Genomic DNA, 57,671 nt, shown 5'->3' with positions numbered 1-57,671 from the left:
GTTCCGCTCGTGCATCCAGAACAAGCCGCCCACGTACTGCAAGTTACCCAGCTGCTGCTTCAACTGCGCCTCGTGCACGGTCGACAGGTAGCGCGAATCGAGCGTGCGGTGGTAGGAGTCGGTCAGCGGCCATGTGCCCCAGTTACCGCCGGCCATATTCGGATACTGGCCGTTGACCTGGAACGGCGCGGCGTTCTGCAGGCCCTTGTCGTCGTCGGTGATCTCGCTGCGGCGCTGGTCGGCCACCTGGAAGCTGTAGTCGAAGTTGGTGTGGTCGTTGATGTTCCAGTTGACGCCAGTGCGCAGCGTGCGGATCTTCATGTCGATGTGGCCCGGCACGTTGACGTTGATGTCCCATTTGCCCTGGTCCGTGCAGGCGTAGCGCGTGCCGGCGCCTGCGTCGCAGTCGCGGAAGGCGGCGCCGCCGGCGCTGGAATCCTGGAACTCCTCGTACGATGCCTTGGCGGTGACGTCCTTGTTCACTTTCAGCAGCGCGGAGACGCGGCCGGCCCACTCGTTCTGGTTGGTGTAGTACTCGCTCGGACCGACCGGGCGGTTGAAGCGCTGGTCCACGTCCGGTTTGCCGTTCGGGACCCAGCCCAGTGCCGGCGCGTTGGCCTCGGTCACATCGCGGGACTGGTTGGCGTAGCCGTCGCGCTTGACCTTCATGAACGTGGCGCGCAATGCCAGCGCGTCGTTGACGACGACGTTCTGCACCAGCGACAGCTGCTTCTTGTTGTAGTTGCCGAGGTCCAGATCGGCCTTGCCGTAGTTGCCGGTCCAATCGGGTTTGGCGGGGATGACGTTGATGCTGCCGCCGGTGGAGTTACGGCCGAACAGCGTGCCTTGCGGGCCGCGCAGCACCTCGACCTGATCGAGGTCGAACATCAGCGCCTGCGCGCCCTGTGGCCGTGGCGAGTACATGCCGTCGACGTGGAAGCCGACCGCCGGATCGCCGGTCTCGGTGAAGTTGGTCGAGGTGATGCCGCGGATGGTGATCTGCACCGCCGAATCGAGGCCGGTGTTTTCGATGACGACGTTGGGCATTTCGCCGCTCAAGTCGCGCAGGCTGGTGGCGCCTTTGCGGGTCAGCTGGTCCTGGCTCAGCGCGGTGACGGCGAGCGGGGTGCGCAGCAGCGAAGTCGAATACCGGGTCGCGGTCACTTTGACTTCGGGAATCTGGTCGGGATTGGTGATCACCGGCGCCGTGGCGGCAGCGGCGTCTCCTGGGGTGTTGTTAGCGCTATCATTCTGCGCATTTGCTGCGATGGTCATGAAGCCGCAGGCACTTGCCACGGCCAGGCTCATGAGAGTCCTCCTCGTTGGTTCAAGCATTTCATCTCCTTGTTGTCATTAATTGTGGGCGCTGGTTGCCGCGCCTTATGGTCAATGGATCGCCTTGAACCGAGGCGGCCGCGCTCGGAATGTAGCAATCTGACAATTCAGTATTGCACTCCAAAAAGTTGACGGTCAAACGAAACGAAAATCGGCGCGGCAGTTTATTTACCTTTACTAAACACGCGGCGCGGCGCGTGATCTGCCGTCTCGCAACAACAACAGTCCGGACTTTTCGTTAAGTTTTGTAAGTTTTCCTTGCGAATCCTTGCGGAACGCTGTCGCTGCTTCGCCGCATCCCCCCTGTCGCGTCCCCGTGGGCGGTAAGGAAACGTAACGCCGCGTTTCAATTGCCGAAATTAATGTGAATAAATTCAAAGGCTTAGGTCGGTGCTTCTCTCAGGCAACTCACTCGTCTGTCACAGAAAAGCCGATGCTAGAATAAATTCATCGTTGTAAATAAAGCCACGCAAAGGATTCAAATATGCAAGTACGCCGTATTGTTCGCCACGCCCTGTTGATCGCCATGTTTTCCGCCCAGGCCGCCCAGGCCGGCACTTTGGTAATCGAAAGTTGGCGCGTCGACGACAAGACGTTGTGGGAAAAAGTGCTGCTGCCGGCCTTCGAAAAAAACAATCCCGGCATCGAGGTCAAGTTCGCGCCGACCGCGCCGACCGAATACGACTCCAGCCTGGCCGCACGCCTGGCCGGCGGCACGGCGGGTGACCTGATCGCCTGCCGCCCGTTCGATGTGTCGCTGTCGCTGTACAAGAAGGGCCACCTCGATAAGCTGGACGGCAAGCCGGGCATGCAGAACTTCCCTGCGACGTCCACGGTGGCCTGGCAGACCGACGACGGCAAGGACACCTTCTGCATGCCGGTGGCTTCGGTGATCCACGGCTTTTTGTACAACAAGAAGATCTTCAAGAAGCTGAACCTGCAGCCGCCGAAGACGGTGGATGAATTCTTCGCCGTGCTGGAGGCGCTGAAGAAGGGCGGCGTGTCGCCGCTGGCGCTGGGCACGGCCGATCAATGGGAATCGAGCCAAATGGTTTATACCAATATCGGTCCCAATTTCTGGCGCGGCGAGGAAGGGCGCAAGGCGCTGATCGCCGGCAAAGCCAAATTGACCGACGCGCCTTTCGTGGAGGCGCTGCAGTTCGAGCAGCGGATGGGCACTTACCTGGGCAAGGGCGCCAGCGCGCAGACCTACGGCGACAGCCAGAACCAGTTCGCGCTGGGCCGCGCTGCGATCTACCCGACCGGCTCGTGGGACATCTCGTATTTCGCCCAGACGCCGGGCCTGGAGCTGGGCGCGTTTCCGCCGCCGGTGCGCAAGGCGGGCGATCCGTGCTTCATCTCCGACCACATGGACATCGGCATCGGCATCAACAAGAAGTCCCGCAACAAGGAGGACGCCTACAAATTCCTGGCCTGGGTGGGCTCGCAGGAATTCGCGGACATCTACACCAACCGCGTGACAGGTTTCTTCTCGCTGTCGAACCACCTGATCTCGGTGCGCGATCCGGTGGCCAAGCAAATGGCGGAATGGCGCGGCAGCTGCGCCTCCACCATCCGCTTCAACGCGCAGGTGCTCAATCGCGGACAGCCCAGCATGGAGAGCGAACTTTGGAACGTCAACGCCCAGGTATTGAACGGCAAGCTGGCGCCCAAGGACGCGGCGACAAAGCTTCAAAACGGTTTTGCGAAGTGGTACAAGCCACAGCAAAAGTAGTATCACACCAATCCCTCCCCCTGATTGTGTGATTCCTTTGGCCGGCGCCGGGCGCGGCGCCGGCTCTTTTTTTGCCCGAATTCTGGAGGCTTACTTGAAACATGCGGTTAATACGGTGCGGCCCTGGCAGTTGCTGTTGTTCCTGGCGCCGGCGGTGATCGTCTACTCCCTGTTTAGCGCGCTGCCGCTGGTGCAGACGCTGGGACAAGGCTTCTTCAGCGCTGACGACAGCGGCAAGGCGGCCTTCGTCGGCCTGGAGAACTTCCGCACCATCCTGCTCGATCCCGACTGGTCGGCGGGCTTCTGGAATGCCATGGCCAACAACGCCAAGTTCTTCTGCATTCATATGCTGCTGCAGAATCCCATCGGCCTGCTGCTGGCGACCTTGTTTAGTTTGAAAGGGCTGCGCGGCGCCCGTACCTACCGCACGCTGATCTTTTTGCCGACGCTGCTGTCGGTGGTGATTATCGGCTTTATCTGGCAGCTGATCCTGTCGCCGCTGTGGGGCGTGGGTGAAAAGCTGATGGGTTTTGCCGGCCTGGCCGAGTGGTTCGCGCCGTGGATGGGGCAGGAGGAAACCGCGCTGGCCACGCTGTCGATGATCTCCGTGTGGCAGTACATCGGCATGCCGATGATGCTGATCTACGCCGCGCTGCTGGCGGTTCCGGAGGAAATCGTCGAAGCGGCGCACGTGGAGGGCGCCAGCGCGCTGCGCATCTTCTGGCAGATCAAGCTGCCGTTGATCTACCCGACGCTGGGCCTGGTGACGATACTGACCTTCGTCGCCAACTTCAACGCCTTTGACCTGATCTACTCGATCAAGGGTGCGCTGGCCGGGCCGAATTATTCGACCGATATCCTGGGCACGCTGTTCTACCGCACCTTCTTCGGCTATCAGGCGCAGGTGGGCAACGCCTATCTCGGTTCCGCCGTCGCCACGCTGATGTTCCTAGTAATCCTGGCCGGCGTGGGTATTTATTTTGTCGGTGTCCAGCGCAGGCTGACCCGCTTTGCACTGTGAGGGCCGCGCCATGACCGCTATCGCCATGAACCCGACCGCGCCGCTGGCCAGCCGCTTCGACCTGGGCCGCCTGATGGTGCACGCCACGCTGATCGCCTACGCCGTGCTGGCGCTGTTCCCGATCGCGCTGATCCTGATTAATTCGGTCAAGACCCGCGCCGCCATCTTCGACGATCCGCTGGCGTTGCCGACGATGGAATCGCTGACCTTCATCGGCTTCCAGAAGGTCCTCGCCAGTACCAACTTCCTGCTCTACTTCGGCAACAGCCTTTACGTGACGCTGGCGGCGCTGCTGTGCATCGTGCTGTTCGGCGCCATGGCCGCGTGGGCGCTGTCGGAGTACAGCTTCATGGGCAACCGGGTGCTGACGCTGTTCCTCGCCCTCGGCATCATGATCCCGATCCGCCTCGGCACGGTGTCGATCCTGGAGCTGATGGTCAAGCTGGACCTGGTCAACACCTTGTCGGCGCTGATCCTGGTGTACACGGCGCAGGGCCTGCCGCTGGCGATCATGATCCTGTCCGAATTCATGCGCCAGGTGCCGTCGGAGCTGAAGGACGCGGCGCGCTGCGACGGCGTCGGCGAGGTGCGCATCTTCTTTCAGGTGATCCTGCCGCTGATACGGCCGGCGATTGCGACGGTGGCGGTGTTCACCATGATCCCGGCCTGGAACGATCTGTGGTTCCCGCTGATCCTGGCGCCGTCCGACCGCACCAAGACCGTCACGCTGGGCGTGCAGCAGTTCATCGGCCAATACGTCACCGACTGGAATTCCGTGCTGGCGGCGCTGTCGCTGGCGGTGATCCCGATGCTGATTTTGTACGCGGTCTTTTCGCGTCAATTGATCCGCGGCTTGACGGCCGGCGCGGTCAAGTAACCCAACAACAGAAAGAGGAATGTAATGGCAAGTGTCAGCCTGAAGCAGCTGCGTAAATCCTACGATGGCAAGACCGATGTCCTGGCCGGCATCGACCTGGATATCGCGCACGGCGAGTTTGTGGTGTTGGTCGGCCCTTCCGGCTGCGGCAAATCGACGCTGCTGCGCATGTTGTGCGGCCTGGAGAGCATCACCGGCGGCAGCATGTCCATCGGCGACGAGGTGGTCAACCACCTGCCGCCGGCCGAACGCGGCATCGCCATGGTGTTCCAGAGTTACGCGCTGTATCCGCACATGACGGTCTACCAGAACATGGCCTTCGGCCTGAAGGTGGCGGGGCAGGGCAAGGCCGCGATCAAGGAGCGCATCACGCGCGCCGCCGCCACGCTGAAGATAGAGCACCTGCTGGAACGCCTGCCGCGAGAACTGTCCGGCGGCCAGCGGCAGCGGGTGGCCATCGGCCGCGCCATCGTGCGCGAACCGCGTTTGTTCCTGTTCGACGAGCCGCTGTCCAACCTGGACGCCGCACTGCGCGTGCAGACCCGCCTGGAGATCGCCAAGCTGCACCGCCAGCTGGACGCCACCATCGTCTACGTCACGCACGACCAGGTCGAGGCGATGACGCTGGGCGACAAGATCGTCGTCATGCACGAGGGGCATATCCAGCAGGCCGGCACGCCGCTGGACCTGTACCAGCAGCCGTGCAACCTGTTCGTCGCCGGCTTTATCGGCTCGCCGAAGATGAACCTGATGGCCGGCACCGTCGCCGAGGCGGGCGCCGGCGGCGTGCTGGTGCTGCTGCCCAGCGGCGAATCGGTGCGCGCCTATGTCGACGGCAGCGGCCTGCGCACCGGCATGAAGGTCACGCTTGGCCTGCGCGCCGAACATATCAACGAATCGCGCGCCGGTTCGGAAGTTTTCAAAGGCGAGGTCAGTGTGGTCGAACACCTGGGTGAAGCCAATTACATCTACGTCAGTCGAGAAGGTGCAGAAGACGTGGTGATACGCGGAGACGGCGAACGCCACGTCGAGATCGGACAGTCCATCGTCTTCTCGGCCGACAGCACCGCCTTCCACGTGTTTGATGAAGCAGGACGGGCGTTGCGGCGGCTGCGCCCGGGGAATATGGTATCGGCCGCGCGCAGCATGATGCGCAGCGTTTGATATCGATGCGGTTCATCTTTTTCACACAAGGAGAATTGAATGACTAAGCCGGTATTTAAGAAAAAACTACTACCTAACCTGATCGCGCTGGCGTTGAGCGGCGGCCTGGCGCCGCACCTGTACGCGGCCGATCCGGCTACGGCCGAAGCGGCACAGTCCAGCGACGTTGTACCGGCTGGTGAAACCGCGACCGTCGAAGTGCGCGGCATCCGCGAACGCCTCAAGCGCAACCTGGCCGAGAAGCGCGACTCCGGCAACGTGATCGACACCGTCACCGCCGAGGAAGTGGGCAAGTTCCCCGACAAGAACGTGGCCGATTCGCTGCAGCGCGTGCCGGGCATCTCCGTGGACCGCACCTGGGGCGAGGGCCGCGACATCTTCGTGCGCGGCACCGACAAGAACCTGAACCTGACGCAGCTGAACGGCCAGGCCGTGGCCTCCGGCTATTGGTGGAAGAACGATTCGCAAAGCCGTGGCTTCAACTACGACATTCTCGCGTCGGAACTGGTGGGCAGCATCGACGTGTACAAGAGCCCTTCGGCGGACCTGGACGAGGGCAGCATCGGCGGCCTGGTCATCGTCAAGACCCGCAAGCCATTCCAACTGAAGCCGCTGGTGGCGCAGGTGTCGGTCGAAGAGACCTACAGCAAGCTGCCGAAGAAAACCGATCCGCAGGTCTCCGGCCTGCTGAGCTGGACCAACGAGCAGAAGACCTTCGGCGCGCTGGTCGCCATCAGCCGCCAGCAGCGCACCATGCGCCGCGACGGCCTGGAAAACTTCACCGACTCGACCAAGTACAACATCGTCGACCAGAATGGCGTGGTCACGCCTGGCGCCTATGCGTCGTGGGGCGGCGGCTCGGCCATCTTCCGCCAGGACCGCAAGCGCACCACCGGCGACATCACCCTGCAGGCCCGCCCGAACGCCAACACCGATCTCTCGCTGAACTACATGAACTCTGACATGAGCATGGACAACAGCAACCAGAACTACCTGTGGGAGGCGGGCGGCCTGGCGGATGCCAAGGGCAATATCGCCGTCACCAATCCGAAGTTCATCACCACCTCCGATGGCACCAAGGCGCTGGTCGGCGGGACGGTCGGCCCGACCGGCGGCGTGTCGTTCGAGCCTATCTTCCGCCAGTCCTACGTCAAATCTGAAGTGCTGGACCTGGAAGGCACCTACGATGCCGACAACTGGAAATTCCACGGACAGGCCGGCACCACCAAGGGTTCGGGCGGCAGCGACCATGACCGCAACTTCTGGTTCGTCGGGAATACGCGCACCACCTTCAACATCGCGCCGGACACCTATGAGGTCAAATACCAGGACATCAACCCGCTCGACCCGAGCAAGCTGACGCTGCAAAGCTCGCGCGACTGGATCCGCCGCATGGAGACCAAGGAGAACTACGCGCAGGGCGACCTGACGCTGGACCTGAACAACGGTTTCTTCAAGTCGGTCAAGGTCGGCGCCAAGTTCCGCGACACCACGGTGCAGAACCACCGCATCATCGGCACCGACGGTCCTGGCAATCCTGGCTGGCAGTCGTTCTCGCTGGCCGACCTGTCGACCGGCGCCTCGCCGCTGTTGAGCCAAAAGGCCGCCAACCCTGGCTCGCTGACCCAGTATGCGTGGGTGGACGACGGCCTGGCCTACTCCAAGGGCTTCCCGATGTACGACAAGGGCATGGTCTATGCGGAAGCGAAGGGCGAGTACTACAAGATCAAGGAAAAGATCTACGCGACCTATGCGCGCGCAGACTTCGCCACCGGCGGATGGCGTGGCGACTTCGGTGCGCGCATCGTCAAGACCGACCAGACCTCCGAGGCGTATCAGGACCTGACCGGGTCGGGCAACTATACGCTGGCCAATGTCAGCCGCAGCTACACCGACGTGCTGCCCAACCTGAACGCGGTCTACACCGTCCACAAGGACCTGCTGGTGCGCGGCGCCATTGCGCGTGTGATGGCGCGTAATACCTACAGCGATTTGAGCGCCAGCACGGAAGTCAGCGGCACCACCAACGCCGCCACCTCCGGCAACCCGCTGCTCAAGCCTTACCACGCCAACCAGGCGGAGATCGGCGCGGAGTGGTACTACGCTGATGCCTCGCTGCTGTCGGCCACGCTGTTTGCGAAGAAGCTGGATACCTTCATCTACACGCAAACGACGCAGGAAAACGTGGCGGGCGTGATGCGTCCGGTCAGCCGTCCGTACAACGCCAACAACGGCGAAACGGTCAACGGCCTGGAACTGCAGTGGCAGCAGGCGTTCAGCAGCGGCTTCGGCGCCATCGTCAACTACACCTACACCGACGCCAAGACCGGCGCCAATGCGGGCGGCGTGAAGCTGAACGTGGTCGGCAACTCGCGCAACCAGGCCAACATCACCGGCTTCTTCGAGAAGAACGGCTACAGCGCGCGGCTGTCGTACAACTACCGCTCCAAGGCTTATGGAGCGCTGGATGAAGGCGGCCAGGATGTGACCAGCGCCTACGGCCAGTGGGATGCGTCGGCCAGCTGGGATATCACGCCGAAGATCAGCCTTTACCTCACGGCGGTGAACATCACCAATGAAGTCATCCGCACCAACACCACCGACGGTTTGCCGGTGGGCGTGTATGAAAATGGCGCGCGTTACAGCGTTGGCTTGAAAGCCAAGTTCTAAAAGAGCTGGACGCGCCGTCGCGCCGATGGCGGGACAAATAATGATTTGACCGGGAGAGCAATGATGTCGCATCAGAGTGCCAAGAAAAAGTTAATGAGTCTCGCCATCGGCAGCGCTTGTGCTGTCATGGCCGGCGCGGCGGGCGCCCAGCAACAGGAGGCCGATGCCTCGGCCATCGCCACCAAGGACCAGGTGGCGGAGGTCAAGGTGACGGCGACCCGCCATTCCACCTCGCTGCTCAAGACGCCGGTGGCGGTAACGGCGGTAACGCAGGAGGCCCTGAGCCGCGACGGCATCACCGACGTGCGCGGCCTGAGCGGCCAGATCCCCAACCTGCAATTGGGGACCTCGAACGACGGCAGCGGCGGCGTGCAGATCGCCATCCGTGGCGTGAGCAGTTCCGACTTCACGGAGATCGGCAACCCGGCGGTTGGCCTGCACGTGGCGGGCCTGTATCAGCCGCGCCCACAGGCGGCGCTGGCGCTGATGTTCGACCTGGACCAGGTCGAGGTGCTGCGCGGTCCGCAGGGCACGCTGTTCGGCCGTAACTCGACCGGCGGCAGCATCAACATCATCCCGGCCAAGCCGGAATTCGGCAGCAGCTACGGAACCGTCGAGGCGGACGTCGGCAACTATCGCGGACGCCAGGTATCGGCGGTGCAGAACATCCCGGTCAGCGACAATTTCGCGCTGCGCGTCACGGCGATGAAGATCAAGCGTGACGGCTACATCAACCAGCAGCAGGACTTCTACGCGGCGAACTTCCCTGCGCTGGGCATCGTGCCCTCGCGCGACGCGGCCGGTAACATCATTCCCGACGTCGACCAGCGCTTCAACAAGAAGGTCGGCGCCGACAAGTACTACACCAACAAGGATGAATACGCGGCGCGCCTGCAGGCTCGCTGGAAGATCCGGCCGGACCTGGATTGGCGCCTGACCTATGAGAAGTACCAGAACAACGGCGCCGGAGATTTGCCGATCAAGGACTGCGAACAAGCTGCCGGTACGCCGTATGCCTGCACCGGCGGCCAGTGGGATGTGAAGGTCAACGTGCCCGGCGTGATGGACATGACCATCGACACCGTGCGCAGCGGCCTGATATGGAACCTGAGTCCGTCCACCACCATCGAATACAACGCTTCGTGGTCGAGCCAGAAGCGGCGCGAGCTCCAGGACAGCGACAGCGGCTACCAGCCTATCGAGAGTGAGCTGGCCACGCGTCCCGGAACGTCGCCGTTCAATGACTATGCCACCTACACGACGGCGTCGAAATATGTCTCCACCGTCCACGAGCTGCAACTGCGCGGCAAGTACGATCGCCTGCGTTACGTGGCGGGGCTGTTCTGGATGCACGAGAAGAACAGCATCGACTACGCGCAGGATTACCTGGGCGCGTCGTGGGGCACGTATGGTTTCCCGGCCGAGTCCTACTTCTATCACCAGGCCGACCGCCAGTCCGATTCCAAGGCCATCTTCGCGCAGGCCGACTGGGAGTTCGCGCCGACCTGGAACCTGACCGTGGGCGGCCGCATGACGCGCGACACCCGCAAGGACGTCGGCGGCCAGTATTGGGACACGGCGTTCTCGGACGATCCCGCGATCTACTTCAAGGGGCTGTTCAACCCCGGCACGCCGGGTACGCCGGGCTTCACGCCGTTTAACAGCTCGCATCTGAAGCCGGGCATGGGCGGCTACTACGGTGCCGGCGGTTTCGATTCGTCGATCCATCCTGTGATCAGCGACGATTCGGACGCATGGAAGAAATTCACCTGGCGCCTGGGCCTGAGTCGTCAGCTGACTCCACGCGATCTGGTCTACACTTCGCTGTCGACTGGTTACAAGGCTGGTGGCTTCAGCGACAAGGAGGATATCTGCCGCACCGGTTTGAACGGCAATTGCGCCGGCTTGACGCCGGGACCGCACTACACCAACATGCCGTGGAATCCCGAGACGCTGACCAATTTCGAGCTGGGTTACAAGGGCCGCCTGCTGAACAACAAGCTGACCTTCTCGGCCACCGCGTTCTACAGCCGCTACAAGGACATGCAGCTGACCGGCGGCGTCACGGTCGGCAAGATCATTCCGAAGATACCTTGCACCGCCACCAATCCATACTGCGACAGCGTGGTCATTTACGGCACGCAGAACGCGGCGCAGGCGAACATCTCCGGCCTGGAGATCGAAGGCGAATACAAACCGTGGCCAGGTTCGCACATCGGCTATTCGTACTCGCACCTGAAGGCGGTCATCAAGTCTTATCCGACCTACAGCGAGGACAGCTCGATCAGCTGTAACATCCGTGACAAGTACGGTGCGCCGCCTTGCGTGGCGTATGAAGGCACGGACCCTCTGTTCGCCGGCAAATTCCCGCTGAATATCGCGGGCAACCGCCTACCGTACGCGCCTGCCAACACGCTGAACCTGAGCGCTTCGCAGGACTTCGCGATCGGCGAGTACACGCTCACGCCGTGGATCTCGGCGCGCTGGCAGGACAAGATGTACTTCTCGCTGCGGAATCTGGATAATCCACACATCTCCGATGCGCAGAAGGCTTACACGACGGTCGATGCGGCGCTCAAGCTGGTTTCGCCGAGCGGCAAATGGCATCTGGAGGCATACGTGAAAAACTGGGGCCAGACGCTGGCGAAGAACTATGCAAGCGTGGTCGATCCCGGCTACGTCACGGCGTCCTACAATGACCCGCGCGTCTACGGCATCCGCTTTGGCGCCACCTGGTAAGAGAAGAGGAATCGAATGCGTAAGCAGATCAAGTACAGTGGTTTCGTTTTGGCCTCGTGGGTGATGGCGTCGATGGCCGGGGGCGCGGTTGCCGGGGTGGCGCCGGAAGCCAAGGCGGTGGCCGGGCAGGGCGCGTTGGCCGGCGTCGTCAACGGCTCGCAGATCCGCCTGCGCTGGGAGCTGGTGCGCAATGTGTTCACGCCCGAAGCGCCGGGCGGCGGCACGCATGCGCGCCTGATCCTCTCCAATCTGGGCCAGCAGCCCTTGCCGCCCAAGGGCTGGACGCTGTACTTCAACGTCATGGACGGCGTTGCGACGGGACCGCTGGAAGGCAACCTGCTGCTGGAGCAGGTCGCCGGCAATCTGTTCCGCATTCGGCCTGCGCCCGGCTTTGCTGGCGTGCCGGCAGGGCAGACGCTGAACATCGCCTACTACCATCCGGACCTGGTGATCAAACTGGCGAAGGCGCCGATCGGGCCTTACCTTGTCTATGACGCCGCGCCCGATGTCGGCCAGGCCATCGCGGACTACGAGCTGTTGCCGGTCACGCGTCCGGAGCAGCTGGACAAGGGATCCAGCGGCGCCAAGCCGGTCGTCACCGTGCAGGATACGTACCGCCGCAACGCCAACGCCGACTGGATGCCGGCAGCCGCGCTGCCGCCGGTGTTCCCGACGCCACAGCATTTGCAGACGAGCGGCGGCAGGCTGCGACTGGCTGCGCTGCCAGCCATCGTCGCTCCCGCCACGCTGAAAACGGAAGCGGCATTTGCACGTTCGCTGTTTCCGTCCAATCTTCCGGCAGGCGGTGCCGGCTCGCCAGCATTGCGCTTGAGCGTGGGCGCGGTGCCCGGTTCCACCTCGCCGGAAGCCTACACGCTGACGATCAAGGCCGGCAGCGGCATCGACATCGTCGGCAACAGCGCCGCCGGCGTGGCATACGGCCTGCAATCGCTGCGCGACCTGCTGCCGCTGCCGGGCGCCGCCAGCATCGACCTGCCGGAGCTGACCGTCACCGACGCGCCGCGCTTCGAGTATCGTGGCTTCCAGCTGGACGTCGGCCGCAACTTCCACACCAAGCAGACCGTGTTCAAGCTGCTGGACCTGATGGCGCGCTACAAGCTCAATAAATTCCACTTCCACCTGACCGAGGACGAAGGCTGGCGCCTGGAGATCGCCGGCCTGCCTGAGCTGACCAGCATCGGCGCGGTGCGCGGCCACAGCGCCAAGCCTGGCGTGCGCCTGCAACCGGCCTATGGTTCCGGCCCCGATCCCTCCGACGCCAGCGGCAGCGGCTACTACACCCGCGCCGACTACATCGAGATCCTGCGCTACGCCGCTGCGCGCCACATCGAAGTGATCCCGGAGATCGAGATGCCGGGCCACGCCCGCGCCGCCGTCAAGGCGATGGAAGCGCGCTACCACCGCCTGAAAGCCGCCGGCAAAGCCGATGCCGAAAAATACCTGCTCAACGACCTGGCCGACAAGTCGGTCTACAAATCGGCGCAGCTGTACAACGACCACGTGATCAACCCGGGCCTGGAATCCAGCTTCACTTTCATCGACCACGTCATCGGACAGGTCGCGGACATGTACAAGGAGGCCGGCGTGCCGCTGCACACCATCCACGTCGGCGGCGATGAGCTGCCGGCCGGCGCATGGGAGCAGTCGCCCGCCAGCCGCGCGGTCATGCAGAAGAAAAAGCTGGAGAGCACCGCCGAACTGTGGGACTACTTCTACGACCGCGTCGACGCCATCCTGCGCAAGCGTGGCCTGTACGCCTCCGGCTGGGAAGAGCTGGCGGCACGCGGCACCAAGCTGAATGGAGAGCACAAGCTGATACCGAATCCGCACTTCACGCAGCGCGGCTTCAGCGCCTACGTCTGGAACAACACCGAAGGCGCCGAGGACTTCGCCTACCGCCTGGCCAACGCCGGCTACGACATCGTGCTGGCCCCCGTGACCAAGATGTACATGGACATGGCCTACAACGCCAACCCCGACGAACCGGGCGTGAACTGGGGCGACTACGTGGAACTCGACACGGTTTACGACTTCATCCCGCTGGACTACCTGAAGAACGCCAATCCGCCGCTGGTCGGCAAGGACCGGCTGACGGATTACGGCAAGCGCCGCATACGCGGGCTGGAAGCGACGCTGTTCACCGAAACCGTGCGCACGCCCGAGCGCATCGACTACCTCGTCATGCCACGCCTGCTGGCGATGGCCGAACGTTCCTGGGCGCCCGATCCCGCCTGGGCGACCGAGACCGACGCCGCCAAGGCCGCCGCGCTGCACCGCACCGCGTGGTCCGGCTTCGTCAACACGCTGAGCCAGCGCGTGCTGCCGCGCCTCGACCTGGAACACGCCGGCGTCGACTACCGCATCGCGCCACCGGGATTGATGCTGGAAGGCGGCAAGGTGCTGGTCAACCACGTCCTGCCGGGCATCGCCATGCGCTATACCAGTGACGGGAGCGAGCCGAATACCAATAGCAAACCAGTGAGCGGGCCGATATCGGACAAGGGTTCGATCAAAGTGGCGGCTTTCGACCGCAACGGCAGGATGGGCAAGGTGTCGCGCATCGACAACCCTTGAACGGGCTGCGCGCACGCCGGGCATACCAATTAGTCCCGGCGGCTATCTTCTCCGTTATAATCGTGGCACTGTTTAGTTCGGGATAACGAGTGATAGCGTCGATAGAAAAAGTGGCCTTGCCGAGGTTCGACTGGTTACGCTTTCGTTCGACCGCCCGCCGCCTGCAGCCGGCGCGGGCGTGGTCCTTCGGCCTGTTGGCCGCGGCCTGCGCCTTCAACTGCGGCGCGCTGAGTATCGCCCACGCCGCGCAACAGCCGCAGCCCGGTCCCGCCGGCGCCAGCGCGCCTGCCGCCTCCCTTAACACGCTGCAGGTGCTGCACTGGTGGACATCCAGCAGCGAACGCAAGGCCGCCAACGCGCTGGCCGCGCGCATGGCCGACGAAGGCCTCGAATGGAAGGATGCCGCGATCCCGGGCGGCGCGGGTCTCGGCGCCGGCAAGGTGCTCAAGAGCCGCGTACTGGCCGGCGATGCGCCGGAAGTCACTCAGATCATCGGCGTCTCCGTCGCGGAGTGGGCGGAACTGGGCCTGCTGCTGGAGATCGACAACGTCGCCAGCGCCGGCAACTGGAATGGCTTCCTGTTCCCCACCATCCAGACGCTGATCCAGCACCGCAAGCACGTCGTCGCCGCGCCGCTGGGCATCCACCGCGTCAATACGCTGTACTACAACCGCGCGCTGTTCGCCCAGCTCAAACTGTCGCCGCCGCAGACCTGGGACGAGTTCCAGAACGCCGCGCTCAAGTTCAAGGCCGCCGGCATCATGCCGCTGGCGCAGAGCAGCGAATCCTGGCAGGTGGCCGCGCTGTTCGAGAACCTGGTGCTAGCCGAGAGCGGGCCTGAGTTCTACCGCGAGCTGTTCGTGCGCCGTAATCCGGCCGCCGCCGCCGACCGCCGCACCGCCGAGGCGCTGGAGCGGCTGCGCGTCGTCAAGGGCTGGATCAGCGGCCAGCTGGACGAGCGTCCATGGCCGGACGTGGTGCGCCAGTTCGCGCGGCGCGAGGCGGCGATGATGATCATGGGCGACTGGGCCAAGCCGGAGCTGGCCGAACGCGGCATGGCGCTGGATGAGGACTATGCCTGCGGCACCGCGCCCGGCACCGGCAAGTACCACCTGTACAGCGTCGACACGCTGACCATGTTCGCCGGCGACTACCGCCACATGCAATCGCAGGAGAAGATGGCGCGGCTGCTGGTGTCGCCGCAGGTGCAGGCGGAGTTCAACACGCTGAAGGGCGCGGTGCCGGTGCGGCGCGACGCCGACCTGTCGAAAATGGACAGCTGCGCGCGCGCCTCGTGGACCACCTTCGCGCAAGGCGCGGCGGTGCAGGCGCCCAGCCTGGTGCACCGCATGGCCACCGATGAAGCCAGCCGCGACGCCATCATCGCCGAAATCCACCGTTATTTTCTAGACGACAGGGCCACGCCCGCCGAGGCGCAACGCCGCCTTGGCGCGCTGTTCCGACTGTTTAACCTCAGAAGCCAAGGAGCACCCGGTGCGCAAGATACTGATCGTAGACGATGACCAAAAGACCCGCGTCCTGCTCAAGACCTACCTGGAGAAAAACCAGTACGAGGTAATCCTGTCGCACAACGGCGAGAGCTTCCTGGCCGAGCTGCACGCGCATTCCGAGCAGCTGTCGCTGGTGATCCTGGACGTGATGCTGCCCGATACCGACGGCTTCGCGCTGTGCAAGCAGGTGCGCCAGCGCTCGAATGTCCCCATCATCATGCTGACGGCCAGCTCCGACGAGACCGACCGCATCGTCGGCCTGGAACTGGGCGCGGACGATTACATCGCCAAGCCATACAGCCCGCGCGAGCTGCTGGCCCGCATCAAGGCCATCCTGCGCCGCACCGCGCTGGAGACGCCGTCCGCGCGCTACTACCGCTTCGTTGGATTCACGCTGGACCTGATGGAGCGCAAGGTGCTGGACAACGCCGGCACCGTGGTCGCGCTGACGGGGCTGGACTTCCAGCTGCTGAAGTATTTTGTAGAGCATCCGGGTGTGATCCTGGACCGCAGTGTGCTGTGCGAAGAAACCCGCGGGCGCGACGCTGGCCCCCTGGATCGCTCGCTGGACGTGCAGATCAGCCGCCTGCGCCTGCGCCTCAACGACGATGGAAAACAACCCGCGTTGATCAAGACCGTGCGCGGCGCCGGCTACGTATTCTCGGCGGACGTCAGCGTCTCGCATGCGTAAGGTTGTATTGGAGCGCCTGCGCCGCATCTGGCCGCAGTCCTTGCTGGGGCGCCTGATGCTGGTGATGGCCGCCGGCCTGCTGGTGACGCAATTGGCGGCCAGCGTGATCTGGGCCAGCCAGCTGCGCGCCAAGGCGCAGGTGGAGGCGCAATCGGCGTCGCAGTACATGGCGCATGGCGCGTCCGGCGCGATCCGCTTCTTCCGCAGCCTGCCGCCGAACTACCGCCTTCTGCTGATCCAGCAGCTGCGCGAGATGGGCGGCACGCGCTTCTTCGTCAACCTCAATCACGCCTACGTGCCGGTCCAGCAGATCGCCGAACATCCGCTGGCCAGCAGCGTGCTGGCGACGGTGGGCGCCACGCTGAAAAGCGACCTGCCGCATTCGCCCAGCTTCCACCTGGCCTTCGCCTGGCCGGACCAGCTGGTGGTGTCGGAGGACGGCGTCCACCTGGGCGACCTGCCGGACGCCTGGGTCCAGCACATCCTGCTGCTGCAACCGGACCCCGCGCCCATCCTGGTGATCCAGACCGAGATCGAGCCAGGCAACTGGCTGTACATGGCGGCGCTGATGCCCAACCCGTACTTCTTGAGCAGTAACGATCCGCTGGCGTGGGACCGGCTGTCGCTGCAAGGCCTGTCGCTGGCCGTGGTGCTGCTGCTTTGCCTGTTGGTGGTGCGCTGGATCACGCGCCCGCTGGCCGCCTTGTCCGACGCCGCCGCCGCCTTCGGCCAGGGCCAGGATGACCGCGCGCCGCCGCTGCCGGAAACGGGCAGCCGTGAATTCATCAACACCGCGCGCGCCTTCAGCGCCATGCGCGAACGCATCCAGCGCTACATCGAGGATCGCGAGCGCCTGTTCATCTCCATCTCGCACGACCTGCGCACGCCGATCACGCGGCTCAAGCTGCGCTCCGAACTGCTGGACGACGAGGCGCTGCGCAACGAGTTCGAGGAAGACCTCGATGAACTGGACATGATGGTCAAAGGCGCGCTGCAATGCGTGAAGGACAGCGACATCCACGAGAATCCGGCCGAGGTCAAACTCGATGCGCTGCTTGGGCGGCTGGTGCGCAGCGCGCGGCTGGGCGGGCACGAGGTGGGTTATCGCGACAGTGGCATCACGGTGCGCGCCAAGCCGCTGGCCTTGAAGCGCGCCATCGGCAACCTGCTGGACAACGCCCTGTACTACGGAGACCGCGCCGAGATCAGCGTCACCAGCGAACCTGGCGCGGTGGCGATCGCGGTGCGCGACCACGGCCCCGGCGTGCCGGACGACGCCTTCGCCAGCCTGTTCGATCCCTACGTGCGGCTGGCCCACGGCCGCGAGCAGAACGACGCCGGCATGGGCCTCGGCCTGGGCATCGCCCGCAGCGTGATCGAGGCGCACGGCGGCCAGCTGGTGCTGGAGAACCATCCCGAGGGCGGCCTGAATGCCACCATCCGCCTACCCGCCTGAGCGGAAATGCGACAGCCGCGCAATACATTTTGTAAGCCTCTGTGAAGTTTTGTTGCAGCGGCGCGGCCGGCGCGGGGCAGGGCGCATCCGCGAGCGTAAGGAACTGTAAGCGGCTTGCTCACTAAACCAATGAAATCAAGGGCTTGCCATGATTCGCCGGGCGCTGGCGAAGATGATAACGTTAGCCACAACTAAACAAACACCGAAAGTCCACCATCAATGAAAACACAGCATCAACGTTCGCAAGCCATCGACGTGCTGCGCGGCCTGACGGTCGCGCTGATGATCATGGTGAACATGCCAGGCACGCCGGCGACCACCTACGCGCCGTTCCTGCACGCCGAATGGCACGGCCTGACGCTGACCGACCTGGTGTTCCCGACCTTTATGTTCGTGGTCGGCACGGCGCTCAGCTTCACGCTTGAGAAGTACGAGGGCATGGGCGAGGCGGCGGTGCTCAAGAAGATATTCACCCGCACCGCGCTGATCTTCCTGTGCGGCTTCCTGATGTACTGGTATCCGTTCTTCAGTACCGAGGGTGGATCGCTGACTGTATTGCCGCTGTCCGATACCCGTATCTTCGGTGTACTGCAACGCATCGCGCTGGGTTACTGCGCCGGTTCGCTGATCCTGCATTACTGGAAGGAGAAGGGCGCCATCGTGTTCGCCGTGGTGGCCTTGCTTGGCTACTGGGCCTTGATGTACTGGTTCGGCGACTACACGCTGGCCGGCAACGCTCAGCGCAAGCTGGACCTGCTGGTGCTGGGCGAAGCGCATATGTACCACGGCGAGGGCATCGCCTTCGATCCGGAAGGGATATTGAGCACGCTGCCGTCCATCGTCAACGTGCTGGCCGGGTACTTCGCCGGCCGCCTGGTGCGCCGGCTGGGCGCCAGCTACGAGACCATCGCCAAGCTGACCATGTCGGCCGCCGTGCTGGCTGTACTGGCACTGTGCTGGAGCAGTGTGTTCCCGCTGAATAAAAAGCTGTGGACCAGTTCCTACACGCTGATCACCATCGCCATCGACCTGTTCACGCTGTCGTTGCTGCTGTACGTGATCGACATGCTGGGCAAGCGTGGCTGGACCTACTTCTTCGAAGTCTTCGGCCGCAACACGCTGTTCATCTACCTGTTCAGCGAGGTGGTGGCGACCACCTTCTTCCTGTTGAAGATCGGCGACCTCAATGTATTCGACTGGGTCTACCTCAACCTGTTCCGGCCGTGGGCCGGCGCCTATAACGGCACGCTGTTGTGGGCGGTGGTGTACATGCTGGGCTGCTGGTCGGTCGGCTATGTGCTGGACCGGAAAAAGATTTATATCAAGCTCTGATTGGAGAGAAAATGAAAAAACTGTTGATGGCCGCGTGTGTCGCGGCCACGTTGGCAGGCTGCGGCGGCTCCGGTTCCGCCGGCCAGGAATCGCCACGCGCCATGGCGCGCATGGCCAACCTGACGGCGGCGCGCACCGGCACCTCGTCGGGCGTTTCGATTGACGCCGCCAGTGAGCACGCGGCGCCGGCCAGCGCCCCCGCCAGCAAGGCGCTGGCCAACGGCAAGATGGTGCTGGCCTACTACTCAGGCTACAGCAACAACTATAGCTCGCTGACCAAGTACTACGCCAACGTCAACGCGGTCTCCATCGACTTTTGGAACATGGGCAGCGACGGCACGGTGGTCGGCAACGGCGACCCTACGCCGACCAACGCCATCACCTTCCTCAAGTCCAAGGGCATCGCGATCTACGGCTGCATCTCCAATGTCTCGGCCACCGCGCCCGATGGCTGGGACCCGGACCTGGCGCACGCCGTCACTGGCGCCAGGCGCGCGGCCTCCGTGGCCAACCTGGTCAGCTTCGCCAAGGCCAACGGCTTCGCCGGCATCAATATCGATTTCGAAGAGGTGGACCAGGCCGACCGCAAGAACATGAGCGAGTTCGCCGCCGCGCTCGCGACGGCCCTGCACGCGCAGGGCATGAAGCTGATCATGACCGTGCCGGCCTTCTCCTTCACCGATGAAAACAACATCCACAACCTGGCCTTCGACCTGCAAGCCTTGGGGCAGGCCGCCGACTACGTGCAGGTGATGACCTACGATGAAGCGATCCCGTCCTGGGCACCCGGCCCGGTGGCGGGCTCCGACTGGATGGAGAACGCCCTTGATTACGCCACCAGCAAGGTGCCGGCGTCCAAGGTGTTGAATGGCATCCCGGCCTACGGCTACGATTGGATCACGGAGGGCGACGGCAGCCAGCTGTTCTGGCGTAACGTGCCCGCGCTGCTAAGCAAGTACCACGTCACGCCCAGGTACGACAACAACGCCAACGCCATCAGCTTCAACTACACCGCCAATGGCAGGAAGCACACGGTCTGGAACGAGAACGCCAAAAGCGTGACCCTGAAAACCAGCCTCGTGGGCGCCTATGGCCTGGCCGGCACCTCGATCTACGCCTTCGGCATGGAAGACGCCAGCTTCTGGAGCGCCGTCAACGCCGGCCTGAACCAGTAATCCGGTAATCCACCTCCGTGCGCAGCGGCGCCCGCCGCTGCGCTTTCCGGGCCTGTTCCCGGTTTCTTGTCGCCCAGTCCCCCATTTGTGCAGTTCGTCGCAATCCGCATGATCGTTTAATAAGTGATGGCTATAGTGATCACATACCGAAACGCATTCAAGGAGAGCAAAAATGAACATCGCCAAAAACATGGAAGCCATCTTCGTCACCGCCGCCGTGCTGCTGGGCGCATCCGCCTACGCCAGCGCCGCCGCTGAAGCGAGCGTGGCCCTGCAACCGGCCCTCCAGGTTGCCGCCGCCCAGGCTCCGATGCAAGTTGTAGTGATCAAGGCCAAGCGCCTGACCGCAGTGGAAAAAGCCAGCCTGTCGTAATTTGACAATTGGTCGTACTGCAAAGATTGCTAGAAAGCTTAGTGCGCTGCTACATTAGCCGTTCGCGTATCCAGGCACAACTTCAGAGGAACCCCATATATGAACAAGCTTTTCCAATTCGGCCTGCTGTTTGCCGCCTTCTGTGCGCTGTTTGGCCGCGCCGTGGCTGCCGATGACAGCACCGAGAAGCGCGTCGTGACGCTGGACGCCCGCGTGGTGCGCGTCAAGCTCGACGGCGTGATCGATCTGAAGCTGCGACAAGGCCCGACGCCTTCGCTGACGATCTACGCGGAAAAGCGCACCATGGACAAGCTGATGACATCGGTCGCCGGCGACACGCTGCACCTGGAGACCGAAGGGCGCGCCGTCAAGCTGGGCCGCTCGACCGCGCGCGCCGAGCTGGTGCTGCCGATGTTGCGCGAGGTGGTGTCCGAGGGCGTGGGCACGACCGAGATCGCCGGTTTCAGCGGCGACGAGCTGGAGTTGACGCTGGACGGCGCCGGCAGCATGAAAGTGGCTTGTGACTACAAGAGCCTGAAGGCCAACCTGGGCGGTGTCGGCAGCATGCACCTGTGGGTCAGCGAGAACGAGAGCGTGGAACTGGATCTACGCGGCGCCGGCTACATTACGCTGGGCGGTCACAGCAAGCTGCTGAAGGCGACCCTGGGCGGGCTGGGCGGCTTGAATGCACAACAGTTCCAGGCCGACTCGGTCAATGTCGACCTGAGCGGCCTGGGCAACGCCACCGTCAACGCCAAGACCAACGCGACACTGAACTTGAGCGGCCTGGGATCGGTCACCGTCTATGGCAAGCCCCTGAACCGCAACGTCAGCGTTGACGGCCTGGGCAAGGTAAGTTGGAAATAAAAATATACACACCCTAGAGACATGAAAAAATTCATACTAGCGATCGGACTCGCACTGGGCCTGCAACAGGCCGCGTACGCCGGATTCGCCGAAGGCGCTACCGCCTACAACAACAAGAACTACGCGGCGGCCTTGAAAGAGATCGCCCCGCTGGCCAAGGCCGGCAACGCGGACGCCCAGCACCTGCTGGGCTTGATGTATTACATGGGCCGCGGCGTCACGCAGGATTACAAGCAGGCGCTGGAGTGGCACCGCAAGGCCGCGCTGCAGGGCAAGGCCGACGCGCAGTACGTGGTCGGCGCCATGTACTACACCGGCAACGCGGTGATCCAGGACCACAAGCAGGCGGTCAGCTGGTTCCGCAAGGCGGCCGAGCAGGGCCATCCGGACGCGCAGCAGGCGCTGGGGCTGATGTACCGCTATCACATGGCCGGCATGCCGCAGGATAACGTGATCGCCTACATGCTGTGGAACCTGGCGGCGGCCAACGGCTCGATGAACGCGGCCGAGCAGCGCTCCGCCGTGGTCAAGCACATGACACCGGAGCAGATCGAGGAAGGGCAGGCCTTGTCGGCCGCCTGGAAGCCGAACACGCCGCTACCCAGGCAATCGCGCACCGGCGGCGGCTAATTCGCGGCTGTCGTACAATCGCCCTTTCTTCACGAGAGGGCGAGCCATGCGCGCGATTGAAATCACCCATCCCGGCCCCGCCGATGTCCTGAAACTGTGCGAACGGCCTATGCCGGTCGTCAAGGGCGGCGAAGTGCTGATCAAAGTCCACGCGGCCGGCGTCAACCGCCCGGACGTATTCCAGCGCATGGGCAACTATGCGCCGCCGCCGGGCGCCTCCGACCTGCCGGGCCTGGAAGTGGCCGGCGAGATCGTCGACGGCGACCTCGATTACACCACCTTCGATATCGGCGACAAGGTCTGCGCGCTGGTGCAGGGCGGCGGCTATGCCGAATACGTGGTGGCGCCGCTGGAGCAGGTGCTGCCCATCCCCAAGGGCTGGAGCATGCTGGAGGCCGCCACCATTCCCGAGAACTACTTCACCGTCTGGAGCAACGTGTTCGACCGCGCCCACCTGGCCGCCGGCGAGACGCTGCTGGTGCAGGGCGGCAGCTCGGGCATCGGCGTCACGGCCATCCAGCTGGCCAGCGCGCTGGGCCACCGCGTGTTCGCCACCGCCGGCAGCGACGATAAAGTGGCCGCCTGCACCGAGCTGGGCGCCGAGCGCGCCATCAACTACAAGACCGAGGATTTCGCCCTGGTCGTCAAATCGCTGACCAATGACCGTGGCGCCGACGTCATCCTCGACATGGTGGGCGGCGACTACCTGCCGCGTGAAATCTCCTGCCTGGCCGACGACGGCCGCATCGCGCTGATCGCCACGCTGGGCGGCGGCAAGGCCACGGTCGACCTGGGGCAGGTGCTGCGCCGCCGGCTGACCATCACCGGTTCCACCCTGCGGCCCCGCTCGGCCGCCTTCAAGGGCGCGATCGCCAAGCAGCTGCTCGACAAGGTCTGGCCGCTGATGGCGGCTAAAAAGCTCAAGCCGGTGATCTACGAGGTGTTCCCGCTGGAGCAGGCCGCCGCCGCGCATGCGCTGATGGAAAGCAGCAATCACGTCGGTAAGATCATGCTGCAAGTTATCTAGGTCAAAAAAAGGCAGGGGAGGCGTTGCGCGGGCGTAGTATTTTCGCCATTTTCGTCACAACGTGGCCAACCGCTGGTTTGACCGGGCTTCCAGCCTCGCGTTAAAATAGCGGGTTATTGAATTTTAGGCTACTATGCGTCGCAAACTCGTCATCGGCAACTGGAAAATGAACGGCAATCGCGCCGGCAACACGGCTCTCTTGTCGGGCATCGTGTCCGGATTGAACGACTTCGGCGCCGATTGCGCCGTGTGCGTGCCGGCTCCCTACCTGGCCCAGTGCCAGGCTGAACTGCAAGGCAGCCCGGTCGCGTGGGGCGGACAGGATGTGTCGGTCCACGCCAGCGGCGCCTACACGGGCGAAGTCTCGGCCGGCATGCTGGTCGATTTCGGCTCCCGCTATGTGCTGTGCGGCCACTCCGAGCGCCGCGCCTATCACAAGGAAAGCAGCGAACTGGTGGCGCAGAAGACCATCGCGGCGCTGGCCGCCGGCCTGACGCCGGTGGTGTGCGTGGGCGAAACGCTGGAGCAGCGCGAAGCAGGGGAGACCGAGGCGGTCATCTGCGGCCAGCTGCAGGCGGTGCTGGGCGTGATCGGCGCCGACGACCTGGCCAGGATTGTTGTGGCCTACGAGCCGGTCTGGGCCATCGGCACCGGCAAGACCGCCACGCCGCAGATCGCCCAGGAGGCGCATGCCTTGCTGCGCGCGCGCATGGCGCAGAAGAATGCGACGGTCGCGGCCGGCGTGCAGATTTTGTACGGCGGCAGCATGAAGCCGGACAATGCGAAAGAATTGATGGCCCAGCCGGACATCGACGGCGGCCTGATTGGCGGCGCCGCATTAAAGGCGACGGATTTCCTCGGGATTATCCAGGCCGTTTAAGTTGTAGAAACAAAACGATACAAATCTCTTATTTTTGAAATGGAATAACATGAACTCCTTGTTCAACCTGGTTATCGTAGTGCAAGTCATTTCCGCAATCGCCATTATTGGCCTGGTGTTGCTGCAGCATGGCAAGGGTGCCGACATGGGCGCGGCGTTCGGTTCGGGTGCTTCGGGCAGCCTGTTCGGCGCCACCGGCTCGTCGAACTTCATGTCCAAGTCGACCGGCGTAGCCGCCGCGATCTTCTTCAGCGCCACGCTGGCCCTGTCCTACATCTCGACCCAGCATGGCAGCACTGTCAGCGGCGGCGTGATGGACAAGGCGATTCCTGCTGCCCCGGCCCCGGCCCCAGCCACCGGCGCGGCGGCGATTCCAACCGCACCAGCGGCAGCGCCAGCGGCGGCTCCGGCTGCTCCGGCCGCAACGGGTCCTGCAGCATCGATCCCAAAGTAATATAATAATGAACTAGTTGCGAAGTTCAGCAGTTCCCTTGGTAAGTTTTTAAGTTGTTTGCTCATTGTTTTGGCAGTACATTGGCCTTGCAAGCTGGAAAAACAATTCAGAGTAAAAAGAAGCAAAGATTTATCGTTTTTCTTCTTGTTTTGGCGCAATACGGATTAACAACGGCGTGAAAACACAGTAGAATAGCGGCCTTACGCCGACGTGGTGAAATTGGTAGACACGCTATCTTGAGGGGGTAGTGGCGCAAGCTGTACGAGTTCGAGTCTCGTCGTCGGCACCAGAAATATAAGGCCAGCAAGGGAGCACCGAAGTGTACCTGAGCTGGCTTTTTTACGAGGATGTGTCGTTCGATCCTGGTCTAAGCAGTTTTACGATTGGGGCGAACGTTAAGAGCACCGCAGAACATCGCAGTGTGTCCTTTTAACCGACCGTTCAATATAAGCTCATCAATCGTGAACCTCGAAAATTATCTCCCCGTCCTGTTGTTCATCCTCGTCGGTCTCGGCGTAGGTATCGCTCCCCAAGTCCTGGGCCACCTTCTCGGGCCCAACAAGCCCGACGCGGCCAAGCTCTCCCCGTATGAATGCGGCTTCGAAGCCTTCGAAGACGCGCGCATGAAATTCGACGTGCGTTACTACCTCGTCGCGATCCTCTTTATTTTGTTCGATCTGGAAACGGCATTCTTCTTCCCATGGGGCGTATCCATGCGCGAACTGGGCTGGAACGGGTTCCTGGTGATGATGAGCTTCATCGCTGAATTCGTCGTCGGTTTTTGGTATATCTGGAAGAAAGGTGCCCTTGATTGGGAATAAGCCATGGCTATTGAAGGCGTATTAAACGAAGGTTTCATCACCACCTCGGCCGACAAGCTGATCAACTGGGCGCGCACGGGTTCGATGTTCCCGATGACGTTCGGTCTGGCCTGCTGCGCGGTTGAAATGATGCACGTGGGCGCAGCCCGTTACGACATGGACCGCTTCGGCGTGGTGTTCCGTCCATCGCCGCGTCAGTCCGACGTGATGATCGTGGCCGGCACGCTGTGCAACAAGATGGCGCCCGCGCTGCGCAAGGTCTACGACCAGATGCCGGAACCGCGCTGGGTCATCTCGATGGGCTCGTGCGCCAACGGCGGCGGCTACTATCACTACTCCTACTCCGTGGTGCGCGGTTGCGACCGCATCGTGCCGGTGGATGTCTACGTGCCGGGCTGCCCGCCCACGGCTGAGGCTCTGCTGTACGGCATCATGCAGCTGCAAAACAAGATCAAGCGCACCAATACGATCGCACGCTAACGGGGTCGCTTCAAGAATATGACTACACATCTGGAACAACTGCAAACCGCCCTCGGCACTGCCCTGGGCGATCGCGTTACTACGACCGTTGCGTTGGGCGAAATCACGTTGACCGTGAAAGCCGCCGACTACTACGGCGTGATGCAAACGCTGCGCGACGACAAGTCGCTGGGCTTCGATCAGCTGATCGACCTGGCCGGCGTCGACTACCTGAACTACGGCGATGGCGCCTGGGACGGCCTGCGATTCGCAGTGGTCGTCCATTTGCTGTCCGTGAAGAACAACTGGCGCGTGCGCGTGCGCGCGTTCTGCGCCGACGACGACATGCCGCTGCTGCCGTCGCTGGTGCCGCTGTGGCGCGCCGTCAACTGGTACGAGCGCGAAGCGTTCGACATGTTCGGCATCCTGTTCGAAGGCCACAACGACCTGCGCCGCATCCTGACCGACTACGGTTTCATCGGCCATCCGTTCCGCAAGGACTTCCCGGTATCGGGCTATGTCGAAATGCGTTACGACCCCGAGCAGAAGCGCGTGATCTACCAGCCGGTCACCATCGAGCCGCGTGAAAACGTGCCTCGCGTGATCCGCGAAGAAAACTACGGGAAGTAAAACATGGCTGAAATTAAGAACTACACCCTGAACTTCGGTCCGCAACACCCGGCCGCGCACGGCGTGCTGCGCCTGGTGCTGGAGCTGGACGGCGAAGTGATCCAGCGTGCCGACCCGCACATCGGCCTGCTGCACCGCGGCACCGAGAAGCTGGCCGAGCAGAAGACCTACCTGCAGTCCGTGCCTTATATGGACCGCCTCGACTACGTCTCGATGATGTGCAACGAGCACGCCTACGTGATGGCCATCGAGAAGCTGCTGGGCCTGGAAGTGCCGCTGCGCGCGCAATACATCCGCGTGATGTTCGACGAGATCACCCGCATCCTGAACCACCTGATGTGGCTGGGCGCGCACGCGCTGGACGTCGGCGCCATGGGCCCGTTCCTGTACTGCTTCCGCGACCGCGAAGACCTGTTCGACTGCTACGAAGCGGTGTCCGGCGCGCGCATGCACGCGGCCTACTACCGTCCGGGCGGCGTCTACCGCGACCTGCCGGATTCGATGCCGCAGCACCGTCCGTCGATCATCCGTTCGGCCAAGGCCATCGACAACCTGAACAAGGATCGCCAGGGCTCGCTGCTGGACTTCATCGAAGCGTTCACCGCCCGTTTCCCGACCTATGTCGACGAATACGAAACCCTGCTGACCGACAACCGTATCTGGAAACAGCGTACCGTCGGCATCGGCGTGGTGGCGCCCGAGGACGCGCTGGCGATGGGCTTCACCGGCGCCATGCTGCGCGGTTCGGGCATCCAGTGGGACTTGCGCAAGCACCAGCCGTACGAAGTGTACGACCTGATGGACTTTGATGTGCCTATCGGCACCAACGGCGACTGCTACGACCGCTACCTGGTGCGCGTGGAAGAACTGCGCCAGTCGAACAAGATCATCAAGCAATGCGTGGAATGGCTGCGCAACAATCCGGGTCCTGTGATCACCAGCAACCACAAGGTCGCGCCTCCGGGCCGTGTCGACATGAAGACCAACATGGAATCGCTGATTCACCACTTCAAGCTGTTCACCGAAGGCATGCACGTGCCGCCGGGCGAAGCGTACGCCGCGGTGGAGCATCCGAAGGGCGAGTTCGGCATCTACCTGTTGTCCGACGGCGCCAACAAGCCATACCGCATGAAGCTGCGCGCTCCCGACTATGCGCACTTGCAATCGCTCGATGAAATGGCGCGCGGCCACATGATCGCCGACGCCGTCACCATCATCGGTACGCAAGATATCGTGTTCGGCAGTATCGACCGCTAAGGAAAAAGTATGTTGTTATCAGAGCAGTGCTACAAAAAAATCGACCGTGAGTTGGCCAAGTATCCGGCCGACCAGCGCCAGTCGGCCGTGATGGCCGCGCTGGCCCACGCCCAGGTTGAACTGGGCTGGATCTCGCCCGAAACCATGCAGGAACTGGCCGACTACATCCAGATGCCGGCCATCGCCGTGCAGGAAGTCGCCACTTTCTACAATATGTACAACCTCAAGCCGGTCGGCAAGCACAAGATTTCCGTGTGCACCAACCTGCCATGCGCCTTGTCGGGCGGCGTGCGCGCGGCCAACCACCTGAAGGAAAAGCTGGGCATCGACTTCCGTGACACCACGGGCGACGGCGCTTTCACGCTGGTGGAAGGCGAGTGCATGGGCGCTTGCGGCGACGCGCCAGTGATGCTGGTGAACGACCAGCGCATGTGCAGCTTCATGTCCAACGATAAGATCGACGCACTGGTGGAGGAACTCAAGAAATGACGTCACTCCACAATCGTCACATCGACCCTGTCATTCTCGCCGGCCTGGACGGCAAGAACTGGCACCTGGAAGACTACGTCAAACGCGGCGGCTACAGCGCGCTGCGCCGCATCCTGGAAGAGAAGATCACCCCGGAACAAATCATCGCCGACCTGAAAGCGTCGTCGTTGCGCGGCCGTGGCGGCGCCGGTTTCCCAACCGGCCTGAAGTGGAGCTTCATGCCACGTCAGTTCCCTGGCCAGAAGTACCTGGTATGTAACTCAGATGAGGGCGAGCCGGGCACTTTCAAGGACCGCGACATCATGCGCTTCAACCCGCATGCGCTGATCGAAGGCATGGCCATTGGCGCTTACGCCATGGGCATCACCGTGGGCTACAACTACATCCACGGCGAGATCTTCGAGGTGTACTCGCAGTTTGAGGATGCGCTGGAAGAGGCGCGCGCCGCCGGCTTCCTGGGCGACAAGATCATGGGCAGCGAGTTCAGCTTCCAGTTGCACGCGCACCACGGCTATGGCGCCTACATCTGCGGCGAAGAAACCGCGCTGCTGGAATCGCTGGAAGGCAAGAAGGGCCAGCCGCGCTTCAAGCCGCCTTTCCCTGCGTCGTTCGGCCTGTACGGCAAGCCAACCACCATCAACAACACCGAGACGTTCGCGGCGGTTCCGTTCATCCTGAACATGGGTCCTGAAAAGTACCTGGGCATGGGTCGTCCGAACAACGGCGGTTCGAAGATCTTCTCGATCTCGGGCGACGTGGAAATGCCGGGCAACTACGAGGTGCCGCTGGGCACTCCGTTCGCCAAGCTGCTGGAACTGGCAGGCGGCATGCGCGGCGGTAAAAAGATCAAGGCTGTGATCCCTGGCGGCTCGTCCGCTCCGGTGATCCGCGGCGAACTGATGATGAACACCGACCTGGACTACGACTCGATCGCCAAGGCAGGCTCGATGCTCGGTTCGGGCGCCGTCATCGTCATGGACGAAACGCGCTGCATGGTCAAGGCCATGGAACGCCTGGCCTACTTCTACTTTGAAGAGTCGTGCGGCCAGTGCACCCCATGCCGCGAAGGCACGGGCTGGATGTACCGCATGATCCACCGCATCGAAAACGGCCAGGGACGTCCGTCGGACCTGGACGTGCTGAACTCGATCTGCGACAACATCCAGGGCCGCACCATTTGCGCGCTGGGCGACGCGGCGGCCATGCCGATGCGCGCGTTCATCAAGCAATTCCGCGAAGAATTTGAATATCACGTCGAGCACAAGCATTGCTTAGTGCCCGCTTACATCTAAGCTGCGTCAGGTAACGATCACCATGGTTGAAATCGAAATAGACGGCAAAAAAGTCGAAGTCCCTGCTGGTAGCATGGTGATGGACGCCGCCAACAAATTGGGAACCTACATTCCGCACTTCTGCTATCACAAGAAATTGTCGATCGCTGCGAACTGCCGTATGTGCCTCGTCGAAGTGGAAAAGGCCCCCAAGCCTTTGCCAGCATGCGCAACGCCGGTCTCGGCAGGCATGATTGTGCGCTCCGCTTCGGACAAGGCCGTACAGGCACAGAAGTCCGTGATGGAATTCCTGCTGATTAACCACCCGCTGGACTGCCCGATCTGCGATCAGGGCGGCGAGTGCCAGTTGCAAGACTTGGCGGTCGGCTACGGCAAGGGCGAATCGCGCTACGAGGAAGACAAGCGCGTCGTCGTGCCGAAGGACGCCGGCCCGCTGGTCTCCATGCAGGAGATGGCGCGCTGCATCCAGTGCACCCGTTGCGTACGTTTCGGCCAGGAAGTGGCCGGCGTGATGGAGCTGGGCATGATCGGCCGCGGCGAACACTCGGAAATCACCGCGTTCGTCGGCCAGACCGTCAACTCGGAAATGTCCGGCAACATGATCGACCTGTGCCCGGTTGGCGCACTGACGTCGAAGCCGTTCCGCTACAGCGCCCGTACCTGGGAACTGTCGCGCCGCAAATCGGTCTCGCCGCACGACGGCCTGGGCGCCAACCTGATCGTTCAGGTCAAGGGCGGCAAGGTCAAGCGCGTGCTGCCGCTGGAAAACGACGCCGTCAACGAGTGCTGGATTTCCGACAAGGACCGCTTCTCGTACGAGGGCCTGGAAGCCGCCGACCGCCTGACCCAGCCAATGCTGAAGCAGGGCGGCGAGTGGAAGGAAGTCGACTGGCAGACCGCGCTGGAATACGTGGCGCACGGCCTGAAGAACATCAAGCACGAACACGGCGCCAACGCGCTGGCCGCAGTGGCCACGCCGCACTCGACGCTGGAAGAACTGCACCTGCTGCAAAAGCTGACCCGCGCCATGGGCTCGGACAGCGTGGATACGCGCCTGCGCCATAGCGACTTCTCGCTGGCCGGCGTCACCCCATGGCTGGGCATGTCGATCACCGAGTTCGGCCAGCTGAACCGCGCCTTCGTCATCGGCTCGTTCCTGCGCAAGGATCACCCGCTGCTGGCGACCCGTCTGCGTACGGCAGTGAAGGGCGGCGCCAAGCTGTCCGTCCTGCACGCCACCGACGACGACCTGCTGATGAACGTTGCGAACAAGATGATCGTTGCTCCGTCGGAGTGGCTGTCGGCGCTGTCGCAAGTGGTGGTCGCTGTCGCCAAGGCCAAGGAAGTTGCCGCACCGGCCGGCTTCGAAGGCGTACAAGCCTCCGACGCCGCCAACGCGATCGCCGCTTCGCTGATCTCCGGCGAGAACAAAGGTGTCTTCCTGGGTAACGCGGCAACGCAGCACCCGCAAGCCGCCGCGCTGCACGCCGCCGCGCAATGGATCGCCGAACAAACCGGCGCCAAGCTGGGCTACCTGACCGAAGCCGCCAACACCGTTGGCGCCTACCTGGCCAACGCCAACAGCGGCACCGCGCCAGTGTTCACCGAACAGAAGCAGGCTTACCTGCTGCTGAACGCCGAACCTGAGCTGGACGCACACAATCCGCAACAAGCCGCCGCCGCGCTGAAGCACGCCGAGATGGTCGTTGTCATGTCCGCCTACAAGCACGGCATGGAATACGCCGACGTGCTGCTGCCGGTCTCGCCATTCAGCGAAACCTCGGGCACCTTCGTCAACTGCGAAGGCCGCGCACAGAGCTTCAACGGCACCGTCAAGCCGCTGCTGGAAACCCGTCCCGCGTGGAAAGTGCTGCGCGTGCTGGGCAACATCCTCGGCCTGTCCGGTTTCGAATACGAAACCTCGGAAGCGATCCGCGACGAAGTGCTGGGCGCCGGCGTGACCGACCTGTCGGCCAAGCTGAACAACGTATCCAAGCAAGCTGTCGTAGCAGCCTCCGCTGTTTCGACCGGTGCCGAACGTATCGCCGACGTGCCTATCTACTTCGCCGACGCCGTGGTGCGCCGCGCCGAGTCGCTGCAAAAGATGGCCGACGCGGCTGCGCCTCAAGCGCACCTGTCGAGCGCCCTGGCGCAGCAACTGGGTGTCGCCGCCGGCGACAAGGTCAAGGTTACGCAAGGTTCCGGCAGCGCGATCCTGGTCGCCGCTGTTGATGCCAAGCTGCCAACCAACGCAGTTCGTGTCGCCGCCGCTCACGCGTCGACCGCTGCACTGGGCGGCATGTTCGGCTCCATCACCGTTGAAAAAGCAGGGGAGGGTAAATAATGGCTCTGCCTGAATTCGTCACAACTATTAACGCCATGGGCGCCAACAGCGTGCTGGCTCCGGCCTGGCCGCTGATCTGGGCGCTGATCCGCATCATCGTGGTGCTGCTGCCGCTGATGGGCCTGGTTGCCTACCTGACGCTGTGGGAACGTAAGTTCATCGGCTGGATCCAGATCCGCGTCGGCCCGAACCGCGTTGGTCCGATGGGCCTGCTGCAGCCGATCGCCGATGCGCTCAAGCTGCTGTTCAAGGAAATCATCACCCCGTCCAAGGCCAATGCCGGCCTGTTCGTGATCGGTCCTATCATGACCATCATGCCGGCGCTGGCCGCCTGGGCGGTGGTGCCGTTCGGCGCCGAAGCCGTGCTGGCCAACGTCAACGCCGGCCTGCTGCTGCTGATGGCGATCACCTCGATGGAAGTCTACGGCATCATCATCGCCGGCTGGGCTTCGAACTCGAAGTACTCGTTCATGGGCGCGATGCGCGCCTCGGCCCAGATGATCTCCTACGAAATCCCGATGGGCTTCGTGCTGGTGGTCGTGCTGATGGTGTCCGGTTCGCTGAACTTCGGCGACATCGTCGCCGGCCAGCAAAAGGGCATGATGGTCGAACACGGCCTGAACTTCCTGTCGTGGAACTGGCTGCCGCTGCTGCCGCTGTTCGTGGTCTACCTGACCTCGGGCCTGGCGGAGTGCAACCGTCACCCGTTCGACGTGGTCGAGGGCGAGTCCGAGATCGTTGCCGGCCACATGGTCGAATACTCGGGCATGGCCTACGCCATGTTCATGCTGGCTGAATACGCCAACATGATCCTGATCGCGACCCTGGGTTCGATCATGTTCCTGGGCGGCTGGGCTGCACCATTCAAGTTCCTGGAATTCTGGGGCGGTTTCGGCGGCTTCTTCTGGTTGTTCGCCAAGGCGTTCTTCCTGGTGTCCGTCTTCATCTGGGTGCGCGGTACTTTCCCACGCTACCGTTATGACCAGATCATGCGTCTGGGCTGGAAAGTGTTTATCCCTCTGACGCTGGTGTACCTGGTGTTCGTGGCCGGCTGGATGCAGACATCCTGGAATATCTGGAAGTAAGGACTGAAAAAATGGAACGTTTAAAAGACTTTATCGGCAGCTTCATGCTGACCGAACTGATCAAAGGGATGGCGCTGACGGGCAAGTATATGTTCTCGCGCAAGATCACCGTGCAGTACCCGGAAGAGAAGACGCCGATGTCGCCTCGCTTCCGCGGCCTGCACGCGCTGCGCCGCTATCCGAACGGTGAAGAGCGCTGCATCGCCTGCAAACTGTGCGAAGCAGTGTGCCCGGCGATGGCGATCACTATCGAATCCGAGCAGCGCGACGACGGTTCGCGCCGCACCACGCGTTACGACATCGACCTGACCAAGTGCATCTTCTGCGGTTTCTGCGAAGAGTCGTGCCCGGTTGATTCGATCGTTGAAACGCACGTGCTGGAATACCACGGCGAGAAACGCGGCGATCTGTACTACACGAAAGAGATGCTGCTGGCCGTTGGCGATCGTTACGAAAACGACATCGCCGCAGCCCGCGCAGCGGACGCTCCTTACCGCTGATCGATGCCGGCTCCGGCCGGCTAGTTCAGCGTGTCGATCAATAATGTACGTCTCTTGGGTTAGTTATGGAATTTAAAACTGCTTTGTTCTACGCCTTCTCAGCCATCATGATATTGGCTGCGACGCGCGTTATCACGGCCCGCAATCCGGTCCACGCCGCACTGTTCCTGGTGCTGGCGTTCTTCTCGGCCGCCGGCATCTGGATGCTGCTGGAGGCTGAGTTCCTCGCCATCGTGCTGGTGCTGGTCTACGTGGGCGCCGTCATGGTGCTGTTCCTGTTCGTGGTCATGATGCTCGACATCGACACCGACAAGATGCGCGAAGGCTTCTGGGGCTACCTGCCGCTGGCGTCCTTCGTCGGCGTCATCATCGTGCTGGAAATGGCCGCCGTGCTGTGGCGCTCCTTCCTGTCGTTCGACCAGCAGGTGAGCAACCCCGGCAACATCGGCGGCACCAAGGAATTGGGCATGCTGATCTACACCAAATACATCTACGGCTTTGAAATCGCCGGCGTCATCCTGCTGGTCGCGATCATCGCCGCCGTGGCGCTGACCCTGCGCAAGCGCAAGGACACCAAACATTTCGACCCCGCCGACGCAGTACGCGTCAAGCGCAATGACCGCCTGAAGATCGTCAAGATCGCGCCGGTCACCACGCGCGGCCAGGCCGAAGCAGAAGTTAAGGAGGCACCATGACTTTATCGCTCGCTCACTACCTCGTTCTAGGCGCGATATTGTTCGCGATCTCGATCGTCGGTATTTTCCTGAACCGCAAGAACATCATCGTTCTGCTGATGGCCATCGAATTGATGCTGCTGGCCGTGAACATGAACTTCATCGCGTTCTCGCACTACCTGGGCGATGCGGCCGGGCAGATCTTTGTGTTCTTCATCCTGACCGTGGCGGCCGCCGAATCGGCAATCGGCCTCGCGATCCTGGTGGTGATGTTCCGTAACCTGGACACCATCAACGTTGAAGACCTGGATAGCCTGAAGGGTTGATCCCGTGGCTAAAGTTCAAACCTCGAAAAATAACGATTAAGGTTCATCATGGCGGTTATTCTTAACCCTAATCTCCTGCTAGCCATCCCCTTGGCGCCGTTGGCTGGCGCCGCGGTTGCGGGCTTGTTAGGAACTAAATTCTTCGGCAACGTCGTAGGTCGCAAGACCTCGCACACCGCGACCATCCTGGGCGTGCTGGTTGCCTTTATCTTGTCGGCGATGACGCTCAATGACGTCGTCAACGGTGCCAGCTACAACGGCACCGTCTACAACTGGATGACCGTGGCCGGCATGAAGCTGGTGGTCGGCTTCCAGATCGACGCGCTGTCGGCGATGATGATGTGCGTGGTGACCTTCGTGTCGCTGATGGTGCACATCTACACCATCGGCTACATGGCCGAAGATGAAGGCTACAACCGCTTCTTCGCCTACATCTCGCTGTTCACGTTCTCGATGCTGATGCTGGTCATGGCGAACAACTTCCTGCAGCTGTTCTTCGGCTGGGAAGCGGTGGGCCTGGTTTCCTACCTGCTGATCGGCTTCTGGTACACCCGCCCAACGGCGATCGTGGCCAACATGAAGGCGTTCCTGGTCAACCGCGTCGGCGACTTCGGTTTCATCCTGGGTATCGGCCTGCTGCTGGCCTACGCCGGTTCGATGGACTACCAGGAAGTCTTCGCCAAGAAGGAACAGCTGATGTCGCTGACCCTGCCGGGCACCGACTGGGCGCTGCTGACCGTTGCCTGTATCTGCCTGTTCATCGGCGCGATGGGCAAGTCGGCGCAGTTCCCGCTGCACGTCTGGCTGCCTGACTCGATGGAAGGCCCAACCCCGATCTCGGCACTGATCCACGCCGCGACCATGGTTACCGCCGGTATCTTCATGGTGACCCGCATGTCGCCGCTGTTCGAACTGTCGGACACCGCGCTGTCCTTCATCCTGGTCATCGGCTCGATCACCGCGCTGTTCATGGGCTTCCTGGGCATCATCCAGAACGACATCAAGCGCGTGGTTGCTTACTCGACCCTGTCGCAGCTGGGCTACATGACCGTGGCGCTGGGTTCCTCCGCTTACTCGGTGGCCGTGTTCCACCTGATGACCCACGCGTTCTTCAAGGCGCTGCTGTTCCTTGGCGCCGGTTCGGTCATCATCGGCATGCACCACGACCAGGACATCCGCAACATGGGCGGCCTGCGCAAGTACATGCCTATCACCTGGATCACTTCCTTGCTGGGTTCCCTGGCGCTGATCGGCACCCCGTTCTTCTCGGGCTTCTACTCGAAGGATTCGATCATCGAAGCCGTCGCCGCGACCCACATCTGGGGTGCAGGCTTCGCTAACTTCGCCGTGCTGGCTGGCGTGTTCGTTACCGCGTTCTACTCGTTCCGCATGTACTTCCTGGTCTTCCATGGCGAAGAGCGTTTCGGCAAGGCCCACGCGCATGACGATCACCATCATGCTCCGGCTGCTGCCGCCCACGACGACGGCCACGGTCACGACGACCATGGTCACGACGAAGAAGAAGACCACGGCCACCACGGCCTGGAGCCAGGTCAGAAGCCGCATGAATCGCCATTCGTGGTCTGGTTCCCGCTGGCGATGCTGGCCATCCCTTCGGTCATCATCGGCTACCTGACCATCGGTCCTATGCTGTTCGGCGACTTCTTCAAGGGCGTGATCACCTTCGGTGAAAACCACCCTGCGATGGAAGAACTGGCGCACGAGTTCCATTCGCCATTGCAGATGGCAGTCCACTCGCTGACGTCGCTGCCACTGTGGCTGGCGATCTCCGGCGTCGCTGCCGCGTACTACTGCTACATGATCAATCCACGCGTACCGGCCTGGTTCTACGCCAAGTTCAAGTTCCTGCACACGCTGCTGGAGAACAAGTACTACATGGACAAGTTCAACGAGGTCGTATTCGCCGGCGGCGCGCGCCTGCTGGGCAATGGCCTGTGGAACGTGGGCGACAAGACCCTGATCGACGGCCTGCTGGTCAACGGCAGCGCCAAAGTGGTGGGTTGGTTCTCCTCGCTGACCCGCCTGGCGCAGACTGGTTACATCTACCACTATGCGTTCGTCATGATCCTCGGCATTCTGGGGTTCCTGGTCTACTTCCTGCCGTTTTGGCACGCTTAATTAGCTGATACGCAAAGAGATAACGATAACCATGATGCAGTCAACCATATCTACACTACCTCCGTACCTGAGCCTCGCGATCTGGCTCCCGATTATCTTCGGCCTGATCGTGCTGGCCGTAGGCCGTGACACCAACGCCGCGCTGGTGCGCGTCGGTTCGCTGATCGGCGCGATCGTCAGCTTCGCCGCGACCATCCCGCTGATCACCAACTTCAGCAACGCCGCGCATGGCATGCAGTTCGTCGAGAAGTCGCCGTGGATCGAGCGCTTCAACATCTACTACTCGCTGGGCATCGACGGCCTGTCGCTGTGGTTCGTGCCGCTGACCGCCTTCATCACCGTGATCGTCGTGATCTCGGCCTGGCAGGTGATCCAGAAGCGCGTCGCTCAATACATGGGCGCCTTCCTGATCCTGTCCGGCCTGATGATCGGCGTGTTCTGCGCCATGGACGGCCTGCTGTTCTACTTCTTCTTCGAAGCCACGCTGATCCCGATGTACATCATCATCGGTATCTGGGGCGGCGAGAACCGCGTGTACGCGTCGTTCAAGTTCTTCCTGTACACCTTCTTCGGCTCGCTGCTGACGCTGGTCGCCATCATCTACCTGTACAAGGTATCGGGCGGCAGCTTCGACATCCTGATGTGGCACAAGATCGCCCTGACGATGAAAGAGCAGATCTTCATCTTCATCGCCTTCTTCATGGCCTTCGCCGTTAAAGTCCCGATGTTCCCGGTCCACACCTGGCTGCCGGACGTCCACGTGGAAGCGCCGACCGGCGGTTCCGCCGTGCTGGCCGCGATCATGCTGAAGCTGGGCGCGTACGGTTTCCTGCGTTTCTCGCTGCCTATCGTGCCGGACGCCTCGCACTACATGGCGCCGTTCGTCATCACCCTGTCGCTGATCGCCGTGATCTACGTCGGCCTGGTCGCGCTGGTGCAGAAGGACATGAAAAAGCTGGTCGCCTATTCGTCGATCGCGCACATGGGCTTTGTCACCCTGGGCTTCTTCATCTTCAATAACATCGGTATCCAGGGCGCGATCGCGCAAATGATCTCGCACGGCTTCATCTCCGGCGCGATGTTCCTGTGTATCGGCGTACTGTACGACCAGGCGCACTCGCGCCAGATCGCCGACTACGGTGGTGTGGTCAACAAGATGCCGAAGTTCGCCGCGCTGTTCATCTTCTTCTCGATGGCCAACTGCGGTCTGCCAGCGACTTCCGGCTTCGTCGGCGAGTTCATGGTGATCCTGGGCGCCACCCAGTTCAACTTCTGGATCGGCCTGCTGGCCGCGACCGCGCTGATCTTCGGCGCAGCGTACTCGCTGTGGATGGCCAAGCGCGTCATCTTCGGCAAGGTCGCCAACCACCATGTGGCCGAACTGGTCGACATCAACGGCCGCGAATTCCTGATGCTGGGCATTCTGGCTGTCGCCGTGCTGTACATGGGCCTGTACCCAGCGCCATTCACCGACACGATGCAAACCTCGGTTGCAGACCTGCTGGCTCACGTTGCACACAGCAAGCTGCCTTACTGAAAACGGAAACACATAAATGACTACTCCACTTCCACAAGCGGTTATCAACATGGTACCGCTGTCCGCAGAAGTCGCTCTGCTGGTCGGCACCTGCGCGATCCTGTTGATCGATATGTTCCTGTCGCAGGGTAAGCGCTCGGTGACCTACGTGCTGTCGTTGCTGACGCTGCTGATCTGCGGCGCGCTGAGCTACCACGACTACGCGGCCGGCACCACGGTCTACACCTTCAACGGCATGTTCGTCTCGGATCCGATGTCGAACCTGCTCAAGATGTTCACCTACCTGGCCGTCGGCTTGACGCTGGTCTACTCGCGCCAATACGCGGACGACCGCGGCATGTTGAGCGGTAACCTGGGCGGCGAGTTCTACGTGCTGGCGCTGTTCTCCACGCTGGGCCAGATGGTGATGATCTCCGGCTCCAACTTCCTGACCGTCTATCTGGGCGTGGAACTGATGTCGCTGTCGCTGTACGCGCTGGTGGCGATCCGCCGCGACAACCACAAGGCCACCGAAGCCGCGATGAAGTACTTCATCCTGGGCGCGCTGGCATCCGGCTTCCTGCTGTACGGTATCTCGATGCTGTACGGCGCCACTGGTTCGCTGGACATCGCCCACGTGGCGACCGCCGTCGCTGCCGGCACCATCAAGCCAACCATCCTGGTATTCGGCCTGGTGTTCCTGGTCGCCGGCCTGGCGTTCAAGCTGGGTGCAGTACCGTTCCACATGTGGGTGCCGGACGTCTACGAAGGCTCGCCAACCGCAGTGACCCTGCTGCTGGGCGGCGCACCGAAGATCGCCACCTTCGCGATCTGCATCCGCTTGCTGGTCGAGGGCCTGCTGCCGATGGCGTTCGACTGGCAGCAAATGCTGATGGTGCTGGCGGTTCTGTCGCTGGCCATCGGTAACCTGACCGCCATCGCCCAGACCAACCTGAAACGCATGCTGGCTTACTCCACCATCGCGCAGATGGGCTTCGTGCTGCTTGGCCTGCTGGCCGGCGTCGCGGGCACCACCGACCGCACCGGCGCCGCCGCTGCCTACAGTGGCGCGATGTACTACACCATCACCTACGTGCTGACCACCATCGGCAGCTTCGGCGTGCTGATGCTGTTGTCGCGCGCAGGTTTCGAAGCCGAGACCCTGAACGACTTCAAGGGCCTGAGCAAGCGTAGCGGCTGGTTCGCGGTGGTCATGTCGATCCTGCTGTTCTCGCTGGCCGGCGTGCCACCGATGATGGGCTTTGCCGCCAAGTTCTCGGTGCTGACCTCCGTGCTGGGCACCGGCCAGATCTGGCTGACCGTGCTGGCGGTGATGTTCTCGCTGATCGGCGCGTTCTACTACCTGCGCGTTGTGAAGATGATGTGGTTCGACGAGCCGGCCGATAACTCGCCGATCGTGGTCAAGGGCGACATGAGCTTCGCACTGAGCTTGAACGGCATCGCCATCATCGCTCTGGGCGTTCTGCCAGGCCCGCTGCTGGCGGCCTGCCTGAAAGCCATGACCCTGACGCTGAACACCTGATGGATGTTTCCGTCGCTAGCTGGTTGGTGATCGCCGCTGCACTGGTGGCCGCCAACCTGCCATTTTTCAACGACAAAGTGTTCGCGCTGGTGGCCGCCAAGTGGCCCCGCAAGCCGCTGCTGGTGCGGCTTGCGGAAATGACGGTGCTGTACTTTGTCGTCGGCGCCATCGGCTTCGCCCTCGAAGCGCAGATCGGCAACCGCTTCCCGCAGACGTGGGAGTTTTATGCCATCGCCGCCTGCATCTTCATCGTGCTGGGCTTCCCCGGATTCATCGTCTGCTACCTGCGCAAGCGCCACGGCTGATACACTATCGTTCTTCAACGACGTGGAGCAGGCATGGACAAGCATCTGACAGAAACCCGTATCGACGGTGAATTGGTCTACAACGGCCACTTCCTCAAAGTCCAACGCGACACTATCGAACTCCCCGACGGCAAACACACGGCACGCGAATACGTGCTGCATCCGGGCGCCGTCGTCATCCTGCCGTTGCTGGACGACGGCACGGTGCTGATGGAGCGCCAATACCGCTATCCGCTGCATCAGGTGTTCATTGAATTCCCGGCCGGGAAAATCGACCACAACGAAGACCCGCTGGCCAGCGCTAAGCGCGAACTGGAAGAGGAAACCGGCTACACCGCCAGCGACTGGCAGTTCGTCAGCACCATCCACAACGCCATCGCGTACTCGGACGAGCACCTGGACCTGTACCTGGCGCGCGGCCTCAAGGCCGGCCCGCAGAAGCTGGACGACGGCGAGTTCCTCGAAACCTTCACCGCTACCATCGACGAGCTGCTGCAATGGGTGCGCGAAGGGAAAATCACCGACGTCAAAACCGTCATCGGCATCTTCTGGCTGGACAAACTGCGCGCGGGTGACTGGAAACTATGAGGTTCGTTGTCCTCGTCGGTCTGGCGCTGCTAGCTCCGCTGGCCAGCGGCACGGCAAGCGCCGCCGCGCAGCGCACGCCGTTCCAGATCCGCTGCGAGGACACGATCGCGAAGACGGTATCCGTGCTGTCGGCAAAGCAGAACGGCTACACCATCAACAACCAATTGCCGTACCGCGCGCTGACCGCGAAGTTCGGCAGCATCGACGGCAAGATGGTGACGCTGGGCTTGACCGTGACCAACGCCCAGTATTCGGCGGCGCTGGGCGGCACGGTCTTGCAGGACGCGGCCAGCGGCTACGAGTGCATCGCGCCGAAGGTGGAGCTGAAGCTGAATTACTCGCCGGTGCTGATCTATGTCGGCAACGAGTTCGCGCCGGGCAGCTGCGCGTACAAGACGATCCTGGAACACGAGCAGCGCCACCTTCAGGCATATATGGAAAACCTGGCGCGCGTGGAGCAGGTGGTGCGCGCGGCGTTGAACAAACGCTTCGAGGCCAAGCCGCTGTATGCGCCGTCCGGCACCGCGATGTCGGCGCTGGAGCATGAGATCAACGGCACCTGGTTCCCGTTCGTCCGGGATGAATTCGAAAAGGGCAAGGCGAAACAGGCGGCGATCGATACGCCCACGGAATACGCCCGCTTGAGCAAGGCTTGCGATGGCGAGATCGAAGCGGTCCTGCTGCGCCGCCGGAAAAATAACTGAGAACTATGACTGCATCCAATCACACCCCGCGCTACTTTGCATTGCTGCCCGCCGCCGGCGTCGGCGCGCGCATGGCGGCGGACGGACCCAAACAATACCTGACGGTCGGTGGCAAGCCGATGCTGCGCCATGCGGTGGACGCCTTCCGCGCCAGCGAGCTGGTGTGGCACACCTACGTGGTGGTCAGCGCGGCCGACGGCCAGATCGACAGCGTGCTGCCGGCGGACCTGGACGGCGTGACGGTGCTGCGCTGCGGCGGTGCCACGCGCATGGACACGGTGCTCAACGCGCTGCGCGAGTTGCAAGGCGTGGTCGCCGGCGGCGACATGATCATGGTGCACGACGCCGCGCGTCCCGGCCTGACGCCGGCGTTGATCGCCAGGTTGATCGACGGCGTGGGCGACGACGCGGCGGGCGGCCTGCTGGCGTTGCCGGTGGTGGACACGGTCAAGCGCGCGACGGGCGCGGTGCCGGTGGCCGCGACGACGGTGTCGCGCAACGGTCTATGGCTGGCGCAGACGCCGCAGATGTTCAGCTACGAGCTGCTGCTGCGCGCCCTGGGCAGCGCACCGGATGCCAACGCCATCACCGACGACGCCAGCGCGGTCGAGATGCTCGGCCTGTCGCCGCGCCTGATCGAAGGCCATCCACGAAATTTGAAAGTCACGCTGCCGGCCGACATCCGCATCGCGGAAATGTACCTGGCCGCGGGCGAATAACACAGGATAGAAAAATGACCAAACTCCCATTCCGCATCGGCCAGGGCTACGATTGCCACGCACTGGTGGAAGGCCGCAAGCTGATTATCGGCGGCGTCGACATCCCGCATCATGTAGGCCTGCTGGGGCACTCGGATGCTGACGTGCTGCTGCACGCGATCACCGATTCGATCCTGGGCGCCGCGGCGCTGGGCGACATCGGCAAACATTTTCCGGATACCGATCCGCAGTTCAAGGGCGCCGACTCGCGCACCTTGCTGAAGGAAGCGGCGCGGCGCGTGGTCGCCACCGGCTACAGCATCGGCAATATCGACGCCACCATCATCGCGCAGAGGCCGAAGATGGCGCCGCACATCGCCAGCATGTGCGCCAACATCGCGGAGGATTTGGGCGTGGCCGTCGGCCAGGTCAACATCAAGGCCAAGACCAACGAGAAGCTGGGTTACCTGGGCAGGGAAGAGGGCATCGCGGCGGAATCGATCGCTTTGCTGATCGCTTCGTAAAACAAGGTCGCATCGTTTTCCAGCACGCCGGTTGCCATGTCGTGGGATACGGTTGGGTAGTCCGCCAGGAAGTCATCCATTGGCTTGCCCGCCAGCAGATAGTCGAACATGCGCTTGATCGGCACCAGCGTTCCTTTGAACACCGGCATCCCGCCAAGGATATCGGGCTCCATCTGCACCAGCGGCGTGATTGATTTCATATAAGCGAGCAATTCCGGGTCGAATGGATCCGTTGGAGACTTTCGCGGGGGAATAATCCTGCCCCTAAACTTGTGCACCGGCTCGGCGAAGTATCGTGGATCGTATTCCGGGCCGTCCTCGTCAATCTCGATCTCGTCGTCGTAATTGGGCATTACGTTCAGCCAGCAGTTCGGGTCATCTAAACAATCCATTTCTTTCCCGTCTCGTTGCTGTTCTAAATGAGATGATTCGTATTTCATCGTATCCCTCTGTGTAAGTGACCGCCACAGCGTGGCCCTGAAAGTACCCATACGCGTTATAGCGGCGTTCGCTATAAAAGAACCGGGTATCTTCAATGGTCAGGTATGCGTCTTCAATCACGGGCGGCGCGTTGGCGAAATCCAGGCCGTGCTTGCGTAGATTGCTCTGCCGCTTGGTTTCGTCCCACGTGTACCTAGTCATCTCAGTGTAGTGGCTTAAGGATATCCTTCAAGCGGCACTGAAAAATAGCAGGGCGCCTGGACATCGTTTCGATATCCTGTGCCTGGTTTCCTCAACCGTCCTTCGATTAGATCAACAGTGAGGAGAGACGGTGGCCGAATCGATCGCCTTGCTGATCGCTTCGTAAAACAGGGTCGCATCGTTTTCCATCACGCCGGTGGCCATGTCGCGGGAAACCGTTGGGTAGTCCGTCAGGAAGTCATCCAGTGGTTTGCCCGCCAGCAGATAGTCGAACAGGCGCTTGATCGGCACCAGCGTTCCTTTGAAGACAGGCATTCCGCCCAGGATATCCGGCTCCATTTGTACTAGCGGTGTAATGGACTTCCTAAATGCCAGCACTTCCGGATCGATCGGATCAGTCGGAGATTTTCGCGGCGGTACAATGCGCCCGTGAATGCGATGAACGGCGTCACTAAAATATTGGGGAATCAAGTTCAGGACAATCCTCGTCAAATACGATCTCGTCGGCATGATTGGGCATGACATTGATCCAGCTATCGGGGTCGTCCAAGTAATCCGGCTGTTTCTCGTCTCCGTGTTTTTCTAATTGAGATGGTTCGTACTTCATCATTTCCCTCTTCATTCCGAGTATGCGTTGTCATCTCAGTGTAGTCGGGTGAGGCCACGCTTCAAGCGGCCAGGACATCGTTTTAATTTCTGTTTTCTTGTGGGGCACCGTCGATGCGGAAAAAGCCGATCTGCTACCATGGCGCTTTTTGACGGTGAAGGATGGACGATGGCGCGCGATATTTACGCTTATCGGCAGGTGGCGGTGCATTCGGTGGAACGCGCGGGCAGGGTGGCGATCCATCCAGTGCCGGGACAGGCCTTCTCGCCCGAGCTGCACGTGCAATGCTCGCGCCGCATGTGCGACGATTACCCGCTCGGCACCTGTTTCCTGCTGGACGCCAAACTCACCGACCGCCTCGGCGGCACGCCCTACCTGTACGCCTGGCACGGCGACGAAATCAAAGTGCTGTCAGCCAGCGAGACCAAGGCCTTCCTGGCTGAGTTCAAACGCGGCCGGATCTGATCAGTGCACGGCGTGCAGCTTGCCCAAAGGCTGGCCATCATCCCGCGCCCACGCCGCGATCACGCCAGCCATCGCCAGCCCGAACAAGCCGCCCACCACCATCGCGCTCGACACGCCCAGATGGTCGACCGACACGCCGCCCACCAGCGCACCACTGGCCAATGAAATCTGCGCGGTGGAGACGAACACTGCGCCGCCGCTCTCCATCGCATGCGGCGCGGCCTTGAACATCCACGTCTGCACCGAGATCGGCATCATGCCGAACGCCAGGCCCCAGATCACGATCAACACCGTCGCGCCAACCGCGCCAGTGCCGAACAGCGGCATCGCCGCTGCAGACAGGCCCATGATGACACCGGTGGCGATCAGCGAATTCTTGACGCTCTTCGCCACCGCCCAGCCGCCGATCAGATTGCCGACAAAACCTGCCGCGCCGTAGATGAGCAGCAGGGCGCTGATGGCCTTCGCGCCCAGGCCGGCTGTCTGGCTCAGGAACGGCGTGACATAGGTGTAGGCGGCGAACTGGCCGATGAACACCAGCAGCGTCGCCAGCATGCCGAGCCTCGCCTTCTGCACGCGCAGCAGCGCCGGCAGCTGCGCGAAGGTCAGCGCTTGCGTGGTCGGCAGGCTCGGCATCAGCCACACCTGCGCCGCCAGCACCAGCACCGACAACGAACCCGCGGCGAAGAAGGCCATGCGCCAGCCCACCAGTTCACCGATCATGGCGCCGGCCGGCACGCCGGCCACCGTGCCCAACGAGATGCCGGCAAAGATGATCGACGTGGCGCGCGCGGCCGAAGCCGGCGGCACCAGCCGGTTGCCCAGCGCGCCGCCGATGGCCCAGAAGCCGCCGACGCCGATGCCCAGCAGCGCGCGTCCGGCCAGCACCAGCGGGAAGCTCGGCGACACGAAGACGATCAGGTTGGAGAGGATCAGCGTGGCGGTGAGGCCCCAGATGACGTAGCGGCGGTCGGTCTTGCCGACACCGATCGTGACCAGGATGGCGGCGAACGCGGCGACCAGTCCGGGAACGGTCACCAGCATGCCGGCGACACCCTCGGTCACGCCCAGTTCGGCGGCGATGGAGGGCAGCAGGCCGACCGGCAGGAATTCCGTGGTGACCAGCGCGAATGAGCCGACGGCGACCGACAGCACGGCCAGCCAAGCGGAACGGGTGGGTTTGGGGATGGGCAAGGGCGCGTCGTCGCGCACGACGGCCTGGGTGTTGTTGTTTTGCATGTGAGATTCTTCCTATGAGCGGTAAAAATACTTGAGTTTTTTACTGATCGGTTCATAATGAACACCGCAAAGAACTTTGTCAATGAATTTTTAACCGAACGGTATGAAAGATACTTCCGCATCCGCACGCAAGAGCGGCCGCCCGCGCACGTTTGACGCGGAGACGGCGCTCGACAAGGCCATGAAAGTGTTCTGGGAAAAGGGCTACGAAGGCAGTTCGCTGCCGGAGCTGACCGAGGCGATGGGCATGAACCGGCCCAGCCTGTACGCCGTATTCGGCAACAAGGAGAACCTGTTTCGCATGGCGCTGGAGCGCTACGGCGCCACGCACGATCCGCTGTTCAACGCGGCGCTGGCGCAGCCGACCGCGCGTGCCGTGGTTGAGCACTTTTTGCGCGGCAATGCCGACGCCCAGACCGAGGCGGAGAATCCGCACGGCTGCCTGGTGATCAATGGCGCGCTCGCCTGCAGCGACGATGCGTTGCCAATTCGCGACTCGCTGATCGAGCGCCGGGCTGCCAGCGAGGCCAAACTGCGCGCGCGCCTGGAGCGCGCCAAGGTGGACGGCGACCTGCCGGTCGACAGCTGCTCGGGCCAGTTGGCGCGCTACGTGATGACGGTCTCGAATGGAATGGCGGTGCAGGCGGCGGCCGGCGCCACCCGCAAACAGCTGCAGGAAGTGGTGGACCAGGTGCTGCGCGGCTGGCCTTCTTGAATGCGTAGAAATGTTGCTATAAAAATATATTTAGTAGCAAAATGAAATTTTAGTTGTGCTTTTGAAATTGATTGCTAAAATGGGTTCATCCCGTCGACGTCCCATCTCTTTTGAAAGTCAGCCATGAAAATTCGCAAACTGATTTTGGCAGCAGCCATCGCCTCAGCAAGTGTTTCGGGCGCCGCATCGGCCGCCAACCTGATCCAGAACGGTGACTTTGAAAATGTCGCCGGGGTCAATCCAAACGACTTCGTCATGGTAGGCGCGGGTTCGAGCGCGATCGCCAACTGGACCGTCGGTGGGGTGTCGGTCGACGTGATCAACAACAGCTACAACGCGATATCGGGCAACAGCATCGACATGCTGGGCACGCCAGGTCCGGGCGTGCTGTCGCAATCGTTCAACGCCGTCGCAGGCGCTACCTACACGCTGTCGTTCGACCTGACCCACAATCCAAACTCGCACGGTGCCGGCCTGGACGTGTTCGTTGGTGGCAACCACTATGCGTTCGATGGCAGCACCCCCGTCACCAACTACAGCTTCAACTTCACCACCACCGGTGGTTCGCAAGCGCTGGTGTTCAGCAGCGTCGGTGGCGACGGTTTCTCGGGCGCCGTGCTGGACAACGTGTCCGTCACCGCCGCCGTACCTGAACCGGAAACCTACGCCATGATGCTGGCGGGCCTGGGCCTGGTTGGCGTTATCGCCCGCCGCCGCAAAGCAGCCAGGTAAGAGACAGTACGCCCAACAGCCCGCCGGCACCGAGCGCGATCTTGAGCGCGTTCGGGCCGGCGGGCTTTTTTTGGCCTGTGCCGCCGGCAATCCGAATACGATCATGGTATGGCCACAAGTCGGCATGCGGCTTTGCAGACCTGACGAAACAACGATTCGTCAGCAGCTCGATTCTCTCCTCCCGGGTCAGGCTGACTTCCATTTCACAGCAATCCGTTTGCTGCCATTCCGGCGACGCCAAATCACATTTGCCGTCGACGTTGAAATATTGGACGGCGCCGATGACATAGTCGCGCCGGAACGCCGTGCCCCATTGTGAGTTGTGCCCCCAGCCGTTTGAGAGATCCTGATGTGGCCGCGCCTTTCGGCGACTGGACCAATAGAGGGTGGAATTGTCAGCGATGCCGGGCCGAAGAAGCGCGGAGTTTGCGGCCACCGCGACGCCGCCACGCAAGACAAGCAAATTGCCCAGCATTACACAGGGCCACTGGTAAGCGAGGATGTGGGCGTCCGCAGACTCATGGGGTTCGACGCTTACGACCTCATGATAAAACGCGCAGTAGGCGGCGGGCGTTAATACCGTTAAGCCTAGCGCCTCGATAAACGCAGTGAACTCGCTGATCGATATGGCTGGTCCTTTCCAGCTTGAATCGCAGCTGCCGTCCTGGAAGGTCAGGATCAAGACCTCGCAGACACGGCTCAGCGCGTAAAGCGACCACAACTCTTCAACAGTCGCAGCAGGGATGGGTTCGCCCTCCCGTTGTCCAAAAGAGCGCAGCCACATTTGTTCATCCTGGCTTTCATGAAGCCAGGGCAAAAGCACATCCGCGTATGCCGACCGGCCCGCATAGCTCAACAGGGCATCGTGCAACTGACGGAAGTTTTTTTGACTCAAGGTGCGTCCTCATTGATAAATTCTGTCCGGCATGGGCATGCACAGCATATCATCTTGCCGAACTGCAATGTTCGCGCCTTCTCGCCCTGCATCAGGCCATTTTCCCAAATTATAAAAAGGTTGCTTAAGGGAAAAACCCGGACTATGATGAAGTTATACACAGACCTAAATAATGTCTAACGTTGTCATAAACATAGGTGAACGTCATGTCACTCAGTGAACCTGCTGTCCACTCGATCCGTCGGGGGCCACCACGCCCGCAGGATGCGATGAGCCCCATCCCGGCCTCCGCCAATTCCTTTGAAATGACGGGCGAGGACGATATCGGCGATACGTTAACCCTGCTGGCTGAAACCGGCGACGCAATTTCGATGTACGTGCCCGGCAATCGCGAGCCGGTGCTTGGCCGCATCCTGTCGGTCGATCCCGAGCAGCCGCATTTTGTGATGGAGTTGAATGAGGGCTCGGTCCTGCCGCCAGGCAAAGTCACCTTCGTCACCTGGCTGACCTCCGCGAAGCTGCAGTTCCGCCTGTCCAGCGAGGAGTGGACCTCGGTTCCCGGCAGCCCGCATCTGATTCCCATGGTCTTCCCCGAGACCTGCGCCGTGCTGAACCGGCGCGCCTCGGAGCGGGTGGAAACGCCGCTGGCGGCCACCTTCAGTGCGTCGTTCGAGTTAAACGGTAAGTTCTATGAGTTGCCGATCTACGATTTTTCGCTGGGCGGGATCGGCCTGCGCTGCACGAAGAACGCTGTGAAGGGTTTGCTCAAAGGCCGCAAGCTGCTGAATGTGCAGCTGGAACTGGAATCGGAATCCGTCATCGTCCCCGAAATGGAAGTGCGCGTCACGCGCTCCTACAAATCCTTCCTGCTGGGCGAGCAACTTCATATCGGCTGCATGTTCCTCAATCCGCCACCGGAGGTGGAGGCCGATATCAAAACCCTGCTGGCTCACATCCACAACATCCCGCAGGACTAGCGTCCCGCGGGCTATCGGCGTTCATTCGGCGCCGTCGTCGTCGTCCTCGGTTTCCGGCGTGCCGTCCTTGACCGTGCGGACGCGGGCCGCGTCTGCAGCGATTTTCAGCTTGGCGGCGTCTCCCATGAATTGATCGACACTGTGGTCCGCGCTATGCCGCACTTCCGGCGGCAGCAGCACCGACATGTACAGCTCGTCGGCGGCGCGGCCCGTTCCCTGCAGATTGGTCATCAACATCAACGCGGCGCCACCCATCAGGATCACCCAGCTGCTGATCGCGAAACGTCTCGGATGATGCGGCTTGATGGTGACCAGGTGGAAGAACAGCATGCCGCAGGCGATCGCCAGCGTGACCAGGTTGCCGTAGCGGGTGAACGCCTCGGCTGACCACGCATACGCCAGCACCGAGCTGACCACCTTCCACACGCCGACCACGGCCAGCGCGCTGCCCAGGATGAACAGGTGCCGTCCCAGCCGCGCATGGACGCCAAACAGGCGGTTGGCCAGCGCCCACACGCCGCTCCACACCAGGCCGGCGGCCAGGCTGGTGGCCAGCACCTGCAGGTAGCGGATCAGCGCGAACGGTTCGACGTCGGACAGCCAGGTTTCCAGGCAGGTGAAGATGGCGATCAGCGCCAGGCCGATGGTGGCCGGCGCCGCGCCTTCCCAGCCGTGCATGGTGGTGTCGGCACGTTCGTCGGCGACCGGGAAGTCGGCCGCGCGCACGCGCAGTCGCGTGTGGCCCAGGCGCACCATGGTGTCGCCGTCCAGCACCATGCTGGTCTGGCGCTTGCCGTTGAGGTAGCTGCCGTTCTTGCTGCCGAGGTCGCGCAGCACCAGCCGGCCTTGCTCGTCGGCGTCGACCACCGCGTGGGCGGCGGCGCTGTGGGCGTCGTCGAGGATGACGTCGTTGTCGTAGCTGCGGCCAAGGCGGATCGGCAGCGCGTCCACCTTGTGACGGTGCAGCACGTCGCCGTTGCGGGCCAGGATCTCGATGAAGTAGGGGGCTTTCATTGTGTGCCTCCCTTGGCCGCGGGGGCTGGTTTCTCGGGCTTCTTGGCCGCCACCGGCGCCAGGCCGATCGAGTCGATGAACACGCGCGACAGGCGCAGTCCGTTTTCATACGAGACGCCGCGCGCGTCCAGCCGGCTTTGCAAACTCATCAAGCCCTGGTCGGTGCTCGCGGTCAGCAGCGCGAAGTCGTACAGGCCGGCGAACTTGCGGTAGGCGCGCACGCACAGCACGGCGCGCAGCGGCACGTCCTTGTTCTTGACGAAGTCCTCGGTGCATTGCGGGCCGGTCAGGCGGGTGTCCTTGTTGGTGCCGAAGTGCTCGTTCTTGAACGAGGCGCTGGCCAGTTGCGCGAAGCGCAGCTTGCCCAGGCCGGTGCTGCGCAGGTATTGGTGGCGGATGCTCAGCTGGCCCGTCTGCAGCGAGCCGCTGACGAAGATGGCCGACTCCATCGCGCAACTGGCGTCGTCCACCGTGAACGGCTTGTCGGCCTTGACGTTGGAACGGCCCCAGCAGCGCATCTGCTCGGACTCGCGCACCGGCACTTGATACGGGCCCATCGGCTTCAGGCTCAGCGGGCTGGCCAGCAGCTGGTCGACCATGGCGCGCTGGTGGGTCAGCAGCTGGGCCGCGACCACGGCGGTGAAATCGGCCGGCGCCTTTTTCTGCTGTTCCACGCGCTTGAGCAGGTCCTGCGCGTAGCGGGCCGGCACCAGGAAGCTGACCAGCTCGCCGTCGAGGCGCTTGGAGACGTTGACGCCGGCCACCGCGCCGTCCACCGTCACGCTGGGGCCGCCGCTCATGCCGGAGTTGATCGGACCGGTGAACATCAGCTGGTCGTAGAAGCTGCGCGCGATCACGCCGTTGTAGGCGCCTTCGGAAATGGCGAAGCCCAGGTCGAGCGGATTGCCCAGCGAGTACAGGTACTGGCCCTGCGTCAGCTTGGCCAGCTGATCGGGGATCTTGAAGAAGCCGGTGCCGTTGCGGCTCACGCGCAGCACGGCCAGGTCGTGCAGCACGTCCACCGCCAGCAGCTCGACGTTGCCGCGCTGGCCGCTGGTGTCGACCCATTCGCCGACATAGGTGTCGGGATCGAGCGCGAACTGCGACACCACGTGGTAGTTGGTGACCACCAGGTTGCTGGTGCCGATCAAAAAACCGGAACCGACCGACGATTGCGTGCGGCCGCTCTTGAGCAGCGAGCGCACTTGCAGGATGTCGTTTTTGGCGGAAGCGTACAGATGCTGGGCCGAGCTGGAGGGCTGCGGCAGCGGGGTGGCGTCGGCGTTGTCGGCGGCGGGCGCCGCGGCCTTGACCGGGGACTGCGCGGCGGCCAGCTGTGGCGGCGTGGCCGGTGTGGCGGCGGCCGGAGCGGCCAGCGCGGTGGCGCTGGCCCAGCTCAGGGCGATGGAGACAGCAAGCTTGTTAAATTTCATGCAATCCTTAAAAATCAACCTTACAGCGCGCCATCCTCCACCGGGGCCGGGGTCAGCGGCGTCATCATGTGGCCCAGCTTGGCGGCCTTGGTATTCAGGTAGTGCTGGTTGAAGGCGTTGCGGTTGACCAGCAGCGGAACGCGCTCGGCCACCTCGATGCCCAGTTTGGTCATGGCATCGATCTTACGCGGATTATTGGTCATCAGGCGTAAGCTTTTGACGCCGAACTGCGCCAGCATCGGCTGCACCAGGCCGTAGGTGCGCTGGTCGGGCTTGAAGCCCAGCTGTTCGTTGGCCTGCACCGTGTCGGCGCCGGCTTCCTGCAGGCGGTAGGCGCGGATCTTGTTGACCAGGCCGATGCCACGGCCTTCCTGGCGCAGATACAGCAGCACGCCACGGCCCTCGGCGGCGATGCGCTTGAGCGCGCCTTCGAGCTGGGCGCCGCAATCGCAGCGCTGCGAGAACAGCACGTCGCCGGTCAGGCATTCGGAGTGGACACGCGCCAGCACCGGCTCGCCGTTGCCGATATCGCCCAGCACCATCGCCAGGTGTTCCTTGCCGGTGGCCTTTTCAACAAAGGCGTGCAGCGTGAACTGGGCCCAAGGGGTCGGCAGGGCGCAGGAAGTCATGTAATCCAGTTCGTCGGTTGCCGGGGTTGCTGCGCTCTGCGACATAGCTATGCTCTTCAATTGATTGATATTCAGGTAAAAAAGGCGCGCCGGGCTGTTCGAACAGACCCGGCGCGCCCTTCATGATACCAAAACTGGCGGAAAGTTTTTTTAGGCCGGCCTCTAGCCTAAGTGGGAGCTTAAGCAGGGAGGTCGAACACCAGCACTTCCGCCTCGTAGGCGTCCTGCAGCGTGACCTGCGTTTCGGCCGTGATCTTCAGCGCGTCGCCGTCTTTCAGCGGCGTGCCGTTGACCGTCACATCGCCGCGGATCACGTGGACGTAGGCGATGCGTCCTTCATCCAGCTCATGCTTCAGGTGGTCGCCGGCCGCCATGATGGTGGCGTACAGCGCCGCATTCTGGTGGATCAGCACCGAGCCGTCGCGGCCGTCGTTGGAGGCGATCAGGCGCAGCCGGCCCTGTTTGCTTTCCGGCGAGAAGTGCTTTTCCTCGTAGCTGGGCGGGATGCCGGTCTGGTTGGGCTGGATCCAGATCTGCAGGAAATGCACCTGTTCGCTTGGCGAATGGTTAAACTCGCTGTGCCGCACGCCGTTGCCGGCGCTCATGCGCTGGACGTCGCCGTAGTGCAGCACCGAGCCGGTGCCCATGCTGTCCTTGTGCTCCAGCGCGCCGCTCAGCACGTAGGAGATGATCTCCATGTCGCGGTGGCCGTGGGTGCCGAAGCCCTGGCCGCCCTGGACCTGGTCTTCATTGATCACCAGCAGGGGACCGAAACCGGTGTGTTTCGGATCGTGATAGCTGCCGAACGAGAATGTATGGCGGGATTGCAGCCAGCCGTGGTTGGCGACGCCGCGTTCTTCACTTCTACGAATTTGTAACATGGTAGGCTCCGTTTCTTTTTAGTTAATGTGCGATAATTTTGAAAGGTGTTTCGCTATCGCTGCATCCATGAATCACAGTATATTCCTCCGCTTCTGAATGAAAAAACGGAAAATTTACCTCTTTACTATCGAAAAAATCGAATGCTTAGACTCAGCCTGGAAGCCCTGCAAATCGTCGACGCCATCGACCGCCGCGGATCGTTCTCCGCCGCCGGCAAGGAACTGCACCGCGTGCCCTCGACCATCTCCTACACTGTCAGCAAGCTGGAGGACGACCTCGGCGTGCAGGTGTTCGAGCGCATCGGCCCGCGCGTGGAGCTGACGGCGGCCGGCGCCGAGCTGCTCAAGGAAGGGCGCTACCTGCTCAAGGCCGCGCAGGACCTGGAGCACCGCGTGCGCCGGGTGGCGTCCGGCTGGGAGACCGAGCTGGCCGTGGGCATGGATTCGATGTTCTCGGCCAGCGTGTTCCGCGACGACGTCCGTGCCTTCTACCAGGTCGCCCAGCAGACCCGGCTGCGGCTGCTGCGGGAAGCGCTGTCCGGCGCCTGGGAGGCGCTGCTGGACCGCCGCGCCGACCTGCTGGTGGGCGTGGCCGGCGACGGTCCGGCCGGCGGCGGCTACGTGTCCCAGCCGATCGGCAAGATCGGCTTCGTGTTCGCGGTGGCGCCGTCGCATCCGCTGGCCTCGGTCGAAGGCAGGCTGGACCGCGTACAACTGCAGCGGCACCGCGCCGTCAGCGTGGCCGACTCCGCCCGCCAGATGGCGCCGCGCACGGTCGGCCTGGTGCTGGGCCAGGACACGCTGACCGTACCCGACATGCACACCAAGTTCCAGTACCAGTTGGACGGCATGGGCTTCGGCTTCCTGCCCGAGCCGTGCGCGCGGGCCGCCATCGCCGCCGGCCTGCTGGTGGAAAAGCAGGTCGAGGAACCCAAGCCGGCCGAGACCTTCCACCTGGCCTGGCGCAGCGGCGAGCGCGGCGCGGCGTTGCAGTGGTGGCTGGACCGCATGAAGCAGCCGGGGTTGTTCGAGCGGCTGCTCGGCCATTTGCCCCATCGTTTGATATTGCCCGGTTCGCTTCCATAATGTTGGCCGACGCCAATAATTTCGGAGTACCATAGCGGGATCATCGATTGCTCTGCTGGACACCCCATGACCGCCTCGACCGCCATGCCGCCCGTGTTTTTGCATCCCCTGGCCGATCGCAACGGCGTGCCCTCGGCGTTGCTGCTCGACGCCGGCGGCTTGCAGGCCGACGCGGTGCCGGCCGGCGCGCTGCAGGAGCTCGCTTCCGGCAGCATGAGCTGCTATTACCGCGCCGGCCAGGCCGAGGCCGTCAATCATCTGCTGGACGAGGCCGGCTGGCAGCCGCTGCCCGCCGACAAGGTCCACCACAGCGACAGCGCGCTGGCCGCCGAGCTGCCCGCCGGCGCCAACTGGATCGAAGGCGACTGGTTCCTGGCGCCGCCGCCCAAGCCGGTGGGCAGCCAGGCCGCCTCGCGCGCGCTGGCGCTCAAGCTGGTGCAGCTGGTCTCGGCCGACGCCGACACCCATGAAATCGAAGCGCTGCTGCGCCAGGACCCGACCTTGTCCTACCACCTGCTGCGGCTGGTGAACTCGCTGGGCATGGGCACCGGCCGGCGCGTCACCAGTTTTTCCCAGGCCATCCTGATCCTGGGCCGTTCGCAGCTGCGGCGCTGGCTCAACCTGATGCTGTTCTCGTCGCGCGAGGCCGACCAGCGTTCAGCCATGCTGCTGGCGCGCGTGTCGGTGCGGGCGCGGGCGATGGAGCTGCTGGCCAAGGCCGCCGGCCACGACAAGCCGCACCAGGAGCAAGCCTTCATGGCCGGCATGTTCTCGCTGCTGGGTGTGCTGTTCGGCATGCCGCTGGCCGAGGTGCTCAAGCCGCTGACCATCAGCGAAGCCGTGCAGCAGGCGCTGCTGGTGCGCGAGGGCGAGCTGGGCCAACTGCTCGACGTGGTCGAGGCCGCCGAGCACGACGACCTGGCGGCGCTGACCCAGGGCCTGCAGGCGCTGCAGATCGACGGCGCCAGCTTCAACCAGATCCAGGCCGAGGCGTATTTGTGGATGCAGGGCGTGGCGGCGGGCAAGGCGGGCAATCCCCATGCGTGAAGCGATCGAGCTCTGCCTTGCGCTGAGCCGCCAGGCCCGCGGCGAGTCGGGCGAGGCGCTGGCGGCCACGCTGGCGCGGCTGGACGTGGCGCTGGCCGAGGCGCACGCCGGCCTGCCGGAGCCGGCGGCCACCACGACCGACGCCGTGCTGGAACTGGACCTGGCCGGCTACGTGACCGCCTGGAGCGAGGGCGCCCGCCAGATGTTCGGCTACGCCACCGAGGAGGCCCTGGGCCGGCACGTGCTGTTCCTGTACGCCGAGGGCGACGACGATGGCAACATCGCCGAGCTGTTCTTCGAGCACGACGGCAATCCTGCCGGCGGCGCCCACACCGAGGTGCGGCGGCGCCGGAAGGACGGCGAGCTGATCTGGGTGAACCTGCATCTGCTGCTGCGCCACGACGAGGCCGGCGAGCCGGTCGGCATGCTGGTCAAGCTGTCCAATGCGGACCAGGCGCTGTCGGCGGCGGACAAGGTCAACCTGCACGCGCGCATCATCGAGGACAGCGACCAGGGCGTGCTGATCACCGACGCCCACGAGCGCATCGTGTCGATCAATTCCTCGTTCACCCGCATCACCGGCTACACGCCGGAGGAATCGATCGGCAAGACGCCCGACCTGCTGCGCTCGGGCGTGCACGACGCCGAGTTCCGCGCCAAGGTGCGCTCGGCCATGCAGGGGCAGGGGCCGTGGCGCGGCGAGATCATCGGCAAGCGCAAGAACGGCGAGCTGTTCCCGCAATCGGTGACGATCAGCGTGGTGCGCGACGCGCAGGGCAAGATCAGCCACACCTTCTCGCTGTTCTCCGACATCAGCGTGCACAAGGACGCCGAGGCGCGCATGCAGCGCATGGCCAACTACGATTCGCTGACCGGCCTGCCCAACCTGTGCCTGCTCAACCAGCTGGTCAGCCAGGCGCTGACCGAGACCAAGCGCTCGCAGGAACACGGCGCCTTGCTGGTGATCGAGATCGCCCGCATCGGCGCCATCAGCGACACGCTGGGCCACGACATCGGCAACGGCCTGCTGTGCGAGATCGGCCGGCTGTTCCGGCTGGCGCTGCGCGAGGCCGACGTGCTGGCGCGGCTGGACGGCCACAAGTTCGCGGTGGCGCTGCTGCACGTGGAAAAGCGCGAACATGCCGCCATCGTCGCGCAAAAGCTGCTGGCCGCGCTGGCCGCGCCCATCGTGATCGCCGGCCACAGCCTGCAGGTGGGCGGCCACATCGGCATCACCGTCTACACCGAGGACGGCACCGACGTCCCGACCCTGATCCGCTACGCCGACGTGGCGATGAACAAGGCGGCGCAGAGCATCGAATCGGCCTTCCTGTTCTACAGCGAGGAAATGAACCAGCGCGCCAAGGAACACCTGCGCATCGAGAGCGAGCTGCGCCAGGCGCTTGGCAACCACGAGCTGCTGCTGTACTACCAGCCCAAGGTCAGCCTGCGCAGCGGCCGCATCGTCGGCGCCGAGGCGCTGCTGCGCTGGCGCCATCCGGTGCGCGGACTGGTGTCGCCGGGCGTGTTCATCCCGGTGGCGGAAGAGACCGGCCTGATCCTCGAGCTCGGCAGCTGGGTGCTGGAGGAAGCCTGCCGCCAGGTGCGCGAATGGAAGGACGCCAACCTGATCATGCCGCCAATCGCGGTCAACCTGTCGGCGCGGCAGTTCGACAGCCAGCTGCCCCGGCGCATGGCGGCGGTGCTGGAGCGGCACGGCGTGCAGCCCGACCAGATCAACCTGGAGATCACCGAGAGCCTGCTGATGCGCGGCACCGACAACGTGATCGCCATCATGAACGAGCTGGTGGCGATGGGCATGGCGCTGGCGCTGGACGACTTCGGCACCGGCTATTCCAGCCTGGCCTACCTGAAGAAATTCCCGATCAGCACCCTGAAGATCGACCGCTCCTTCGTCGTCGGCCTGCCGTACGAGGAGAACGATTGCGCCATCGCGCGCGCCATCGTCACCATGGCGCAGCAGCTGCGCCAGGAGATCGTGGCCGAAGGGGTGGAGACCGCCGAGCAGATGAGCTTCCTGCGCGAGCTGGGCTGCGACCAGCTGCAAGGCTATCTGTTCAGCCAGCCGATCCCGGCCGCCGAGTTCGCCAGCATGCTGCGCGAAGGCAAACGCCTGGCCTTCGGCGGACGCTGATGCGGGCCGATTGGCCTCCTGAAAAATCCCGCGATTGGCATCCCGCCAGCGCGCCGTCCGCAGGCACAATACAGCCATGATAGATCTCTACTACGCCGCCACCCCCAACGGCTTGAAAATGACCATGTACCTGGAAGAGGCCGGTATCGACTACCGCCTGATCCGCGTGAACATCGGCAAAGGGGAGCAGTTTGCGCCAGAATACCTGCGTATTTCTCCGAACAACAAGATCCCGGCGCTGGTCGACCACGCGCCGGCCGACGGCGGCCCGCCGCTGAGCATGTTCGAGTCCGCCGCCATGCTGCAATACCTGGCCGACAAGAGCGGCTTCGGCCTGCCGCGCGATCCGCGCGCGCGGCTGGTGGCCTTGCAATGGCTGACCTGGCAGGTGGCCGGGCTGGGGCCGATGGCGGGGCAGATCGGCCACTTCAACATCTACGCGCCGGAGACGGTGCCTTACGCCATCGACCGCTACACCCGCGAGACGCGCCGCCTGTACGGCGTGCTGGACAAGCAGCTGCAGGGCCGCGAGTTCATCGCCGGCGAGTTCTCGATCGCCGACATCGCCTGCTATCCGTGGATCGTGCCGCATGAGGGGCATGGGCAGACGCTGTCCGACTTCCCCGACCTGCAACGCTGGTTCGAGGCGATCCGCGCGCGGCCGGCCACCGTCAAGGCCTACATCGGTGTGGAGAACGTCTACGCCCGCAAGGACCGCGCCATGTCGG

General features: G+C 62.9%; 55 protein-coding genes and 1 tRNA gene (2 of these 56 only partly in view). 46 read left to right on the top strand and 10 right to left on the bottom strand.

The window, feature by feature from the left end:
* A protein-coding gene (locus tag GTP90_RS03800; RefSeq protein ID WP_254451714.1) for a TonB-dependent receptor crosses the window boundary here: on the bottom strand, positions 1-1,308 show its start. 1,353 nt of this gene lie to the left of the window's left edge; only the first 1,308 of its 2,661 coding nucleotides appear in the window; its start codon is at positions 1,306-1,308; the stop codon falls past the left edge of the window.
* Positions 1,309-1,819: 511 nt separating this feature from the next.
* Here GTP90_RS03800 and GTP90_RS03795 point away from each other — a divergent pair.
* The 38 genes from GTP90_RS03795 to ispF all read left to right on the top strand — a co-directional run bounded on the left by GTP90_RS03795 (position 1,820) and on the right by ispF (position 42,426).
* Positions 1,820-3,070 carry an ABC transporter substrate-binding protein gene (locus tag GTP90_RS03795; RefSeq protein ID WP_161082236.1) on the top strand — a complete coding sequence of 417 codons (1,251 nt, stop codon included), beginning with the start codon at positions 1,820-1,822 and terminating at the stop codon, positions 3,068-3,070.
* 94 nt (positions 3,071-3,164) lie between these two features.
* Positions 3,165-4,091: a carbohydrate ABC transporter permease gene (locus GTP90_RS03790; RefSeq protein WP_161082235.1), complete on the top strand. Its 927-nt coding sequence runs from the start codon at positions 3,165-3,167 to the stop codon at positions 4,089-4,091.
* Between the two features lie 10 nt (positions 4,092-4,101).
* Positions 4,102-4,968, top strand: a complete 867-nt coding sequence (locus GTP90_RS03785; RefSeq protein WP_161082234.1) for a carbohydrate ABC transporter permease — start codon at positions 4,102-4,104, stop codon at positions 4,966-4,968.
* 24 nt (positions 4,969-4,992) lie between these two features.
* Positions 4,993-6,132, top strand: coding sequence for an ABC transporter ATP-binding protein (locus GTP90_RS03780; protein ID WP_161082233.1), 1,140 nt, complete (start codon positions 4,993-4,995; stop codon positions 6,130-6,132).
* 39 nt (positions 6,133-6,171) lie between these two features.
* Complete coding sequence (locus tag GTP90_RS03775; protein WP_161082232.1) at positions 6,172-8,802, top strand: TonB-dependent receptor; 2,631 nt, start codon at positions 6,172-6,174, stop codon at positions 8,800-8,802.
* A gap of 93 nt (positions 8,803-8,895) precedes the next feature.
* On the top strand, positions 8,896-11,541 hold the full coding sequence (locus GTP90_RS03770) for a TonB-dependent receptor (protein WP_254451713.1): 2,646 nt from the start codon (positions 8,896-8,898) through the stop codon (positions 11,539-11,541).
* Positions 11,542-11,556: 15 nt separating this feature from the next.
* Positions 11,557-14,136 (top strand): family 20 glycosylhydrolase, encoded by a 2,580-nt coding sequence (locus GTP90_RS03765; protein WP_161082230.1) that lies wholly within the window; start codon positions 11,557-11,559, stop codon positions 14,134-14,136.
* An 89-nt stretch (positions 14,137-14,225) separates the two neighbouring features.
* A complete protein-coding gene (locus GTP90_RS03760; RefSeq protein WP_161082229.1) occupies positions 14,226-15,659 on the top strand; it encodes an ABC transporter substrate-binding protein in 1,434 nt (477 codons plus the stop codon).
* Positions 15,631-16,338 (top strand): response regulator, encoded by a 708-nt coding sequence (locus GTP90_RS03755; RefSeq protein ID WP_161082228.1) that lies wholly within the window; start codon positions 15,631-15,633, stop codon positions 16,336-16,338. Before GTP90_RS03760 ends, GTP90_RS03755 begins: the two co-directional genes overlap by 29 nt.
* A complete protein-coding gene (locus GTP90_RS03750) occupies positions 16,331-17,794 on the top strand; it encodes an ATP-binding protein (protein WP_161082227.1) in 1,464 nt (487 codons plus the stop codon). Before GTP90_RS03755 ends, GTP90_RS03750 begins: the two co-directional genes overlap by 8 nt.
* Positions 17,795-18,013: 219 nt before the next feature.
* On the top strand, positions 18,014-19,126 hold the full coding sequence (locus tag GTP90_RS03745) for an acyltransferase family protein (protein WP_161082226.1): 1,113 nt from the start codon (positions 18,014-18,016) through the stop codon (positions 19,124-19,126).
* A gap of 11 nt (positions 19,127-19,137) precedes the next feature.
* Positions 19,138-20,301, top strand: coding sequence for a glycosyl hydrolase family 18 protein (locus tag GTP90_RS03740; protein ID WP_161082225.1), 1,164 nt, complete (start codon positions 19,138-19,140; stop codon positions 20,299-20,301).
* A gap of 172 nt (positions 20,302-20,473) precedes the next feature.
* On the top strand, positions 20,474-20,674 hold the full coding sequence (locus GTP90_RS03735; RefSeq protein WP_117013494.1) for a hypothetical protein: 201 nt from the start codon (positions 20,474-20,476) through the stop codon (positions 20,672-20,674).
* A 99-nt stretch (positions 20,675-20,773) separates the two neighbouring features.
* On the top strand, positions 20,774-21,541 hold the full coding sequence (locus tag GTP90_RS03730) for a GIN domain-containing protein (RefSeq protein ID WP_161082224.1): 768 nt from the start codon (positions 20,774-20,776) through the stop codon (positions 21,539-21,541).
* 21 nt (positions 21,542-21,562) lie between these two features.
* Entirely contained in the window at positions 21,563-22,171 is a 609-nt protein-coding gene (locus GTP90_RS03725) for a tetratricopeptide repeat protein (RefSeq protein WP_161082223.1), read from the top strand.
* A gap of 46 nt (positions 22,172-22,217) precedes the next feature.
* Positions 22,218-23,198, top strand: a complete 981-nt coding sequence (locus GTP90_RS03720) for an NAD(P)H-quinone oxidoreductase (protein WP_161082222.1) — start codon at positions 22,218-22,220, stop codon at positions 23,196-23,198.
* Positions 23,199-23,331: 133 nt separating this feature from the next.
* Positions 23,332-24,078, top strand: coding sequence for a triose-phosphate isomerase (gene tpiA, locus GTP90_RS03715; RefSeq protein ID WP_161082221.1), 747 nt, complete (start codon positions 23,332-23,334; stop codon positions 24,076-24,078).
* Between the two features lie 49 nt (positions 24,079-24,127).
* Positions 24,128-24,532, top strand: a complete 405-nt coding sequence (secG, locus tag GTP90_RS03710; protein ID WP_161082220.1) for a preprotein translocase subunit SecG — start codon at positions 24,128-24,130, stop codon at positions 24,530-24,532.
* Between the two features lie 204 nt (positions 24,533-24,736).
* Positions 24,737-24,821 (top strand) — tRNA-Leu (locus GTP90_RS03705).
* Between the two features lie 172 nt (positions 24,822-24,993).
* Entirely contained in the window at positions 24,994-25,353 is a 360-nt protein-coding gene (locus GTP90_RS03700; RefSeq protein ID WP_028819535.1) for an NADH-quinone oxidoreductase subunit A, read from the top strand.
* Between the two features lie 3 nt (positions 25,354-25,356).
* Positions 25,357-25,833 carry a NuoB/complex I 20 kDa subunit family protein gene (locus tag GTP90_RS03695; RefSeq protein ID WP_008450353.1) on the top strand — a complete coding sequence of 159 codons (477 nt, stop codon included), beginning with the start codon at positions 25,357-25,359 and terminating at the stop codon, positions 25,831-25,833.
* 18 nt (positions 25,834-25,851) lie between these two features.
* Positions 25,852-26,442, top strand: a complete 591-nt coding sequence (locus GTP90_RS03690; protein ID WP_161082219.1) for an NADH-quinone oxidoreductase subunit C — start codon at positions 25,852-25,854, stop codon at positions 26,440-26,442.
* Positions 26,443-26,445: 3 nt separating this feature from the next.
* Complete coding sequence (locus tag GTP90_RS03685; protein ID WP_161082218.1) at positions 26,446-27,699, top strand: NADH-quinone oxidoreductase subunit D; 1,254 nt, start codon at positions 26,446-26,448, stop codon at positions 27,697-27,699.
* A 9-nt stretch (positions 27,700-27,708) separates the two neighbouring features.
* Complete coding sequence (nuoE, locus tag GTP90_RS03680; protein WP_161082217.1) at positions 27,709-28,188, top strand: NADH-quinone oxidoreductase subunit NuoE; 480 nt, start codon at positions 27,709-27,711, stop codon at positions 28,186-28,188.
* Entirely contained in the window at positions 28,185-29,480 is a 1,296-nt protein-coding gene (gene nuoF / locus GTP90_RS03675) for an NADH-quinone oxidoreductase subunit NuoF (protein ID WP_028819532.1), read from the top strand. Before nuoE ends, nuoF begins: the two co-directional genes overlap by 4 nt.
* 22 nt (positions 29,481-29,502) lie before the next feature.
* Positions 29,503-31,824, top strand: coding sequence for an NADH-quinone oxidoreductase subunit NuoG (gene nuoG, locus GTP90_RS03670; protein WP_161082216.1), 2,322 nt, complete (start codon positions 29,503-29,505; stop codon positions 31,822-31,824).
* Entirely contained in the window at positions 31,824-32,909 is a 1,086-nt protein-coding gene (gene nuoH / locus GTP90_RS03665; RefSeq protein WP_161082215.1) for an NADH-quinone oxidoreductase subunit NuoH, read from the top strand. Before nuoG ends, nuoH begins: the two co-directional genes overlap by 1 nt.
* 11 nt (positions 32,910-32,920) lie before the next feature.
* Positions 32,921-33,409, top strand: a complete 489-nt coding sequence (gene nuoI / locus GTP90_RS03660; RefSeq protein ID WP_028819529.1) for an NADH-quinone oxidoreductase subunit NuoI — start codon at positions 32,921-32,923, stop codon at positions 33,407-33,409.
* A gap of 65 nt (positions 33,410-33,474) precedes the next feature.
* Positions 33,475-34,104 carry an NADH-quinone oxidoreductase subunit J gene (locus GTP90_RS03655; protein WP_161082214.1) on the top strand — a complete coding sequence of 210 codons (630 nt, stop codon included), beginning with the start codon at positions 33,475-33,477 and terminating at the stop codon, positions 34,102-34,104.
* Positions 34,101-34,409, top strand: a complete 309-nt coding sequence (nuoK, locus tag GTP90_RS03650) for an NADH-quinone oxidoreductase subunit NuoK (protein WP_008450334.1) — start codon at positions 34,101-34,103, stop codon at positions 34,407-34,409. The genes GTP90_RS03655 and nuoK overlap by 4 nt, the downstream gene beginning before the upstream one ends.
* Positions 34,410-34,457: 48 nt before the next feature.
* On the top strand, positions 34,458-36,548 hold the full coding sequence (gene nuoL / locus GTP90_RS03645) for an NADH-quinone oxidoreductase subunit L (RefSeq protein WP_161082213.1): 2,091 nt from the start codon (positions 34,458-34,460) through the stop codon (positions 36,546-36,548).
* 31 nt (positions 36,549-36,579) lie between these two features.
* Positions 36,580-38,085 (top strand): NADH-quinone oxidoreductase subunit M, encoded by a 1,506-nt coding sequence (locus GTP90_RS03640; RefSeq protein WP_161082212.1) that lies wholly within the window; start codon positions 36,580-36,582, stop codon positions 38,083-38,085.
* Between the two features lie 16 nt (positions 38,086-38,101).
* The gene (gene nuoN, locus GTP90_RS03635) at positions 38,102-39,607 is read left to right on the top strand and encodes an NADH-quinone oxidoreductase subunit NuoN (RefSeq protein ID WP_161082211.1); all 1,506 of its coding nucleotides are present in this window, start codon (positions 38,102-38,104) and stop codon (positions 39,605-39,607) included.
* Entirely contained in the window at positions 39,607-39,912 is a 306-nt protein-coding gene (locus tag GTP90_RS03630; protein ID WP_117013508.1) for a DUF2818 family protein, read from the top strand. The genes nuoN and GTP90_RS03630 overlap by 1 nt, the downstream gene beginning before the upstream one ends.
* Before the next feature lie 33 nt (positions 39,913-39,945).
* Positions 39,946-40,500, top strand: coding sequence for an NUDIX domain-containing protein (locus GTP90_RS03625; protein ID WP_117013509.1), 555 nt, complete (start codon positions 39,946-39,948; stop codon positions 40,498-40,500).
* Positions 40,497-41,204, top strand: a complete 708-nt coding sequence (locus GTP90_RS03620) for a hypothetical protein (protein WP_161082210.1) — start codon at positions 40,497-40,499, stop codon at positions 41,202-41,204. The genes GTP90_RS03625 and GTP90_RS03620 overlap by 4 nt, the downstream gene beginning before the upstream one ends.
* Before the next feature lie 5 nt (positions 41,205-41,209).
* Positions 41,210-41,923, top strand: a complete 714-nt coding sequence (gene ispD, locus GTP90_RS03615; protein ID WP_161082209.1) for a 2-C-methyl-D-erythritol 4-phosphate cytidylyltransferase — start codon at positions 41,210-41,212, stop codon at positions 41,921-41,923.
* Between the two features lie 14 nt (positions 41,924-41,937).
* Positions 41,938-42,426, top strand: a complete 489-nt coding sequence (ispF, locus tag GTP90_RS03610) for a 2-C-methyl-D-erythritol 2,4-cyclodiphosphate synthase (protein WP_070268912.1) — start codon at positions 41,938-41,940, stop codon at positions 42,424-42,426.
* Here the strand turns inward: ispF and GTP90_RS36595 are convergent.
* The 3 genes from GTP90_RS36595 to GTP90_RS36590 form a co-directional block, all read right to left on the bottom strand.
* Positions 42,366-42,866, bottom strand: coding sequence for a DUF433 domain-containing protein (locus tag GTP90_RS36595; protein ID WP_254451712.1), 501 nt, complete (start codon positions 42,864-42,866; stop codon positions 42,366-42,368). The two genes, ispF and GTP90_RS36595, sit on opposite strands and share 61 nt — an antisense overlap.
* Positions 42,802-43,068: a BrnT family toxin gene (locus tag GTP90_RS37370; RefSeq protein ID WP_161082208.1), complete on the bottom strand. Its 267-nt coding sequence runs from the start codon at positions 43,066-43,068 to the stop codon at positions 42,802-42,804. Before GTP90_RS37370 ends, GTP90_RS36595 begins: the two co-directional genes overlap by 65 nt.
* Positions 43,069-43,179: 111 nt before the next feature.
* Complete coding sequence (locus GTP90_RS36590) at positions 43,180-43,560, bottom strand: DUF433 domain-containing protein (protein WP_217431934.1); 381 nt, start codon at positions 43,558-43,560, stop codon at positions 43,180-43,182.
* 283 nt (positions 43,561-43,843) lie between these two features.
* On the opposite strand from GTP90_RS36590, the gene GTP90_RS03590 reads away from it, so the two are divergent.
* The gene (locus GTP90_RS03590) at positions 43,844-44,140 is read left to right on the top strand and encodes a hypothetical protein (RefSeq protein WP_161082207.1); all 297 of its coding nucleotides are present in this window, start codon (positions 43,844-43,846) and stop codon (positions 44,138-44,140) included.
* On the opposite strand, the gene GTP90_RS03585 is transcribed toward GTP90_RS03590, so the two are convergent.
* The gene (locus tag GTP90_RS03585) at positions 44,141-45,379 is read right to left on the bottom strand and encodes an MFS transporter (RefSeq protein ID WP_161082206.1); all 1,239 of its coding nucleotides are present in this window, start codon (positions 45,377-45,379) and stop codon (positions 44,141-44,143) included.
* A 103-nt stretch (positions 45,380-45,482) separates the two neighbouring features.
* Here GTP90_RS03585 and GTP90_RS03580 point away from each other — a divergent pair, with 103 nt between their 5' ends.
* A complete protein-coding gene (locus tag GTP90_RS03580) occupies positions 45,483-46,094 on the top strand; it encodes a TetR/AcrR family transcriptional regulator (RefSeq protein WP_161082205.1) in 612 nt (203 codons plus the stop codon).
* A 123-nt stretch (positions 46,095-46,217) separates the two neighbouring features.
* Complete coding sequence (locus GTP90_RS03575) at positions 46,218-46,826, top strand: choice-of-anchor C family PEP-CTERM protein (RefSeq protein WP_161082204.1); 609 nt, start codon at positions 46,218-46,220, stop codon at positions 46,824-46,826.
* Here the strand turns inward: GTP90_RS03575 and GTP90_RS03570 are convergent.
* The gene (locus tag GTP90_RS03570) at positions 46,795-47,721 is read right to left on the bottom strand and encodes a hypothetical protein (protein ID WP_161082203.1); all 927 of its coding nucleotides are present in this window, start codon (positions 47,719-47,721) and stop codon (positions 46,795-46,797) included. The genes GTP90_RS03575 and GTP90_RS03570 overlap by 32 nt on opposite strands.
* A 206-nt stretch (positions 47,722-47,927) precedes the next feature.
* On the opposite strand from GTP90_RS03570, the gene GTP90_RS03565 reads away from it, so the two are divergent.
* Positions 47,928-48,698: a flagellar brake protein gene (locus tag GTP90_RS03565; RefSeq protein WP_254451711.1), complete on the top strand. Its 771-nt coding sequence runs from the start codon at positions 47,928-47,930 to the stop codon at positions 48,696-48,698.
* Positions 48,699-48,719: 21 nt separating this feature from the next.
* On the opposite strand, the gene GTP90_RS03560 is transcribed toward GTP90_RS03565, so the two are convergent.
* The 4 genes from GTP90_RS03560 to GTP90_RS03545 all read right to left on the bottom strand — a co-directional run bounded on the left by GTP90_RS03560 (position 48,720) and on the right by GTP90_RS03545 (position 52,655).
* Positions 48,720-49,712, bottom strand: a complete 993-nt coding sequence (locus tag GTP90_RS03560) for an FHA domain-containing protein (RefSeq protein WP_161082202.1) — start codon at positions 49,710-49,712, stop codon at positions 48,720-48,722.
* Positions 49,709-51,145, bottom strand: a complete 1,437-nt coding sequence (locus GTP90_RS03555; RefSeq protein WP_161082201.1) for a S1 family peptidase — start codon at positions 51,143-51,145, stop codon at positions 49,709-49,711. The genes GTP90_RS03560 and GTP90_RS03555 overlap by 4 nt, the downstream gene beginning before the upstream one ends.
* Before the next feature lie 20 nt (positions 51,146-51,165).
* The gene (gene ribA / locus GTP90_RS03550) at positions 51,166-51,819 is read right to left on the bottom strand and encodes a GTP cyclohydrolase II (RefSeq protein ID WP_161082200.1); all 654 of its coding nucleotides are present in this window, start codon (positions 51,817-51,819) and stop codon (positions 51,166-51,168) included.
* Between the two features lie 134 nt (positions 51,820-51,953).
* The gene (locus GTP90_RS03545; RefSeq protein ID WP_161082199.1) at positions 51,954-52,655 is read right to left on the bottom strand and encodes a pirin family protein; all 702 of its coding nucleotides are present in this window, start codon (positions 52,653-52,655) and stop codon (positions 51,954-51,956) included.
* A 141-nt stretch (positions 52,656-52,796) separates the two neighbouring features.
* Between GTP90_RS03545 and GTP90_RS03540 the strand changes: the two genes are divergently transcribed.
* From GTP90_RS03540 to GTP90_RS03525, 4 genes are all read left to right on the top strand, one after another.
* Positions 52,797-53,741 carry a LysR family transcriptional regulator gene (locus GTP90_RS03540; protein ID WP_161082198.1) on the top strand — a complete coding sequence of 315 codons (945 nt, stop codon included), beginning with the start codon at positions 52,797-52,799 and terminating at the stop codon, positions 53,739-53,741.
* A gap of 66 nt (positions 53,742-53,807) precedes the next feature.
* Entirely contained in the window at positions 53,808-54,788 is a 981-nt protein-coding gene (locus GTP90_RS03535; RefSeq protein ID WP_161082197.1) for an EAL and HDOD domain-containing protein, read from the top strand.
* Positions 54,781-56,943, top strand: coding sequence for a putative bifunctional diguanylate cyclase/phosphodiesterase (locus GTP90_RS03530; RefSeq protein WP_161082196.1), 2,163 nt, complete (start codon positions 54,781-54,783; stop codon positions 56,941-56,943). Before GTP90_RS03535 ends, GTP90_RS03530 begins: the two co-directional genes overlap by 8 nt.
* A 76-nt stretch (positions 56,944-57,019) precedes the next feature.
* Positions 57,020-57,671, top strand: partial view of a glutathione S-transferase N-terminal domain-containing protein gene (locus GTP90_RS03525; protein WP_161082195.1) — the 5' portion only. 44 nt of this gene lie beyond the right edge of the window; the window shows 652 of its 696 coding nt (coding positions 1-652); it begins with the start codon at positions 57,020-57,022; the stop codon falls past the right edge of the window.

The sequence above is a fragment of the Duganella vulcania genome (assembly GCF_009857655.1).
Taxonomy (GTDB): Bacteria; Pseudomonadota; Gammaproteobacteria; order Burkholderiales; family Burkholderiaceae_D; genus Rugamonas; species Rugamonas vulcania.
Note: the sequence above shows the minus strand (reverse complement) of the source record. Positions and strands in the feature narration are given on the sequence as shown.

Coding starts and splice junctions, on each gene's coding strand:
- GTP90_RS03795 (WP_161082236.1), top strand. CDS start 1,820: ATGCAAGTACGCCGTATTGTTCGCCACGCCCTGTTGATCGCCATGTTT.
- GTP90_RS03785 (WP_161082234.1), top strand. CDS start 4,102: ATGACCGCTATCGCCATGAACCCGACCGCGCCGCTGGCCAGCCGCTTC.
- GTP90_RS03780 (WP_161082233.1), top strand. CDS start 4,993: ATGGCAAGTGTCAGCCTGAAGCAGCTGCGTAAATCCTACGATGGCAAG.
- GTP90_RS03775 (WP_161082232.1), top strand. CDS start 6,172: ATGACTAAGCCGGTATTTAAGAAAAAACTACTACCTAACCTGATCGCG.
- GTP90_RS03770 (WP_254451713.1), top strand. CDS start 8,896: ATGAGTCTCGCCATCGGCAGCGCTTGTGCTGTCATGGCCGGCGCGGCG.
- GTP90_RS03765 (WP_161082230.1), top strand. CDS start 11,557: ATGCGTAAGCAGATCAAGTACAGTGGTTTCGTTTTGGCCTCGTGGGTG.
- GTP90_RS03750 (WP_161082227.1), top strand. CDS start 16,331: ATGCGTAAGGTTGTATTGGAGCGCCTGCGCCGCATCTGGCCGCAGTCC.
- GTP90_RS03745 (WP_161082226.1), top strand. CDS start 18,014: ATGAAAACACAGCATCAACGTTCGCAAGCCATCGACGTGCTGCGCGGC.
- GTP90_RS03740 (WP_161082225.1), top strand. CDS start 19,138: ATGAAAAAACTGTTGATGGCCGCGTGTGTCGCGGCCACGTTGGCAGGC.
- GTP90_RS03735 (WP_117013494.1), top strand. CDS start 20,474: ATGAACATCGCCAAAAACATGGAAGCCATCTTCGTCACCGCCGCCGTG.
- GTP90_RS03730 (WP_161082224.1), top strand. CDS start 20,774: ATGAACAAGCTTTTCCAATTCGGCCTGCTGTTTGCCGCCTTCTGTGCG.
- GTP90_RS03725 (WP_161082223.1), top strand. CDS start 21,563: ATGAAAAAATTCATACTAGCGATCGGACTCGCACTGGGCCTGCAACAG.
- GTP90_RS03720 (WP_161082222.1), top strand. CDS start 22,218: ATGCGCGCGATTGAAATCACCCATCCCGGCCCCGCCGATGTCCTGAAA.
- tpiA (WP_161082221.1), top strand. CDS start 23,332: ATGCGTCGCAAACTCGTCATCGGCAACTGGAAAATGAACGGCAATCGC.
- secG (WP_161082220.1), top strand. CDS start 24,128: ATGAACTCCTTGTTCAACCTGGTTATCGTAGTGCAAGTCATTTCCGCA.
- GTP90_RS03695 (WP_008450353.1), top strand. CDS start 25,357: ATGGCTATTGAAGGCGTATTAAACGAAGGTTTCATCACCACCTCGGCC.
- GTP90_RS03690 (WP_161082219.1), top strand. CDS start 25,852: ATGACTACACATCTGGAACAACTGCAAACCGCCCTCGGCACTGCCCTG.
- GTP90_RS03685 (WP_161082218.1), top strand. CDS start 26,446: ATGGCTGAAATTAAGAACTACACCCTGAACTTCGGTCCGCAACACCCG.
- nuoE (WP_161082217.1), top strand. CDS start 27,709: ATGTTGTTATCAGAGCAGTGCTACAAAAAAATCGACCGTGAGTTGGCC.
- nuoF (WP_028819532.1), top strand. CDS start 28,185: ATGACGTCACTCCACAATCGTCACATCGACCCTGTCATTCTCGCCGGC.
- nuoG (WP_161082216.1), top strand. CDS start 29,503: ATGGTTGAAATCGAAATAGACGGCAAAAAAGTCGAAGTCCCTGCTGGT.
- nuoH (WP_161082215.1), top strand. CDS start 31,824: ATGGCTCTGCCTGAATTCGTCACAACTATTAACGCCATGGGCGCCAAC.
- nuoI (WP_028819529.1), top strand. CDS start 32,921: ATGGAACGTTTAAAAGACTTTATCGGCAGCTTCATGCTGACCGAACTG.
- GTP90_RS03655 (WP_161082214.1), top strand. CDS start 33,475: ATGGAATTTAAAACTGCTTTGTTCTACGCCTTCTCAGCCATCATGATA.
- nuoK (WP_008450334.1), top strand. CDS start 34,101: ATGACTTTATCGCTCGCTCACTACCTCGTTCTAGGCGCGATATTGTTC.
- nuoL (WP_161082213.1), top strand. CDS start 34,458: ATGGCGGTTATTCTTAACCCTAATCTCCTGCTAGCCATCCCCTTGGCG.
- GTP90_RS03640 (WP_161082212.1), top strand. CDS start 36,580: ATGATGCAGTCAACCATATCTACACTACCTCCGTACCTGAGCCTCGCG.
- nuoN (WP_161082211.1), top strand. CDS start 38,102: ATGACTACTCCACTTCCACAAGCGGTTATCAACATGGTACCGCTGTCC.
- GTP90_RS03630 (WP_117013508.1), top strand. CDS start 39,607: ATGGATGTTTCCGTCGCTAGCTGGTTGGTGATCGCCGCTGCACTGGTG.
- GTP90_RS03625 (WP_117013509.1), top strand. CDS start 39,946: ATGGACAAGCATCTGACAGAAACCCGTATCGACGGTGAATTGGTCTAC.
- GTP90_RS03620 (WP_161082210.1), top strand. CDS start 40,497: ATGAGGTTCGTTGTCCTCGTCGGTCTGGCGCTGCTAGCTCCGCTGGCC.
- ispD (WP_161082209.1), top strand. CDS start 41,210: ATGACTGCATCCAATCACACCCCGCGCTACTTTGCATTGCTGCCCGCC.
- ispF (WP_070268912.1), top strand. CDS start 41,938: ATGACCAAACTCCCATTCCGCATCGGCCAGGGCTACGATTGCCACGCA.
- GTP90_RS36595 (WP_254451712.1), bottom strand. CDS start 42,866: ATGAAATACGAATCATCTCATTTAGAACAGCAACGAGACGGGAAAGAA.
- GTP90_RS37370 (WP_161082208.1), bottom strand. CDS start 43,068: ATGACTAGGTACACGTGGGACGAAACCAAGCGGCAGAGCAATCTACGC.
- GTP90_RS03590 (WP_161082207.1), top strand. CDS start 43,844: ATGGCGCGCGATATTTACGCTTATCGGCAGGTGGCGGTGCATTCGGTG.
- GTP90_RS03585 (WP_161082206.1), bottom strand. CDS start 45,379: ATGCAAAACAACAACACCCAGGCCGTCGTGCGCGACGACGCGCCCTTG.
- GTP90_RS03580 (WP_161082205.1), top strand. CDS start 45,483: ATGAAAGATACTTCCGCATCCGCACGCAAGAGCGGCCGCCCGCGCACG.
- GTP90_RS03575 (WP_161082204.1), top strand. CDS start 46,218: ATGAAAATTCGCAAACTGATTTTGGCAGCAGCCATCGCCTCAGCAAGT.
- GTP90_RS03565 (WP_254451711.1), top strand. CDS start 47,928: ATGTCACTCAGTGAACCTGCTGTCCACTCGATCCGTCGGGGGCCACCA.
- GTP90_RS03560 (WP_161082202.1), bottom strand. CDS start 49,712: ATGAAAGCCCCCTACTTCATCGAGATCCTGGCCCGCAACGGCGACGTG.
- GTP90_RS03555 (WP_161082201.1), bottom strand. CDS start 51,145: ATGAAATTTAACAAGCTTGCTGTCTCCATCGCCCTGAGCTGGGCCAGC.
- ribA (WP_161082200.1), bottom strand. CDS start 51,819: ATGTCGCAGAGCGCAGCAACCCCGGCAACCGACGAACTGGATTACATG.
- GTP90_RS03545 (WP_161082199.1), bottom strand. CDS start 52,655: ATGTTACAAATTCGTAGAAGTGAAGAACGCGGCGTCGCCAACCACGGC.
- GTP90_RS03540 (WP_161082198.1), top strand. CDS start 52,797: ATGCTTAGACTCAGCCTGGAAGCCCTGCAAATCGTCGACGCCATCGAC.
- GTP90_RS03535 (WP_161082197.1), top strand. CDS start 53,808: ATGACCGCCTCGACCGCCATGCCGCCCGTGTTTTTGCATCCCCTGGCC.
- GTP90_RS03530 (WP_161082196.1), top strand. CDS start 54,781: ATGCGTGAAGCGATCGAGCTCTGCCTTGCGCTGAGCCGCCAGGCCCGC.